We start from the raw sequence: 53,162 nt of genomic DNA, 5'->3' as shown, positions 1-53,162 counted from the left end.
CCCCGGAACCGTACGGTTCCGGGGCCCTTCCGCGTACACCGAGGGGCTACGGCAGCTGCGCCGCCCGCGCCTCGCGCCGGTTGTCGCGGAAGTTGTTCACCCGGCGGGCCGTGGCGAACAGCGGGATCACCGCGCCCATCACCAGCTGGAGCGCACACCCGGTCTGGAGCAGCAGCTGGCCGCTGGGGGCGTCGAAGGCCCAGGCGGCCAGCAGGCCCATGGACAGCACGATCCAGGAGAGCATCGCCACCGCGAGACGGCCGCGCGGCTTGGGGTACTCCACGCGGCTCACCATCAGCCACGCCGTCCCGAGGATCGCCAGCAGCGTCGCCACGAAGGGCAGCTCCAGCAGGACGACGGAGACCACGGTGAGCGCTCCGAACGGCGAGGGCATGCCCTGGAACACGCCGTCCTTCATCGTCACGCAGGAGAACCGCGCCAGCCTGAGGACGACCGCCAGCAGCACCACGATCGCGCCGAGTGCCGCCATCCGCTGGTGGGCGTCGTCGGCGACCATGCCGTAGACCAGCACGAAGTAGGCCGGGGCCAGGCCGAAGCTGATCAGGTCGGAGAGGTTGTCCAGCTCCGCTCCCATGGGGGAGGAGCGCAGCTTGCGGGCGACCAGGCCGTCGAACAGGTCGAAGACCGCCGCGCACAGCATCAGGATGACCGCCGTGGCGGCGCTGTGCCGGGCCATGCCCGACTCCTGGCTGCCGGTGAGGTGCGGGATCAGGATGCCGGTGGTGGTGAAGTACACCGCCATGAACCCGCACGTCGCGTTGCCCAGGGTGAGGGTGTCCGCTATCGACAGCCGGAGCGAGAGGGGCATCTCCTCCTCGTCGTCCAGGTCGTCGGCCTCGGGCACCCAGCCGGCCTGGGTCTCGGGATCAATCACGGTCAATGCGAGTCACCCCAGCCACGGTCTTCTGGCCGACCTCGACCGCGACCTCCACGCCCTCCGGCAGGTACAGGTCGACGCGCGAGCCGAAGCGGATCAGACCGATCCGGTCGCCCTGCTCGACCTTGGTGCCCGACGGGACGTAGGGGACGATGCGGCGGGCCACCGCGCCGGCGATCTGGATCATCTCGATGTCGCCGAGTTCGGTGTCGAAGTGCCAGACGACCCGCTCGTTGTTCTCGCTCTCCTTGTTGAACGCCGGAACGAACCCGCCGGGAACATGCTCGACCGACGTGACCGTGCCGGAGAGCGGGGCACGGTTGACGTGGACGTTCAGCGGGCTCATGAAGATCGCGACGCGGGTGCGGCCGTCCTTCCACGGCATGATGCTCTGCACCACACCGTCGGCGGGCGAGATGACCCGGCCCTGGGCGATCTCGCGCTCGGGGTCGCGGAAGAACCACAGCATCCCCGCCGCGAGCGCGGTGGCGGGGACGGCTACTGCCTTGGCCACGCCCGAGCGGCGGGCGCGGACCAGGCTGACGGCTGCGGTGGCGACGGTCGGCAGAAGCCACGGCGATGCTCCGCGCGCGAGGCGTACGCCGGCGAGGCTGTCGCGAGGTGCAGAGGTTTGGCTGTGGGGCATGGATGACCTTCGTAGCGGATGATGCCGCGCTCTCGACGGGGGACGGCGGCTTTCCGCGATCGTAGCGGTTAAGGGCCACAACTGGGTAAGCCGGGAAGCCGAGTCGGCGGCCGAAGACCGCTGACGGGGTGTGATCTTCTTCTCGGAGGAAACACCCCGTATGCGGACATTCAGCCTTGGAACCGATACTCTTCGAGCAGTCGGCGGCCGATGATCATTTTCTGGATCTCGGCGGTACCTTCACCGATGAGCAGCATCGGGGCCTCCCGGTAGAGGCGCTCGATCTCGTACTCCTTGGAGAAGCCGTAGCCGCCGTGGATGCGGAAGGCGTCCTCGACGACCTCCTTGCAGTACTCGGAGGCCAGGTACTTCGCCATGCCCGCCTCAAGGTCGTTGCGCTGCCCGGAATCCTTCTTCCGGGCCGCGTTCACCATCATCGCATGCGCGGCCTCGACCTTGGTGGCCATCTCCGCCAGTTTGAACTGGATGGCCTGGTGCTGGGCGATCGGCTTGCCGAAGGTGTGCCGCTGCTGGGCGTAGGTCACCCCCAGCTCGAAGGCGCGCTGGGCGACGCCGCAGCCGCGGGCCGCCACGTTCACCCGGCCGACCTCGACGCCGTCCATCATCTGGTAGAAACCCCGGCCGGTGACCCCGCCGAGCACCCGGTCGGCGGGCACCCGCAGACCGTCCATGATCAGCTCGGTCGTGTCGACGCCCTTGTAGCCCATCTTGTCGATCTTGCCGGGGATGGTCAGGCCGGGCCGCACCTCGCCGAAGCCGGGCTCCTTCTCCACCAGGAAGGTCGTCATCGACCGGTGCGGGGCCGTTCCCTCCGGGTGACCCTCGTCACTGCGGACGAGGACCGCGACCAGCGAGGACGTGCCGCCGTTGGTCAGCCACATCTTCTGGCCGTTCAGGATGTACTCCTCGCCCTCCTTCACCGCCTTCGACGTGATCGCCGACACGTCCGAGCCCAGCGCCGGCTCCGACATCGAGAACGCGCCCCGCACCTCCCCGAGGGCCATCCTCGGCAGGAAGTGGTCCTTCTGCTCCTGCGTCCCGTGCTGCTTGAGCATGTACGCGACGATGAAGTGGGTGTTGATGATGCCGGACACCGACATCCAGCCGCGCGCGATCTCCTCCACGCACAGCGCGTACGTCAGCAGCGACTCGCCCAGGCCCCCGTACTCCTCGGGGATCATCAGACCGAACAGGCCCAGCTCCTTGAGGCCGTCCACGATCGCCTGCGGGTACTCGTCGCGGTGCTCCAGCTCGGTCGCGACCGGGATGATCTCCTTGTCGACGAAGTCCCGCACGGTGGAGACGATCTCCTGCTGGACGTCGGTGAGACCGTGGGTCTGGGCGAGACGGCTCATCTACTTCTTCCCCTGTTCCTTCAGCTGGGGGCGGCCCGGCTGCTCGCCGCCGCGCTCCTTGACGTACGTCTCGGTCGGCACCATCACCTTGCGCCGGAAGACGCAGACCAGCGTTCCGTCCTGCTTGTAGCCCCTGGTCTCCACGTGCACGATGCCGCGGTCGTCCTTCGACTTCGAGGGCCACTTGTCCAGCACCGTCGTCTCGCCGTAGAGCGTGTCGCCGTGGAAGGTCGGCGCCACATGCCTGAGCGACTCGATCTCCAGGTTGGCGATGGCCTTGCCGGAGACGTCCGGGACGGACATGCCGAGCAGGAGGGAGTAGACGTAGTTCCCGACGACCACGTTCCTGCCGAAGTCGGTCGTTCCCTCGGCGTAGTGCGCGTCCAGGTGGAGCGGGTGGTGGTTCATGGTGAGGAGGCAGAAGAGGTGGTCGTCGTACTCCGTGACCGTCTTGCCCGGCCAGTGCTTGTAGACCGCGCCGACCTCGAACTCCTCGTAGGTCCGTCCGAACTGCATCGTGCTCAGCCCTCCGGGATCTCGAACTTCGACGTGCGCCGCATGCCGGCCGCCCGCCCCTTGCCCGCGACGACCAGCGCCATCTTCCGGCTCGCCTCGTCGATCATCTCGTCGCCGAGCATCGCCGAGCCCTTCTTGCCGCCCGCCTCGGACGTGCAGTACTCGTACGCGTCAAGGATCAGCTCGGCGTGGTCGTAGTCCTCCTGGGAGGGCGAGAAGACCTCGTTGGCGGCCTCGACCTGGCCCGGGTGCAGCACCCACTTGCCGTCGAAGCCGAGCGCGGCGGCGCGGCCCGCGACCTCCCGGAAGCCGTCCACGTCGCGGATCTGGAGGTAGGGGCCGTCGATCGCCTGGAGGTCGTGGGCGCGGGCGGCCATCAGGATCTTCATCAGGATGTAGTGGTAGGCGTCGGCCGGGTAGCCGGGCGGCTGCTCGCCCACGACCAGCGTCTTCATGTTGATGGACGCCATGAAGTCGGCCGGGCCGAAGATGATCGTCTCGGTGCGCGGCGAGGCCGCGGCGATCTCGTTGACGTTGTTCAGGCCCTGCGCGTTCTCGATCTGCGCCTCGATGCCGATACGGCCGACCTCGAAGCCCATGGTCTTCTCGATCTGCGTCAGCAGCAGGTCGAGCGCCACGACCTGCTGGGCGCTCTGCACCTTGGGCAGCATGATGCAGTCGAGGTTCTGGCCGGCGCCCTCGACCACGGTGACCACGTCGCGGTACGTCCACTCGGTCGTCCAGTCGTTGACCCGGACCACCCTGGTCTTGCCGCTCCAGTCGCCCTCGTTGAGGAACTTGACGATGGTGTGCCGCGCCTCGGGCTTGGCCAGCGGCGCGCACGCGTCCTCCAGGTCCAGGAAGACCTGGTCGGCGGAAAGGCCCTGCGCCTTCTCCAGGAATCGCGGGTTGCTGCCGGGGACGGCCAGGCAGGAGCGCCGCGGGCGCAGTCGGTTGACCTGAGGAGCAGGGCTGGTCATGCGGGGACCTCCAGGGGGTCGAGCTTGTTCGCTTTGCGGATCTCGTCCACGATGCGGCTGATGATGCCGGTGATGTCGAAGTCCTTCGGGGTGAAGACCGCGGCCACACCGGCGGCCTTCAGCTGTTCGGCGTCACCGCCTGGGATGATGCCACCGGCGATCACCGGGATGTCTGCGGCACCGGCCACACGCAGTCGCTCCAGCACGTCCGGCACCAGCTGGGCGTGCGAGCCGGAGAGGACGGACAGGCCGACCGCGTGCACGTCCTCGGCCAGGGCCGCGTCCACGATCTGCTCCGGGGTGAGCCGGATGCCCTGGTAGACCACCTCGAACCCGGCGTCGCGGGCCCGCACCGCGATCTGCTCGGCGCCGTTGGAGTGCCCGTCCAGGCCCGGCTTGCCCACCAGGAAGCGCAGCTTGCCCACGCCCAGGTCCCGCGCGGTCAGCTCCGCCTTGCGGCGCACCTCCGACAGGGCCGAACCCTCCTGGGCGGTCACCGCCACCGGCGCCGACGACACTCCGGTCGGTGCCCGGAACTCGCCGAACACCTCGCGCAGCGCCCCGGCCCACTCGCCGGTCGTGACCCCCGCGCGGGCGCACTCCAAGGTGGCCTCCATCAGGTTGCCGGTGCCCTTGGCGGCCTCCTTCAGCCGCTCCAGGGCCTTGCACGGGCGCGGGTGGTTGAACGGCGGCTGGTAGCGGGTGTCGCGCCAGTGCCGCAGCGACTCCACCACCCGCGCCTCGACCGCCGGGTCCACCGTCTGGATCGCGGTGTCCAGGTCGGCGGTGAGCGGGTTCGGCTCGGTGCCCTCGAAGATGTTGACGCCGACGATCTTCTCCTGGCCGGACTCGATCCGGCCCCGGCGCTCGGCGTGCGAGGCGACCAGCTGCGACTTCAGGTAGCCGGACTCCACGGCGGCCAGCGCGCCGCCCAGCTCCTGGATGTGCTCGATCTCCGCGAGTACGTCGGCGACCAGCCCCTCCACCTTCGCCTCGATCACCTTCGAGCCCTCGAAGATGTCGTCGTACTCCAGCAGGTCGGACTCGTAGGCCAGCACCTGCTGGATGCGCAGGGACCACTGCTGGTCCCACGGGCGGGGCAGCCCCAGGGCCTCGTTCCAGGCCGGCAGCTGCACCGCACGCGCGCGGGCGTCCTTGGAGAGCGTGACGGCCAGCATCTCCAGCACGATCCGCTGGACGTTGTTCTCCGGCTGCGCCTCGGTCAGGCCGAGGGAGTTGACCTGGACGCCGTAGCGGAAGCGGCGGTGCTTGGGGTCCTCGATGCCGTACCGCTCACGCGTGATCCGGTCCCAGACGCGCCCGAACGCCCGCATCTTGCACATCTCCTCGACGAAGCGGACGCCCGCGTTCACGAAGAAGGAGATCCGGCCCACGACGTCGCCCATCCGCTCCGCCGGTACCTGGCCGCTGTCGCGCACGGCGTCCAGGACGGCGATCGCGGTGGACATCGCGTACGCGATCTCCTGCACCGGCGTGGCCCCGGCCTCCTGCAGGTGGTAGCTGCAGATGTTGATCGGGTTCCACTTCGGGAGGTGGGAGACCGTATACGCGATCATGTCCGTCGTCAGGCGGAGCGACGGGCCGGGCGGGAACACGTGCGTCCCGCGCGACAGGTACTCCTTGACGATGTCGTTCTGGGTCGTGCCCTGGAGCCGGCTGATGTCCGCACCCTGCTCCTCGGCGACGACCTGGTAGAGCGCCAGCATCCACATGGCCGTGGCGTTGATCGTCATCGAGGTGTTCATCCGCTCCAGGGGGATGTCCTGGAACAGCCTGCGCATGTCACCCAGGTGCGCGACCGGGACGCCGACCCGGCCCACCTCACCGCGCGCGAGGACGTGGTCACAGTCGTAGCCGGTCTGCGTCGGCAGGTCGAACGCGACCGACAGACCGGTCTGGCCCTTGGCGAGGTTGCGCCGGTACAGCTCGTTGGACGCCTCCGCTGTGGAGTGGCCGGCGTAGGTGCGCATGAGCCACGGCCGGTCCCTTTCCTTTCGCGCCTGCGCCGCAGGCGCGGTCTGACGCTCGCTCATGTACGCCTCTCAGATGTTCCGGAAGCGGTTGATGGCGTCGGCGTGCTTGGTGCGCAGCTCCTCGTCGCGCACGCCCAGCCCCTCCTCGGGGGCCATGCACAGCACGCCGACCTTGCCCTGGTGGACGTTGCGGTGCACGTCGTGGGCGGCCTGGCCGGTGTCCTGAAGGGAGTAGACCCTGGAGAGCGTCGGGTGGATCTTCCCCTTGGCGATGAGGCGGTTGGCCTCCCAGGCCTCGCGGTAGTTGGCGAAGTGGGAGCCGATGATGCGCTTCAGGGACATCCACAGGTAGCGGTTGTCGTACTCGTGCATGTAGCCCGAGGTCGAGGCGCAGGTGGTGATGGTGCCGCCCTTGCGGGTGACGTAGACGCTCGCACCGAAGGTCTCGCGCCCGGGGTGCTCGAAGACGATGTCGATGTCCTCGCCGCCGGTGAGTTCGCGGATGCGCTTGCCGAAGCGCTTCCACTCCTTCGGGTCCTGGGTGGCCTCGTCCTTCCAGAACCTGTAGCCCTCGGCGTTGCGGTCGATGATCGCCTCGGCGCCCATCGAGCGGCAGATGTCCGCCTTCTGCGGCGAGGAGACGACGCAGACCGGGTTGGCGCCGCCGGCCAGCGCGAACTGCGTGGCGTAACTGCCGAGGCCGCCGCTCGCGCCCCAGATGAGCACGTTGTCGCCCTGCTTCATGCCGGCGCCGTTGCGGGAGACCAGCTGGCGGTAGGCGGTGGAGTTGACCAGGCCGGGGGCGGCGGCCTCCTCCCAGCTGAGGTGGCCGGGCTTGGGCATCAGCTGGTTGGACTTGACGAGGGCGATCTCGGCGAGACCGCCGAAATTGGTCTCGAAGCCCCAGATGCGCTGCTCGGGGTCGAGCATCGTGTCGTTGTGCCCGTCGGACGACTCCAGCTCGACCGACAGGCAGTGGGCGACGACCTCGTCGCCGGGCTTCCAGGCGTTGACGCCGGGGCCGGTGCGCAGGACGACGCCCGCGAGGTCGGAGCCGATGACGTGGTAGGGCAGGTCGTGCCGGCGGGTCAGTTCGCTGACCTTGCCGTAGCGCTCCAGGAAGCCGAACGTGGAGAGCGGCTCGAAGATCGAGGTCCACACCGAGTTGTAGTTGACCGAGGAGGCCATGACGGCCACCAGGGCCTCGCCCGGGCCGAGTTCGGGCAGCGGCACCTCGTCCAGGTGCAGCGACTTGCGGGGGTCCTTGTCGCGGGTCTCCAGCCCGGCGAACATCTCCGTCTCGTCCTTGTGCACGGTGATCGCGCGGTACGACTCGGGGAGCGGCAGTGCGGCGAAGTCGGCGGACGTGGCGTCCTGCGACTGGATCGCGTCCAGGATGTCCTTCACGGTCACGGTGTTGCCTCCGGCGATGAGCGCCCCTGAGGGAGGGGGCGCTGGGGGTTACGTCGGTGCTGCTGAGGGGTTTCGGGTGGGTGCCGTCGGTTCGGCGGGTGCCGTCGGTGCGGCGGTGGTGCGTGGCAGCGCTTTGTGGCGCGGAAGGTGCCTGTGACGCAGGCGTCCGGGCGTGCGGGCCGGGGCCCGCCGGGACAGTCGGCACGCGGTGCGGTCGCTGCGTGCCGGTCGCCCGGACAACTTCAACGTATGACACCGCGTGTCAGCTGGCAAGGCACTGAGTGCCACAAGTTTCGCTCAGACGAAATCTTTACGCGACATATGAGCGATGATCGATCGCAGCGGCCTCGACGGCGGGTGAAAAACCCCTCCGACAAGCCGGAACGGCCACCCCGAGGGGTGGCCGTCAGTGGGCGCCGTGCGGCGCCGGGTGGTCCGGAAGGTGCTCAGCGGCCCTTCAGTGCCTCCTCGATGGTCCGCATGACCTCGTCCAGGGGGGCGTCGGTGCGGGCCACGGTGACCAGGACCTCGCCCTGCCGGGACACCGCCGCGGGCGAGGCGGTGGCCGGGCGGGCGGGCGTACCGGCCGTGGTGCGGCCGGCCCCGATCCCGGTGCCGAACGTCTTGCGCACGATCGCGAAGGCGTGGTCCAGTTGCGCCTCCACATCGCCCTGGCCGTCCGCCCGCAGCCAGCGCCGCAGCACGTGGTTGTGCGCCGTGACCACCGCCGAGGCGGCGACCTCGGCCAGCAGCGGGTCGTCGTTGGCGTCGTCGGCGTGCGCGCGCTCGTCGAAGTGGCCCAGGAGATAGCGGGTGAACAGGCGCTCGTAGCGGGCCACCGAGGCGATCTCCGCCTCGCGCAGCGTGGGCACCTCGCGGGTCAGCTTGTAGCGGGCCACCGAGATCTCCGGCCGGGCCGCGTACATCTTCATGACTTCCTTGATGCCGCGGCAGACCGTGTCGAGCGGGTGCTCGTGCGCGGGGGCTGCGTTCAGGACCGCCTCGGCGCGGACGAGGGTGTCGTCGTGGTCCGGGAAGATCGCCTCCTCCTTGGAGCGGAAGTGGCGGAAGAAGGTGCGGCGGGCGACCCCGGCCGCCGCGGCGATCTCGTCGACCGTGGTCGCCTCGTACCCCTTGGTCGCGAACAGCTCCATCGCGGCGGCGGCCAGTTCCCGGCGCATCTTGAGCCGCTGGGCGGCCGCGCGGGAGCCCGCGGCGCTCTCCGGCGCGTCGGGCGTGGCGGGTGTACGTGAGGACTTGGCGGGCTGGGGCATGACCCGAACGTACTGCATGCGCGCAGCCCGGTGCGCGGGTGCCCGGTCTTCGTCGCCCCCGGTGAGCGGGGGCGGGGCGGCCGGATCGAGCAGACCGCCCCACTCCGCGCCGCCCCGGGACCGGCCACCGGGCGGGCTCCCCGTCCGGCCACCCGCCCGGTCCTCCGTCCGGCCGCTCGCACCGTCGCCCCTCCGGTCGCCCGTCCGGTCGCTCTCCCGGCCGCCCGCCCGGTCAGCGCCGGGCATGTTCGCGGAAGCCGCGGCCCGTCTTGCGGCCGAGGCAGCCCGCGGCCACCAGGTGCTCCAGGAGGGGCGCCGGGGCCAGGCCCGGGTCGCGGAACTCGCGGTGCAGGACCTTCTCGATGGCGAGTGAGACGTCCAGGCCGACGACGTCCAGCAGTTCGAAGGGTCCCATCGGGTAGCCGCCGCCCAGCTTCATCGCCGCGTCGATGGCGTCCAGGGAGGCGTAGTGCTCCTGCACCATCTTGATCGCGTTGTTGAGGTACGGGAACAGCAAGGCGTTGACGATGAACCCCGCCCGGTCGCCACAGTCCACCGGGTGCTTCCGGATCCTGGCGCACACCTCGCGGACGGTGGCGTGGACGTCGTCCGCCGTCAGCACCGTCCGCACCACCTCGACCAGCTTCATGGCCGGCGCCGGGTTGAAGAAGTGCATGCCGATCACGTCCTCGGGACGCGAGGTGGCACGGGCGCAGGCGACCACGGGCAGCGAGGAGGTGGTGGTCGCCAGCACCGCGCCCGGTTTGCAGACCTTGTCCAGCGTGCCGAACAACTGCTGCTTGACGGCCAGGTCCTCGGCGACGGCCTCCACGGCCAGGTCCACGTCGGCGAAGTCGTCGTACGTGTCGGTCGCGGTGATCCGGTCGAGGGTCTGCGCGGCGGCCTCGGCCGACAGCCGGCCCTTGTCGACAGAACGTGAAAGCGACTTGCCGATACGGGCCTTGGCGGCCTTCGCCTTCTCGGCGCTGCGTGCGGCGAGCACGACCTGGTAGCCGGCCTTGGCGAACACCTCCGCGATGCCGGAGGCCATGGTGCCCGAACCCGCCACCCCCACGGAGCCGACGGTCCGGCCGGGGACGAGGGCGTCGCCGTCCTGGGGGGTGAGCGCGTCCCGCACCACCGTGTCGCTGCCCGCCGAGGCGTAGGTGTAGAAGCCGCGGCCCGCCTTGCGGCCGGTCAGACCCGCCTCGCTGAGCTGCTTGAGGACGGGCGCCGGGGCGTGCAGCCGGTCGCGGGACTCGGCGTACATGGCCTCCAGCACCGTGCGCGCCGTGTCCACGCCGATCAGGTCGAGCAGCGCGAGCGGGCCCATCGGCAGCCCGCAGCCGAGCCGCATCGCGGCGTCGATGTCCTCCCGGGAGGCGTACTTGGCCTCGTACATCGCGGCGGCCTGGTTGAGGTAGCCGAACAGCAGCCCGTCGGCCACGAACCCGGGGCGGTCGCCGACCGCGACCGGCTCCTTGCCCAGTTCGACGGCGAGGTCGGTGACGGCGGCGACGGCCTGCGGCGAGGTCAGCACCGAGGAGACGACCTCGACCAGCTTCATGGCCGGGGCCGGGTTGAAGAAGTGCAGGCCGAGCACGCGCTCGGGACGGGCGGAGTCGGCGGCCAGGCGGGTCACCGACAGGGCGTTGGTGCCGGTCGCCAGGATCGTCTGCGGGCGCACGATGCCGTCGAGTTCGCGGAAGACGCGGTGCTTGATGTCGTACGACTCCGGTGCCACCTCGATGACCAGGTCGGCGTCGGCCGCGGCGGTCAGGTCGGTGTGGGTGCGCACGCGGTCGAGGACGTCCGCTCGCTCCTGCTCGGTCAGCCGCCCGCGCGCCACGGCGCGGGCGGTCGAGGCTTCCAGGGCGGCGACGGACCGGGCGGTCGCGGCCTCGCTGACGTCGATGCCGACGACCTCGCGGCCGGCCCGGGCCAGGACTTCGATGATGCCGGCGCCCATGGTGCCGAGGCCGACGACGGCCACGGTCTTCAGCGGGGACGCGGGGGTGTCGCGGAGGGGAGTGGCCATCGCGGGGCTCCAGATGAGGGGTGACGACTGGGAGCGCGGCCCGGCGCGCAGAGGGCGCACCGGGTGCGGAGGACGGGATTGCGGGTGTTGCCGGGCTGCGAGCGCACACGCCCGGGACCTTCGCCCGGGCGCGCACACGCCGAGCGGGCGGAAGGCCGGCCGGCTCTGTCCCGGAGCCGGGTCGTACAGCGGTACCGGTGGTACCAGCGCGGCACCTCGGGCGCCGAACCGACAACACTCGCGGTGGCTGCGTCACCAGGCCACTGCGAGTCAGTGCGAGCGGGTAGCTCGCTCGTCCGAGCTTAACCCGTTGGTAACGAGCGCGCCAGAGGCCCGCGTCCACAATGCGCGCGCTCCCTCCCGCGCGGCCGACCACGCCTCTAAGGTGGCCTTCGTGGACGAAGAGTTGCGATCACTCACGGAGCGTTTACGGCAGGAGTCGGGCGGGACGGCGGAGTTCCGGCAACTCGTGGCGACGGAGGACCTGGACGAACTGGCCGATGTCCTCACCGCCGCGGGCCGCCCGCTGTGGGCCCGGGAACTGGCCGCCTTCCGGCTGGGGACCGCGGGCGACCGCCGCGCCTTCGAGTCCCTCGTCCTGCTCCTCAACCACCGCGACCCGCCGCGCTGCGCCGCCGCCGCGCACGCCCTGGCCCGCCTCGGCGACCCCCGCACGGCCCGCGCGGCGGCGGCCCTCGCCACCAACGAACTCCGCGTCGCCTACGCCCTGCACCCCGTGCGCCTCCTCGTCACGCTGCGCGCCTCCGAGTCCGTCCCCGCCCTGATCACCACCCTGCGCCGCAGACTGAGCCCGCACGACCCCTACCGCCGAGTGGCCCTCGCCTGCGTGGAAGGCCTGGGCGCACTCGGCGACGCCCGAGCCCGCCCGGTCCTCGACGAGGCCCTCGCCCACCCGGCTCTCGCCGAGGCGGCCGTCCACGCCCTGGCCCGGCTGCCGAAGCAGAGGTGAGCCCGCTCAGTCAGGCAGTCGCCTGACGTACCGCACCTCCGGTACGGCGACGCCGTCCACCTCGGCGGACTGCTCGGCCCCGTCGGCGCGAAACCCGGCGCGCTCGCCCGCCCTCACCCGGCCACCACCGCGAACGCCTCGATCTCCATCAGGAACTCGGGGCGTATCAGGGCGGCGACCTGGACGGCCGAGATCGCGGGGAGGCGGTCGTCGGGGAGGTGGCCGGCGCGGGCCGCGCGGATGGCCGGCATGTGGGACATGTCCGTGACGAAACAGGTGAGTTTGACGACCTCGTCGAAGGTCGCGCCCGCCGCGGCCAGGCAGCGGCGGATGTTCTCGAAGACCTGCCGGGCCTGGGCCGCCGGGTCGTCCTTCCCGACGAGGGCGCCGTCCTCGTCCAGCGCGAGCTGGCCCGAGACGGCGACGAACCGGCCGGTGCCCATGACGACATGGGAGTACTGGGCGGCGGGGGCGACGCCCTCGGGGGCGGGGATCCTGGTCAGTTCGCTCATGCCCCCATGGTGGACCAGGGGTATGACAATAGGGGGCCCGCCCCCGCTCCCGAGGGGCCGTCAGGTGGTCAGCCGCGGAAGCGGACCAGGTCGTGCAGGGCCGCGCCGCGCGCCGCGCCGGTACCGCGCGGGGCCGTGGCGGCCGAGGCCTTGGCGTTCAGCGGCTTCGGGTCGGGCACCTTCCGGCAGACGGCGTCGGCCCCGTCGGCCGGGCCGCGCGGCACGGTGCCGTCCCTCAGGTACGCCGACAGGTGCTCGTCCAGACAGGCGTTCCCGCTCAGGGAGATGCCGTGGTTGCCGCCGCCCTCCTCGACGACGAGGCTGGAGCCCTTCAGCAGGTGGTGGACGCGTACGCCGCCCTCGTACGGGGTGGCCGCGTCGTCGGTCGCCTGGAACAGCAGGACCGGCGGCAGGTCCCGGTTGGCGATGTCCACCGGACGCTCGGCCGAGGTCGGCCAGAAGGCGCACGGCGCGTTGTACCAGGCGTTGTTCCAGGCCATGAACGGCGCCTTGTCGTACACCGCCCAGGTGTCCGCGCGCCACTGCCGCCAGTCGCGCGGCCAGGCGGCGTCACGGCACTGCACCGCGGAGTAGACGCTGTAGCCGTTGTCCCCGGCGGCGTCCACGGCGCCGAAGTTCTCGTAGGCCTCGACGAGCGGCCCGGTCTTCCCGTCCTTGACGTACGCGGCGAACGCCTGGGCGAGGTAGGGCCAGTAGCCGTTGTAGTAGCCGCCGGGCATGAAGGTGTCCTCCAGCTCCGAGGCGCCGACCTTCCCGGCCGCGGGCTTCAGGGCGAGCGCCGCCCGCATCCCGTACCACTCGGCCTCGACCCGGGCCGGGTCGGTGCCCAGGCGGTAGGCCGCGTCGTTCCGTGCGACCCAGGCCATGAACGCGCGGTGGCGGGCGTCGAAGGCCCGGTCCTGCTGGAGGTTGTCCTCGTACCAGATCCCGTCCGGGTCGACGATCGAGTCCAGCACCAGGCGGCGCACCCGCTCGGGGAACAGCTTGGCGTACACCGCGCCGAGGTAGGTGCCGTAGGAGTAGCCGAAGTAGTTGATCTGCCGCGCGCCCAGGGCCCCGCGGATGGTGTCCATGTCCTTGACGGCGTCGACCGTGTCGATGTGCGGCAGCACGTCCGCGTACTTCTTCGCACAGGCGGCGGCGTAGGAGCGCACGCGGGCGAGGTTGACCTGTTCGAGCGCGGCGGTGGCGGGCACCGAGTCCGGGCGTACGGTCTTGAAGTGTCCCGGCGCGCAGTTGAGCGCCGGGCTGCTTTCGCCCACCCCGCGCGGGTCGAAGCCGACGACGTCGTACTGGGCGGCGACCGCCTGGGGCAGCGCGGAGGCGACGAAGGAGGCCAGTGAGAGCCCGCTGCCGCCGGGCCCACCGGGGTTGACCAGCAGCGGCCCCTGGTACGTCTTCGCGGTGTGCGGGACGCGGGACAACGCCAGGGTGATCTGCCGCCCGGACGGCCGCAGATGGTCCAGCGGCACCTTCACGGTGCCGCACTGGAGCGTCGGATGTTCGGTGGTGCCGCACTTCTTCCAGCTGATCTTGGCGGCTCGAAAGACGGCTGCGGGGTGCGATGTGCGCGCGTCGGCGGGGGCGGCGGTGACGGAACCCGCGACGACGAGTGCGGCACCGCACAGCACGGCAGCGCGTTTTCTCATGCGTCCTCCCAGGACGGAGAGGCTGCGGACCGCGCGTCCCGCGGTCCTCGCCGCATCGTCCCGGAAAGCACCTCCGCAAGAACGCGATGGGAGGATTGTTGACCCGATCGGGCTGATCGATGCGCTCGAACGATCTCAGATGAACGAGAGCTGGACCGGTTCGGGCGGTGTCGGCGCGGGCGAGAGGGCCGAGGCCGGGTCGTGGGGGCGCCGGTCCCGATCCCGGGAGGGCCCCTGCGGGCGGATGCGCCGTGCCGCGCCCGCGCGCGCGGGGCCGATGCCGTACTCCTGGGCGAGCTCGTGCACCTGACGGGTGATCCGGCGCTGGTACCACTTGGGCGCGTAGGCACCCTCGGCGTACAGCCGCTCGTAGCGGCGCACCAGGTGCGGGTGGTGCTGCCCGAGCCACGCCATGAACCACTCGCGGGCGCCGGGCCGCAGATGGAGGGTGAGCGGGGTGACGGAGGTGGCCCCCGCCGCCGCGATCGCCCGCACCGTCGCCCGCAGCTGCGCGGGGTCGTCGCCGAGGAAGGGGATCACCGGCGCCATCAGCACCGCGCACCCGATGCCGTGCTCCCCGAGGGTGCGCACGACGTCCAGGCGGCGCTCCGGCGCGGGCGTGCCCGGCTCCACCGTGCGCCACAGCTCGTGGTCGGTGAAGCCCACGGAGACGGAGATGCCCACGTCGGTGACGTCGGCGGCCTGCACCAGCAGGTCCAGGTCGCGCAGGATCAGGGTGCCCTTGGTCAGGATCGAGAACGGGTTCGCGTGGTCGCGCAGCGCGGAGATGATGCCCGGCATCAGGCGGTAGCGGCCCTCGGCGCGCTGGTAGCAGTCGACGTTCGTGCCCATCGCGATGTGCTCGCCCTGCCAGCGGCGGGCGGCGAGCTGGTGGCGCAGCAGTTCGGGCGCGTTCACCTTGACCACGATCTGGGTGTCGAAACCGAGGCCGGTGTCCAGGTCCAGGTAGCTGTGTGTCTTGCGGGCGAAGCAGTACACGCATCTATACTTCTCTCTGTGACACTGTTTCAGAAGGGCGCCACCTACGAGCGGATCTCGAAGGCCGATGCAGGTGACGAAGACGGAGTCATCCGTCAGGGGGAGGACACGGCCGAACTGGCCGCGAGACGCGGTATCCCGATCGAAGGCCGCCGCTTCCGGGACAACGACAAGTCGGCCACTCACGGCAGACACCGCCCCGACTACGAACGGCTCATGGCGGCCGTGAAACGCGGCGAAGTCGACGTCATCATCGTCTACTTGCTGGGCCGCCTGTGGCGAAACCGCCGCGAACGGGCGGAAGGCATCGAGCTGCTACGCAAGCACGAAGTGAGTGTGCTATGCGTCAAGGGACCCGAGCTTGACCTGACGACCGCCGCCGGCCGGCTCCTGGCCGGCCTCCTGGGTGAGGTCGACACCTTTGAGGTCGAGCAGATGTCCGAGCGCGAGCAGCGGGAGATGCGCCAGCGTGTCGAGCGCGGCCAGGTCCCCACCGGCCCGCGCGCCTTCGGATACACCGTGGACGGCACGGAGATCATCGACGAAGAGGCGGCCGAGGTACGAAAGATGTTCGAGGCGGTGGCCGCGGGCGCCTCGTTGTCGGGTCTCGCCACCGACTTGAACAAACGGCAGATACTCAACCGCAACGGGAAGCCCTGGACACACAATGCGGTGCGCTACCTGCTTCTGAACGAGCGGTACGCGGGCCTCCGTGAATACAACGACGTCGTGTACCCCGGGAAGTGGCCCACCATCGTCACCGAGGACCAGTGGCGTCAGGCCGTCGCGATCCTCACCAACAGCTCCCGCAAAACGTCCCCGGGGCCGGCTCGCCGGTGGTTGGGCTCCGGCCTCTACCAGTGCGGAGTATGCGACAACGGCAACACCGTGACAAGCGCGCAGCGGCCCAAGGTCAAATCGCGCCTGACCGACCCGGCGTTGCAGGGGTATCAACCAGTCCGCACATACAAGTGCCGAGGGCCGGTGAAGCACCTGCAACGCGTCGCCGAGCCGATCGATCAGCTGATAGCGGGCACCGAGCCGGGCCGGCCTCTCGGGCTGGTGCCTCAGCTGCTCCTGCGCGACGACGCTGCTCAGCTGCTGCTCGACGAAGAGCGCCCGGACATGGATGAACTGAGCGCGAAGGCTGCCACTCTGCGGGCACGGCTCAAGAACATGACGGACGCGTTCGCCGAGGACGACGAAGCGGACGCCCTGGAGTTCAAACGGGCTGTGCGGCGGGTCAGGGACCGGCTGACGGAGGTTGAGCAGCAGATGACCAGCCCGGCTCGTGCGGCCGTCCTGGGGGATCTGGTGGCCTCCGACGATGTCATTGCAGCCTGGACCGCAATGACACTGGACCGGAAACGGGCCGTGATCGACATGCTGATGACCGTCACACTGCTACCGGGTAAGTCAGGCCGGGCACCATTCGATCCTGAGACGGTACGGATTGTTCCGAAGTCCCGGTGAAGGGGCCCTCCTGCGGGCAGGTACTCCCGCCCGCAGGAGGGGCCGCCTATCTCCCGGATATGCAGGTGTCCGCCTGGATCGTCCGCCTGGCGCCCACTTCGATGCACGTGCTCCCGTCGGCGGGCGCCTGCGCCGGAGACGAGCCCGAGGGAGCAGGCGGAGCCGGTGACTCGGACATGCCCTGGCCAGGCTCCGAGCCCGACTGGCCGGAGGGTGCGTTTCCGGTGTCGCCGAGGTCTCCGGCGGTGCTTCCGGGCGGGCTCTCGCTGGGCGAATGAGTGCTGGTTGATCTGTCGTCGGTCGGCATCCACGAGGTGGCAGGCCTGGGGCTCAGGGATGGCCGAGACACGCTGGAGGGCGGTACCGGATTTCCAGAGACGTCCGGGCTGCTCCCCGACGGTGACGAGACGTCCGCGGACGGTGTGTCGTTAGGCGCCGGCGGCTGGCCGTGATCCGCCTGTCCCGGCGAAGGCGGATCGCTCAGCGTCGGCACGGTGGACGGTGGATGGTGGCCCACGCTGTCGGTCCAGGGCTGAACCGTGACAGCCGTGACAGTTGCCGCTGTGACGGCTGCCGCGGCAGCGCCGGCAACGACGCCGCGGTGGGCGCGTACGGCGATGCGGGCAGCGGTGCTGAGGGTGCCGAGGCCGGCTACGGCACCGCCGAGGTAGAGCCCCAGATGCCGTTTACGACGGACGGGCCTGGGGCCGTCGTGCGCGTTGGGGTGGCGGATACCGGGCGGTGCAGGGTCGCTTCCGTTGACGGCGGCGGCCTGATGAGGCTGACCCCCATCGCCATCGGTGTCGCCGTCGCCGGCGAGTAGCTGTCTAAGAATTGTCACGTGGGCTCGCTGGGCGCGCATCTGCCTGTCGATCCCTGTGATCTGTCGCCTTGCCTCGGCGAGCTGACTGCGAAGGTCAGCCAACTCACCGAGGAGGCGCCGCAAGAACAGACCCCCAGTGATGATGATGACGCCGAACGCACCCGCGACGATGACCAAGGTCATGCCACGTCCCCTGTTGCATGTGCGATTCGGGTTCGTACAAGTTCATATTTGTACGACGAATCGATCGTGCGTCCGAATGTGGAGCCTGTGGCGCATGTTCACTTGGAACGTGACCATTCCGTTATAAAGCGTTGGCCAGCGCGTTTATCCGGCGTGACGTCCGCGTTGTGGCGGGCTGGTCTTTCGGGTGGGGCGCTTGGTGACAGCTTCGTAGTCGACCGCCAGCTCCCGCAGTAGCTCTGCGCGATCCCGGGGGTCGACATCCTCCAGTGCCACCTCGATCATGCGGCGAACGTGCGGAGGTGCCGAGGTGAGTGCGTCCGGCAGGGGAGACGTCTGCGACTTCTGCCGCTCCATCTCCCGCAGGACTTCGGCGGCCTCCGGGTGATGCTCCTCCAGTCGGTCGGACGTGATGCCGACCGTGCTGGCCATCGCTGCCACGGTGGACGCCTTGCCTGTGACCGGCTTGCGATTGGCGCCGCGGCCCCGGTAGCCGGCCTCGATCTGCCGCCAGCTGGAGCCCGAGAACTGATACGGCATGCGCGCCGCAGCTGTCTCTGGGCTGATGCCCTGAGCTTCGCGAGCCAGGCGGATGAGCGCCCCATAGCTCGGCGGGCTGTGCTCTTGATCCTCTTCCTTCATCGGTGCCCCCTCGTAGCTACTTGTACTTTCTCGAACTTTATTGAAGCGCGGCAGGTCACGCGAGAGCGTGCACGAGTCCTTCACAGTGAGTAGCAGTGTTCAGGACAACTCACTTGTGAAAAGTCGTGGTGAGTCGTACAGTCGAGTGCATGAACGAAGACCCCAGAGAGTTTCGCCGTCGGCGGATCGATGCCGGTCTCAGTCAGACGGATCTCGCCCACGCGGCAGGGGTCAGCAAGACCCAGTTGTCGGACGTCGAGAACGGCCGCGCGGGCTTCTCCCCGAGGAAGCTCAAGGCCATCGCCGAAGTCCTCCGCTGCGAAATCAGGGACCTGCTGATGGCCCGTAGCGACGACTCGGCCGCCGCCTGATGCGCGCCCCCGACGCGGCCAGCTGCTCTTGGCAGTGCACGAACTGCGGCCACCGGAACGGGATCCTCCGCTCCCAGTGCCGCGTGTGCCGAGCAGACCGTGAGTTCAAGGCAGGTGCCTGATGACCAGCGAGGAGTACATCCGCCGCCTGGTCGACAACTGGCCGCCGCTCACCTCCGAACAGCGCGCACGACTGCGGACACTCATGCGGCCCGGACCGCGTCATGAGTCCCAGCCCGCCAGGTCTGCCGCCTGAACGTACTGAGGGCCCGCCGGACGCCCCCGACGAGCCCTCGGCCCACCAGCCCATCACCTTGAAGCGAACGAGGTGGACCCGATGCCAACCAGCATCGCACACACCACCGGTGTGAGAGGCGGGAAGACCGCCGTCGAAGTGGAGCGTGACGACCTCCGCGATCTTCTGGCCGTCATCCATGACGCCCTCGACCTGCCGCCCGGCATCCGCCGCCCCGTCCTCCTCGACGGCCGCGTGCTCCTCGTCCTCGGCACGCTCCGCGATGTCCTCACCGGCAAGGTGACGCCGCCGCTGATCTCCTTCGAGATCGAGCTGCTGCGGCGCAATATCGCCGAGGCCCAGTCCGAGGGCGGAGATCGTCATGCCTGAGCCGATAGACGCCGCCTACGTGCGTGTGACGCAGCAGATCATCGCCGACGTCCCGAACGGCCCCTGGGAGCCGATCTCCAACGACTACGGAGTCCCGGACGCGGTCGGCCCCATCTCCTACCTGGAGACCGCCTCGGATGAGTACCAGGTGCCCGTCATCCGGTTCGTGTCCCACGCCCGGGAGGCCCTGCCCCGGTACGTCGGCGAAGTCGCCCGGCAGCGCGACGTGATCCGTGCCCTGGAGCGCCGCGTCAACGAACTGGAGCGCGCGAACGGCGGTGCGCGCCATGGCCGCTGAACTCAGTCCGCGCCTCCTCGCACAGCTCCGGCAGAGCGTCGAGCGCCGTCCGGGAGCACCGGCCGCGCGCACCGTACGGATGCTGTTGGAAGAGATCGACCGGCTGAAGACGCGCCCCGAGCTGGAAGCGGTGGAAACGGAGGCGGACTGCCCGCTGACGCAGCGGCAGCTCCAGATCCTCGCCGGCACCGCGAACGGCCTGGAGTGCCCGGCGATCGCCCGCGAGCTGAGCCTGAGTGCGCAGACCGTGGTCAAGCACCGGCAGGCCGCCATGCGCCGCCTTCAAGTCCGCACGCCCGCTCAGGCCGTGGCCGTGTGCATCATCCGCGGCTGGCTCCCAGGCGGGATCGTCCAGCTGCCCGACGTCCTGCCCAAGATTTCTGCCGTCGGTGCCCGCAACGCCTACCGGGAGCGCGCCGCGCAGCTGCGCCAGTGTCCGAGCCAGTGGGGGACGGTCGCTGTCTATGACCGCGGCTCCACGGCCCGGCAGAGCGCCCACCGGCTGCGCACCGGCGCCTTTACCGCGTTCCGTCCGGCGGGCGCGTGGGAGGCGCAGGCCTTCACCGAAGACGGCGTCCATGGCGTCCGAGCCCGCTACATCGGCACCCCCACCACCGCAGAGAGGACCGCATCATGAGCGCGCGCACGCTCGACCAGCGGGGCTACGACGTCGGCACCCGCCCGCATGACACCGACCGTCGTGAACACCTCCGCCTCCTGGCCGAACAGTTCCCGCAGGGTTTTCGCGTTGCCCACGTCGGCGGCCGCGAGGGCACAGTCGTACCCGACCAGCCCGGCCACGTGCCCGGCGCCTACTACGACAGCACCACCGTGTGCCTCGGCGGCGAGTTCCACAACGTGCCGATGGTGTTCGTCAGCTGGGACAACGAAGCCGACCTGGTGTGGCGGGCCTGGGTGCCCGCCGCCCAGGTGCGCCGCCGGGGCGCTCTGGCCGTCAACCGGCCCGGTAACCGGGCGACCGCGGCACCCCGGAAGGCGGTCCGGCGATGAGGTACGCGGTCATCGCCCCCGACGGCGAACTCGCCCACCACGACGACAGCCTTGACTGGGACCAGGTCATCGGGGTCGAAGGCAAGGCTCGCGTGCGGCTGAACCGCAGCCTGGCCGTCACCGGCTGGGTGAACGACGTCGGGCTCCGTTTCCCGAAACGGTACCCGCGCAACGTCGTCGGCTCATGTGTGCTTGCCGCGTTCGGCGCCGACCTTCAGCCGTATGCCGGTCCGGTTGTCCTCACCGGCTGGAACCCGGACAACACCCCGCTCGGGCTGACGGAGATCTGCTCGCTGCCGAAGCCCGTCGACGTCCTGGACACGGTGCACGGCGAAGTCCTCAAGGCGCTTGCCGGACAGACCCCGCGTGAACTGTCTCCGTCCTGGGCCGAATCGATGCGCGAGGTCGCCGACCATGTGCGCACCGCGCCCACCCCTGGCCTCACGATCCGGGCGGTGACGCTGCCGTGAAGACCACCCGCCAGACGTCAAAGCCGTCCACCGCCGCCGATGCGCGTCCGGCCGCCGTGGAAGCCAAGGCAGGAGAGGAGCCCATCCGTTCCGCTCCGCAGACCCCGCCTGCGTCTGGCGGGTTCCAGACCGCTCGTGCGGCGTCAACGTCACCCTCCGGGTCGCGCGCGTCCGCCGAGGGAGCGAAGGCGGAGGAGGGGCTGACAACCGAGGTCCCGAAGACGCCGCCTGCGCCGCACGAGCCCTCGACCGCCCGCCGCGCGTCAACGCCACCTGCCGCCGGAATCTGCACGGCGTCAGGAGCGAAGGCCGGCGAGGAGCCGCAGTCTGCTTCGGCTCCCGTGACCCGGCCTGCGCGCGGCGGGTACCTGGCCACCCCCACCGCCCGGCTGCTGCTGCCCGCCGGCGCACCCGCCGAGGACTGGCACGCTGCCCGCGCGACGGGCGTGGGCGGCAGCGACGTCGCCGCGATCCTCGGCATGGACACCCACGGCGGCGCCCTGCGGGTGTGGCTGGAGAAGACCGGTCAGGCCCGTCCCGACCGCGATGCCCGGCTGGCACGGTCGGCGCGGCGTGGTCACCGGCTGGAGGGCCTGGTCGCCGAGTTCTTCGCCGAGGAGACCGGCCTGACCGTGCTCGACTCGCCGGGCACCCTCCAGCACATCGATCACCCGCATTGGATCGCCAACCCGGACCGGCTCGTCGCTGTCCCCGGCCGGGATGAGCTGGGCGTACTGGAGTGCAAGTCCCGCACCTGGCGGTCCGCCCGCGTCGAGAACTGGAGCGGCGAGCAGGCGCCCGACGCGCCCGCGATCCAAGCGCACTGGTACCTGACCGTCAGCGGCTACCGGTTCGCCTACCTGGCCGGACTCATCGATGACGACCTGATGTGGTTCCGGCTGGAACGCGACGACGAACTGTGCGCGCTGCTCGCGGATGCCGTGGACCGGTTCTGGCACAACCACGTCCTGCCCGGCATCCCGCCCAATCCGGACGGCAACGCTGCCACCACCGAGCTGCTCGCCCGCCTGTGGGACGCCCGCGAAGAGGCGACGGCCGAGGTCGATCCGGTCGCCACGATGTTGCTCAAGCAGCGCCGCCGCGAGCTCCGCGAGGAGATCGCCGAGCGGGACCACGAGCTGACCGAGGTCGAGAACCAGCTGCGGGCGAACGCTGGTGCTGCCGAGGTCGCCACGATCGGCGGACGCGTCGCCTACACCTGGCGGCAGAACGGCCAGTTCGCCGCCGCCCGCTTCCGCGAGGCACAGCCGCAGCTCGCCGCCGAATACACCCGCCTGGTGCCCGCCGTCGACACCGAACGGCTCGCCCAGGAGCACCCCGAGACCTACCGCAAGTACCGGGCCCGCGTCCTGCGCGTGCCCTCGGAAGGATGACCATGTCCGATCTGAAGGACCGAGTGAAGCAGGCCGCCAGCGGCCAGGACGACCAGCCCGAACAGCAGCCGGTCACCGACCTGGCCGTGGGCGATACCACCCGTAACTGGCTGCAGCGCCGCCAGACCTACTTCACCGACGCGCTGCCCCGGCACGTCGACCAGGCCCACTTCATGGCCGTCGCCCAGGCGGTGATGCCGAACCTCACGAAGTGCACCACAGCCAGCATCCATCAGTCGCTGCTCGCCTGCGCCCGCTTCGGCCTGGAGCCGGACGGCCGGCAGGCCGCGATCATCCCGTACGGCGACACGGCGACCTTCCAGCCGATGTACGAGGGCTACATCGAGCTGATGTACCGGCATCCGCGCGTCGACTCGGTGCACTTCGGGTGGGTTCGGGAGAAGGACCAGTGGGATTACACGCCGACTGAGCCGAGCCCCCGGGACTTCTTCCACAAGCCGCGCATCGAGCTGGCCGACGACGAGCGAGGGCCGGTCATCCTTGCCTACGCCTTCGCGTGGATCGACGGCCGCCGCTCCCAGGTGATCATCCTCAACCGCAGCCAGTCCGAGAAGATCCGCGACAAGTACAGCAACGCGTACAAGAAGGCCGAGCGGAACGGCAAGAAGGACTCCGCCTGGCACACCGACTTCGACGCCATGTGGGCCAAGAGCGCCGTGCGCCGCCTGGTCAAGGTCGTGCCCACGTCGACAGAGCTGGCCGAGCTGCTCCAGGCCGACGACGATGCCGACGACACCCAGCCCGCCCCGGCCGTGATCCGCGGCACCGTGATCGCCCGCGACGACCAGGGGCCGGACGGCGAGCAGCAGGCGCAGACCGCCACGTGGCCGACGACGGCGCAGCCCGGATCCGGCAGCGAGGCCGGTGAGCAGGAGTGAAGCCGAACCAGGCCGATGAGGAAGCCGTGGTGCGTGAACTCACGGCGCGAGGGTTCCGGGCGGTGACCCGAGACGAGTGGACCCGGCAGGGCGCTCTGGACGCCCTGCGCGAGCAGCGCCGCCGGTACGCCGGTGACCCGCGGCTGGAGGCCATCAACAAGCTCTCCGAGTGCCTCGCCGACCGTCTCACCCAGTACACGGACGTCCCGCAGAAGGACATCGCCACCGTGCTGCTCGCGGCCGGCGCCTCGGTCGGAGCGCTCGCGATCGTGCACGAGCTGCCCGGGCCGATGCTTGCGGAGATCCTTCAGGTCACCGCCGATCTGCTGGACCAGCGCGCGAGCGGCGGTGAGCAGCCGTGACCAAGCCCGCCTTCCTGCTCACCGTGCACGGCACGCCTGGCCCGCAGGGCTCGAAGACCCGGAACGCCGCCGGGGCCCTGTACGAGTCGTCGGCCAAGGTGAAGCCCTGGCGTGAGGCCGTGAAGTCCGCGGCCCTCGATGTCCTTGCCTACGACACGGCCTGGCTGCCGCTCAATGAGGCGGTCCGCCTGGACCTCACCTTCACGCTGCTGCGGCCGAAGAGCCACTTCGGCACCGGCCGCAACGCCGGCCAGCTGAAGCCGTCCGCGCCCAAGTTCCCGACCGGCAAGCCCGACACGGACAAGCTGATCCGCTCGACGCAGGACGCGCTCAAGGACGCGGGCGTGCTCCGGGACGACAGCGTCGTCACCGCGGTGTCCGCCGCCAAGGTCTTCCCGCTCACGGGCTCCGATTCCCTGTCCCACCCCGGCGCCGTCATCCGCGTGTGGCGCCTGAACGCCTCCAGCAAGGAGACCGAGCAGTGACGCAGCTCAAGTTCGACGCCAAGGTCAGCGCGTCGGCGCAGGAAGCGCTGGAGCCGCACGTCCGGCCGATGTACGACCAGCCAGGCGCCCGCCGCATGGCGATCATCGAGTTCGCGGCGATCGAGCGCACCGAGCCCGCTCCGGGCACCGAGAAGGAACCCTCGGTGAAGGTCCGCATCACCGGCCTGGAGCTGCCGAACCGCGAGCAGGAAGGCACCGTCCGCGAGGCGCAGCGCTTCCTTCACCTCCAGCGCACCGCGCGCGGCACGTTCGACGACGACGGACAGCTCGAACTCGCCGACAGCACGCTGCGGCTGACCGGCGGAATGCTCGCCTACATCGAGACCGCCCGGCTGCGGGCCGGCCTGGAGCACTGGCGGGAGTACGCGCGACGGCTGGTCCACGGGCCTGAGCTGACTGTGACCGAGGTCCGGCACGAGATGCAGGCCTTGGCGGACGGGCTGAGTGCCGTGCTCGACACCGCCCGCGACCACGGCGACGACGCCTGAACTCCCGTGAGGCGTCCATGAGGCGCCCCTGACCCCACCCACCGAACCGTGAAGGGAGGTGACCCCGATGCCTCAGCGAGTCCGTGTGCCGCTGCGCCTGGTCGTCGGCTACTACGCCGACGCGGCCATGCCCGTGTACGTGAAGATCGCCGCCCTATCGCGGCGCGAGACCGGCTGTGAGGCCGGGGTCGCCTACCTCGCCTCGCTGCTGAGCCTGTCCCGCTCCACGGTCGAGCGGGCCCTGACCGAGCTGATGCGGCCCGCACCCGACGACGACATAGCCGAGGTCACCAGCTACCGGCGCACCCACCGTGGTGGCCGCGGGCACACCGCTGTTCGCCGGATCCGCGTCGTCGGCCGTGCCGAGCACGGCGCCTGGGTGCCCACCCGCGCGGCGGAAGCGCTCAGTCCCCGGCAACTGCGGGCGTACGCAGCCCTGAGCTACGGCACGGCGACCGGACACCACCTGAGCCTCGCCGACCTCGGCCGGGTGCTGCGGCACCGGTCCGGGAAGAAGGCCGGCCAGCCCCTCGACCCGCGGTCGGTACGCCGCATCCTCCGGGACCTGGAACGGCTCGGCTGGATCAGCGTGGACCGGCGGGCCGGATACCGGGGCCGCCACCTCTACACCGTGCACGACGAGCCCTTCCAGGAACCGCTGACTGCGGACCCTGATGAGGGATCGGGTGGGGATCTTGGTGGGGGATCCCTCGCGACAGAGGAAGACCACCTGACTGACTCACCGGATGATCCGCCCCATGCCGCCTTGGACATCCGCCGTAGGCGAGAGCAGGTAGTAGCGCGAGGCCCTGTGGAAAACCCTCCGCTTCCGCCGACGTTCCGCCGCGGGTACACCGGGCCGCAGCTGACTCTCGCTCCGCGGATCTGGCGAGTCCTCGAACCAGTGAAGACGCTGCTGCCGGGCCTGTCGCCGTACGTCGCCCGCGAGCTGGGCCGGGAGATCGGACGCCAGCTCGACCAGGGGCAGGAGCCCGAACGGCTGCGGGCGCGGCTGCAGTTCCGGTTCGCGTCCACGCAGGAGATCCGGGACCCGGGTCGGTGGCTGCTCGGCGCCGCGATCGTCCGCCACGGCTGCGGACTGACCGGCTGCGAGTCCGGCCGGATCTGGCACACCGGACAGTCCTGCGACGTGTGCGCCGATCTGCGCGCCGCCGACGGGCAGAGACCGCCCGGCGGACCGGCCGGCACCAGACGGCCCGCCTACCCGCGCCCGCCCGGCCGCTGGCACGAATGCCAAGCCTGTGGACGCCCGTCCCGCCAGCCCCTGGCCGAAGGCCTGTGCCGTCCCTGCCAGCCATCCGCCGACCTGCTGAGGAGGTGGCGATGAACGCCCTCCCGCAGCCCGCCACACCGCAGCTGCTCGCCCTCGCGCAAGCCGCCCGTCCGGACTGGTCCCCGGGCCAGCTCCGGGACGTCCTCGCGCAGATCCGCTGCCGCGACGACATGTCCTTCGGCCGTCTCGTCGTCGCTGTTGCCCAGCTGATCGCCGACCCCCAGGCCGAACCCCCAGACCTGCTCGCCGAAATCCCGGAGCCGTGGCGCCAGCGCCGGCGCCCGCCCGGGCCCGAGACCGCACACCGCGGGGCCGCCGCCGTACGCGCAGCCCTGCACCCCACCCACCACACCGAGTGACGAAGGAAGTGATGGCGATGACCGCGACGATGCACATCGGCCGTCGCACCACCCCGCACCAGCCCCTCACCGGCCTCCGCACCTGGTGGGCCGGCTTCCAGCTGCGGCACTCCCGCCGCGCGCTGGACTCCTACATGGAGCGCGCCCGGCTCGCCCGGCCCGTCACGGACCCGCACCGTCACGCCTGGGACAACCCCGCCCTCGAGGAAGCCTTCGCCCGGCTCGCCGCCGACCATCCCGAAGCGGTCACCCCCGCCGACGGCGGCCTGGTGGCCCTCGACGCGGACCGCGAGCAGTTGCTACTCGCCGTCTGCGACCGCTGGTTCCACGAGGCGCACCCCGGCCCCGAGCACCGCTGGCACCCGATGACGATCGCCACCCACGCCAAGCTGATGGACGGCGTCCGCGCCTGCTTCCACTCCGGCGGTGCCGCATGACCGCCCAGAGCGACGGGTGCTTCGAGGCGGGCAAGCGGACCCGCGACCGCCTGGCCCGGAAGCTGCGCAGCATCACCGGCCGGGACGCGACCGAGGTCCGCGTCACCCGGGTCCGCTGGAGCGAATCCCTGCGCTGGGTCGCGCTCGTCCTCGTCGCGGACGCCGACGCCCAGAACGGGCGGCGCGAGATCCCCTTGGCGGACGGCAGCCAGCATCGGCAGATCGCCGTCCTGATCCACGAAGCCTTCCCGCAGGCCAACTGGAGCATCGCCCAGGACTACGACGTCGCCGACGGCACGCTGCGCGAGCACCTGGTGCACGTTCCCGCCTACCTGGGAGGTGAGCAGCGGTGAGCCCCGACGACTACGACCGGCTGATCGCCGAGTCCCAGGACCGGCCAGCCTTCTCCAACGGCACTGAGGGCTACGGGTGGATGGCTGCGAACTGCGACCGCTGCATCCACGACAAGCCGGCCCGCCAGGGCAACGACGCCCAGGGCTGCCCGCTCGTGCTGATCACCCTGGTTGGCCGTACCCCGGCACAGTTCCTCGACGGGCCCCGCGACGACAGCGGCCGGTACGGGATCGCCGACCAGTACGTGTGCACCGAGTTCCGCGGCGAAGACGACCCCGACCCGGAGCCGCGGCCGACCCCGACACCGCCCGGTCAGGGCGAACTGCTGCCCCGCGGCCCCTTCGAAGGACACCGGATGCTCACGCCGTTCGTCCCCGGCACCGAGCCCGCCGCGACGGGTCACCGGGGAGGCGAGCAGCTGTGAGCCGCCTGAAGATCAGCCCGAGGGTCGACCACCAGCACGCCGCCCAGCAGGCGCGCGAGATGCCCGGGCAGTGGGTGCTCGCCGGCAGCTACGGCAGCCGCGCGAGCGCCATGTCCGCTGCCCTCCAGGTCCGCACCGGGGAACGCGTCGCCGCCTACCGTCCGGCTGGCACCTTCCAGGCCCGCGCCGAAGTCACCCAGGGCGGCGCCGACCTGTGGGTCTGCTACCACGCTGACCAGCCCGACGAGACCACGGGCCGCGACTTCCACGCCTCCATCACCTCGGGCCTGACCGAGAGCTTCGCCGCCTTCTCCCGCCGCCTCGACGCGGCCGACACCACCCGGAGGGCCCTGTGAGGACTCCCAGCATCATCCGCCGTCTGCGGGCCCGCATCAGCGACGCCCAGACCAACCGGCTGCGCATCCAGCTCACTACGGAGAAGGACCGCAATCGCAGCCTGGAACAGCGCGTCGCCGACCTGCAGGTCGCGAACGAAGGCGCCTACCACGAGCTGTCGATCGCGCGCGGCGTGGAGTGCCTCAAGTCGAACTGCCCGCGCTGCAAGGCCGTCACGAACGGCGGTGCGGCGTGATCGAGTACCTGTTCCTGTCCGCCGGGATCGCCGGCACGGGCGCGCTCGTCTACTTCACGGCCCCGGCCGGCCGCGGCCTGCACCGGTACGTCGCGCCCCGGCCCCGGCTGCGCGCGGACCTCGCCCGCCTGGAGCGCGAGGCCGACCAGCTGTCGTGCGTGGTGATCCGGCTGACGGCGGAGAACACCGTCCTCGGCAAGGAACGTGACGCCGCGAACGAGGCACGCGCCGAAGCCGAGCAGCAGATCACCGGGCTCGAAGAGCAGCTGGCCGCGTTCGACCAGTTGTGCGCCGAGAACACGCGGCTGCGCGCCGACCTCGACAACGCGCGCGCCATCCGGCCGCTGCCCACCAGCGACGACGCGCCGACGCTGCCCCACGGCATCCGGCCCGTCCCGCTCGGCCAGGCCCCGTTCGCGCTCGGCCCGGCTCCCGAGCCGAGCTGACCCAGACCCGTCCGCCGCCCGGATGTCATCAGGCCGGGCGGCGGGCGATCACCCAGCAAGGAGATCCACCGATGAAGAGCGGATGCCCGATCTGCGGCGACCCGTTCCCCTGCCTGAAGCACGGCAGCGGCCACGCCTCCGCGCCCGCCCACTGACCAGCACGGAGCACCCATGCCCCGCATCCCCCGGAACGCTGTCGGCCGCGCCGGAGCCGTCCTCGCCGTCGGCTTCCTGACCGCGCTGACGCTCGTCTGCCTGCTCTGGGCGTTCGGCGACCTCACCCCGCACACGGGCCACGGCCAGGACGACGCCCACCGCGCGCAGACGCTGGACGACGAGTTCACGCAGTTGCAGGCCGACCAGGAGATCGTCGTCATCTCCCGGCGGGCAGCCAACGCCGCTCACGCCACCGCCCGGGACCGCGCCCGCTACACCAGCGTGCAGCACTCCTGCCGCCAGCACGCCGCCCGCTACAACGCCGACGCCTCCCGCGGCTGGGTGCCGGCCAACCTGCCCGACCACATCGCCACCGCCGACTTCTGCGGAAACTGAACCCTGGAGCCCCCTGTGAAGAACAAGCCGACCCCGGTCACAGAGCGCCTGACCACGACCAAGCTGATCAACGTAGTGGCCGACGACCTCGGTATCCTGCCCGAGCAGGCCCGCGCCGCCGTGATGGCCACCTTCGACGCCATCACCCGCGCCACCGCTGGCGGCCACGACGTGGCGATCACCAACTTCGGCACCTGGATCTCCCACCGGGTACGGGCACGCAAGGCCCGCAACCCGCGGACCGGCGAGCCGGTGAAGGTCCGCGCGCACCAGACCGTCCGCTTCCGCGTGTCCCCGGCCCTCGCCGACGCCGTACGCCGCCGCGACCGCAAGGCCAGCATCCGCAAGGCCCCCAAGGGCAGCCGGACGGCGGAGTGAGCCATGGCCTACACCGGATCGACCCCCGACACCGCGGGCCGCCGCCTCGACTGGATGGCGTCCATGGCCTGCCGCGGACAGGACCCCGACCTGTTCTCGGAGAAGGCGCGCGAGCACGAGGCACGCCTGATCTGCGCCGTGCGCTGCCCCGTCCGGCAGCAATGCCTCGCCAACGTGCAGCGCCTGGAGCACGGCCACGCCGAAGACCGGCGGGACGGCGTCGTCGCCGGGCTCACCGCGCACGAGCGGTGGCGCCTTGACGCCGACGCACCCGGCCACGGCTCCGGCAACATTCCGGCGCTCGTCTTCACCGGGAAGCCGCCCGCCTGCGGTACCTACAACGCCCTGCTGCGGCATCTGTGGCTCGGCGAACGCATCGACTCCGACTGCTGGAGCGCCGAGGTGCGCCGGGTACGCCTGAGCCGCGTCAGCAACCGGCAGCCGGCCGCCTGACGGCTCCGCCGCACTCGCCCTGTCCACGGCCTACATCGCACCGCCCCACCACCATCCGAAAGACAACGCTGATGTCCCTGCTCAGCCTCATGGCGATCGCGGTCGCCGGCCTCACCCTGGCCGGGCTCGCCTTCGATCTGCCCGACCGCTGGTTCTGCGCCCTGCTCGCCCTCGCCGCGCTGCTCGGCTCCGCCGACGCCGCCGTACGCGGCCTGCGTCTGTGGACGGTCCTCCTCCTCATCGGCGGAGCCCTGTTCGCCGGGGCCTCCGTACACGCCGTGTACGCCGTCGACCGCGAGCGGAGGCAGCCGTGACACCGCACCAGGTCCTCGCCGTGGCCGCGCTCGGAGGCTTCGCCGCCATCGTCAGCCTGCTCGTCTTCGCCTTCCTGGCCGTCGCCGTATACGCGGCGGTCGCGCGCCTCTTCGAGATCCGCGAGGCCCGCCGGGAGCAGCACCGCGACCTCAAGACCTGCAGGGCCATCCACGCGCTCGGCACCTTCGACCGACAGGGACCAAAGTGACCAAACTGCCGATACCAGCACGCCTGTTCGTGCTCCAGCGGGACCGCGACGTGACCGGAGTGAGCGGCCAGGGGCCCGTCGCAGACGGCGTGCAGTGGCCGGACGGCACAGTCGCCCTCCGCTGGCGCGAACGCCCTTCCACCGCCGTGTGGGACAGCCTCGACCTGATGCTGTCCGTCCACGGCCACGACGGCGCCACCCGCGTCGTGTGGTCTGACGACGAGGCCGCCCGGGCGCGCGCTGCCGCGGGACGGGCGTACCAGCTCGCCGACCGCTGGGAGGCCGCGCACGGTTCCGCTTACTGCCTCGTACGGGCCGCCGGAGCTGAGCTGCGTGACGAGCTGGACGGTGAGCAGGACACCTGCGGTCGGCCGGACCATCGGGTTGTCCGCGCCGCCGTCGACTCCAACGAGCAGCCCATCAGCACCTGCGACGAGCACGATGGCCCGTGCTTCCCCGAGGCTGGCGCTCGCTGCTCCGCCCACGCCGCCGAACGGTGCGCCCTCTGCCACCGCAATCCCAACTCCTGCACGAGCTACCTCGGCGGCTGCGGTACGTGGTCCGACACCGGCATGCACTGGGACACGTGCCCGAATCGCGTCAGTGGACTGCTCGTCACCAAGAAGGAGGCCTGACTGTGCACCCGGCCGTGACGTCCGCCTTCGCCCGCGGCTTCCGCCTGCACCACACCGGTCGGATCCTCGACGGCGCCGAATTCCCCTCCGGTCGCGTGTTCGTCCTCGACGACTCCGAGTACGGGTTCGCCACGGTCGCCGTTTCCCTGGAGGAGCTGCTGAAGGGCTACCACGGCGCCCGGGTCGAGTGGCCCGACGAAGCAGCCGAGGCACAGCCGACGCGGGAGGCATGGCGTGTCGACTACCGCAACGGTGACAACTGGCTCCAGATGACCCGGCCCGCCAGCGACCGGGACCGCGCGGTCGAGACCCTGGCCCGTAGCCGGGAACGCCACCTCGACCGCGAGTTCCGCATCGTCCGTGTGACCACCACGTACACCGTCGACGAGCCATGACCACCTCCGCCCCGAATGAGACGGACTGGCAGGAGCACGCGGCCTGTGTGCGCGAGGACCCGGAGAAGTGGTTCGCCAAGAATCCGGCAGCTGCGCTGAAAATCTGCGGCCGGTGCCCAGTGCGTCCCGAGTGCCTGTACGACGCTGTCCGACGCGAACGCGAATCGGCGTACAGGCCGTACGGCGTCCGCGGCGGGCTCACCGGCCCCGAACGCCGCCAGCTGCCCGAACTGCCCAGCTCCATGGACGACGCCGTCGCGGCCCTCCGCGAGCTGCTCCCAGCCTTCAGGGCCGGCGACCCGATACCAGACGAAAGGACAGACCAGCCCATGAGCGACACCAAGGCCGACACCACAGCCGCGGCGGCATCCGACCCCGGGCTCGTGACCACCAGCAAGCTCCTGCGGTGGGCCGAAGAGCACCCGGACCCCGACGTGCAATCCCAGGGCGCCCGCGTCGAAGCCGGTCTCGCCGGCCTCCAGCAGCGGTACGCCGCCGACCGCGAGCTGGACGCCATCACGAGCGAGGCCGAGAAGCTGGAGCAGCGACTCGCCGCGCTGCGCGCCCGAAAGGCGGAACTGGCCCCGGTGAAGAGGAAGCAGGGGCGCCGCGCGCACAGCTACAAGGCCGCAGCGGTGCGCGCCTGGGCCGAGGCGAACGGCATCGACTGCCCGTCCATGGGCCGCGTCCCGACGAAGGTCGTGGACGCGTGGCGGGCAGCGCAGGGCAAGGAGACGGCCGATGCGTGACCTGCCACCCTTCGATGACGCTCGTGTGACGCTGGCTTTCAAGCAGTTCGCTGCGCAGACCGCTGTGGCCGAAGACATCGCCATGGACGTGGGCGTGCACGTGCAGCGGGAGGTCTTCGGGCAGCTGCTGTACCAGCTCCGTGCGAAGGTGCTCGCCGACGACCTGCCGCCCGAGCAGCTCACCGCCCGCCAGCGCGTCACATACGAGGTGCCGGCCAGTACCTGGCAGATGTGGAAGAAACGTCACTCCGACCGCTGGTACGCCCGCCACCTGGTGGCCCGTTGGCCGATCCGCTACGAGCCCGACCCGGACGGCCGCGGCACCGACGCCGTGTGCACCTTCGACCTGGAGCGGTACCGCCTGTACCCGCGCGCCCGGGTGCAGCTGCCGCCCGACCGGTTCGGCGTGGAAGTGCGCGCCCACTCCATCCGGGGCCCCTGGTGGCAGTTCGAAGGAGACGCCAGTGCAGACGCTTGACGGTCTGGTCGCCGACCTCCTGGACCGCTACCGCGGCGACGAGCAGCACCCCGGTGACGGCGGCCCCGGCCTCATCGACCGCCTGGACCACCTGCCACTGCGCACCCGGCCCGCGGTGGCCGGCGGCCACGCCCCGCCCGGCTCCCGGCCGCCGACATCCCTGGAGGCCGTGTCCTGGTCGCAGCGCATCAAAGCGGAGGCCGTACAGCTCGACGCGGAATTGCGTGGGTCGGAGCACACGCAGCCGTGGGACAGGGCGCTGAAGGCGATCCCGCCCGGTGCTGAGAACGCTGGCCGCGAGGCGGAGGTGCGGCGGATCGTGGCCCGCTGGCACGGCACCCTGCTGACCGTGCTCGGGCTGCGCGGGCCGTCTGTGCACTTCCGGCATGCCCTGTGCCTGGCGTGCGGGCAGCGGACCGTGTACGGGCGGGCAGACGACGACCGGCCGCGCGCCTGGTGCATCAACGACTACTGCGAGGACGCCGACACCGGCGCACCGGCCCGCTACGACGGCCCGCGGCTGTATCTGCTCACGGAGAACCGGGCCTCGTAGGCGCGCGGATCAACGGGGGCGTCTGCGACGGGAGTTGTCAAAGAAAGTACGACCCGAGTCTTGTGGTGAGTCGTACTTTCTCGTACTCTGGATTACAGAGGTTGGGGCTCCCGCCCAGACCGACACCCCGTGGGGAGGACCGTCATGGACACGCTCTTCCGCTCCATCGAACTGATCGAGCCCGGTGACCTGGTCCTCTACCACGGGTCCATCGAGGACTCCCACGGCTTGTGGCTCGCCATCCCGTGCCCCTGCGAGATCTGCCGCGCCGTGGACGCGCTCGGCATCCCGGACGTCCGGTTCGCGCTGGTCGACCCGTGGGGCGAGCGGTCCGGCCCCTACCACGTCCGCCGCGAGTCCATCACCCGCTCCGCCGCCTGCGCCTGACCACACACCACGAACCCCGGAGGGGGGAACCGTGAGCACCGACGTCAACGAACGCTTCGCCGCCAACCGCCGCGCCCGCATCCAGTCCACCCGCGCCCGCCGCCGCTCCGACGGCACCTACGCCGCGACAGTCGGCTACGACCGGGGCGAGGTCATCGGCCGCGACGGGCTCGACACCTTGCGTGGCACCGCCGCCCTCTACACGTCCACCCCGGCCTGGCACGGTCTCGGCACCGTCATCCCCGGCGGCATCTCCGACATCGACACCGTTCTCCGCCTCGGACAGATCGACTTCCAGGTGGACAAGCAGCCTGTCCTCTACCCATACGGCACCGAACGCCGCACCATGGACGGCCACTTCGTCACCGTCCGCGAGGACACCGGCGCCGCCCTCGGCGTCGTCGGACAGCGGTACACCGTCTTCCAGCAGCGGCAGATCTTCACTTTCCTCGAAGACCTCGCCGACACCCACGGCGTCCTCTGGGAAAGCGCGGGCGCGCTGCGCGGCGGCCGACGCGTCTTCGTCACCATGCAGATCCCCGACAGCCTGATCATCGACCGGGGCGGGCTCGACGACGAGATCCGGCTGTTCATCGTCGCGATCAACTCCCACGACGGCACCTCACAGGCCGAAGTCGTCGTCACCCCCTGGCGGGTCGTCTGCGCCAACACCGAACGCTTCGCCCTCGCCGACGCCAACTCCCGCTGGGCGATCCGGCACACCTCCAGCGGCCTGGAGAACCTCGCCGAAGCCCGCCGCACACTTGGACTCACCCTCAAGTACGCCGAGACGTTCGAGGCCGAGGAAACCGCGCTCGCACGCACCGACCTCGCGATCGACGAGTTCCACCGGACGATCGCGGACCTGTGGCCGGTCGACGACGACGCCACCGACCGCACCCGCAAGAGCCACGAGCGGCGAGTCGAACGGCTGGACGCCATGTTCCGCACCGAAACCGAACGCGCCGGGGCCACCGCCTACGCGGCCGAACGAGCGGTCACCGACTACCTCGACCACATCGCGCCCCGGCGGCCCGGCCGGACCATGACGGAGGAGATCGCCCGCGCGACCGCCCTCCTGGAAGGCACCGACGACGAGATGAAGAGCAAGGCCCACCGGCGCCTGCTCACGCTCACCCGGGCCTGACACAGACCGGCGGCCGGGCTCACCCCCCCGGCCCGGCCGCCACCCGGGGCCGCGCCCCGCGCACCCCCCCCGGCGGGGCGCGGCCCACTCAACTCAACATCGAAGCGCCGTAGCTCAGTTGGCAGAGCAGCGATCTTATAAGTCGCAGTGCGCGGGTTCGAGTCCCGTCGGCGCCACTCCAAGCTCACTCCCTACTCACGGAGTCGCGATGACCGACACCACGGTCAACCCGTATCCCACCACTCCCGCCAAAGTCGCGGCGGCCATCCTGGACGCCATCGACTACGAGCCCGCCGCCTTCAACATGGGCACATGGGCGACGCTGCCGACCGGCAAGCTGAAGCCTGGCGAAGAGATCCAGTGCGGCACCACGATGTGCGTCGCCGGATGGGCCGCCCACCTCACCGGCCACACGCTCCAGAGCGACGAGGACAACGGCGTCATCGCGGTGACGGCGGACGGTCGGGAACGCGACGTCGAAGAGGTGGCCGCCGAAGCCCTCGGCCTCGACGACACCGGCATGTTCTGGGACACCGCCTCAGATGCCCGTGCCCAGCTCCGCACGATCGCTGGCCGCTGACCCACAAAGACCGCCTGGCGGCCGGACACGCGACCCGCGCCACGGCGCACCGACTCGCTTCCCGCCGCCGGGCCTCACCACCCAAGGAGACACCGATGCCCGACACCACCGGCATCCCCGCCGGGCCCGTCACCACCGAGCCCGCCGGCTTCCGCATCAGCGACGAGCAGGCCGCCGTCCTCCGCGACACCCTGACCACCGCCGGCATCGATCTCGGTGAGTACGAGCTGAAGATCGTCGACTGGCTGTCGATGTGGGAGTGGGCGACCGTCGCCACCATCTGCTCCTGGATCCAGCGCGCTGCCGCTGGCCGCCAGCCGGCCCCGGCCGCCGCCGTGACGCCCGCCGAGACCCTGAAGGACACCCGATGAGCCTCGTCATCAACCCGGGCTCCGGGCCGGTCTCCGAGGCCACCGAGGAGCACGCTGCCGTCAACATCACCGTCTTCGCCGACGACCTCCGGCGTGCCGGGCTCGGCGTCGACAGCTGCAGCCGGACCCCAGGCGCCGACTACGGCGACGGCCGCTACGCCTTCGCGCTCGCGATGACGGACGGTCGCACCATCGAGATCCAGATGCCCGGCCTCCCCGTCGACAAGGTGCGCTTCAGGGACCCCGAGAAGCAGAACATCTGGGACTTCCCGCGCCTGTACGTTGACGACTCGTCCCTGGTCTGGAAGTTCGCGCTCGGAGCCTGCGAGCCCGACGAGGACGGTGAGTGATGGCGACCGGACCTGAGCACTACCGCGAGGCCGAACGTCTCGCCCGGCAGGCGCTGCCGATCCAGGACCCGGCCTGCGCCCTCGTACTGGCCCAACTCGCCACGGCGCACGCGATCCTCGCCGACGTCGCCGTGACCGCCGCCTCGGCCCCCGTCGACGGCTCCGAGCCGGGCATGGCCCCACGCGAGTGGCAGGCCTGGAACAGGGCCATTGGCGGGAAGAGCCCGGAGGACGGTGAAGACCGGTGAGCGCCCGCGACGAGCTGCGGAAGTACGTCAACCTCCTGGCCGACGCCTGCACGCCACGCGAAACGACTGACAACCGGGTGGAATGGCTGTACGGGCTGGTTAACGCCGAAACGCGCCGTGAGTGCGCGGCGAAGATCCGCGAGGTCGGCACCGCGAAGGGCTGGTCGACGTGGGCCGCCGCCTTCATCGACCCCGACACCGAGTTCGTCGACACCGGGATGCCGGCCACCGAGGCCATCGTCGCCGAACTCCGCCGACGGGACCGCCTCGCCGTCCTGCACGAGGTCGACGAGCACCTGGCGGCGATGACGCTGCCGGAGCACCTGAAGGGCACGCTGAACGCCGGCTCGTACGCGGACGCCTGGCGCGAGTGCCGGGCCCGCGTGCAGGCCCTCGCCGCCGGCGCAGGCCCGGAGAAGGGCACCGGCGCAGGCTCGGAGAAGGGCACCGGCGACGGCGGCCAGCCGACCGCCGGCGAGCCCACTCCCGACTTCTTCCAGCCCGGGCGCACGTACCGGCACAACCGGTGGACGTTCCGCGTCGACGCCATCACCGCTCACCCCGGCAACGGCGAACGGGCCGCCTTCGGCTGGTGGCGGTTCGCCCGGGGCGAGTGGGCCCCGTTCTCCGCCGCCGAGCAGCACTGGGCGAACGGCTGGCGCGACCTCACCGAGACGACGTGCGACAGCAGCGCGCCGTCGCACGCCATCGAAGACACCCCGGAGGAGGGGACGTGAGCCAGCCGCCTGCCATGACGGCCGACGTGCGCCGGACGCTCGTGCGCCAGCTCATCGAGCAGGACCCGACACTCAGCGCCAGGAAAATCGCAGGTCAGATCGGGGTCGGCAAGGACACCGTGCTGCGGGACCTGGACGCCATCCGCCAGGTCGAAGCCAAGGCCGCGCCGGAACCGGACGCCAAGGAGCCGGAGCCTGCGCCGGAGGGAGACCGTCTGGTCCTCGTGCTGGACGAGCCGCTGCGCCAGGCCCTCGCCGTCCTGCGCGCCACCAAGGGCTTGCCGGACACCCCGGGGGCGAACGAGGCCGCCGCCCGCGCCGCGATCCGCGCCATGGCCGACACCATGCTCGACGCCCAGCGGGTCACCGCGAAAGGAAGCACGCCGTGATCGCACCGACGATCGTGCAGGAGATCCAGACCGAGATGGCCACCCACCTGCTCTCGCGGACCGAGTGGGACGAACTGCCCGCCGTCTTCACGATCCACGCCCTGAACAGGCAGGGCGTGCGCATAGTGCAGGTGCCGGTTCCTGCGGACGTGTGGACGGTCCTCGGACACCCGCCCACGGCGGTCGCCGTGCTGGCCGCCACGGCGCTGGGCCTGCCTCGGCAGCCTGACGGCTCGCACCTGCTCGTCATGCCGGGCGTCGGCCCCCTGATCGGCGCCGCTTTCCGGTACGAGGCATACGCGATCAGCGTGGCCTCGGACCACCCGGTAGCGCAGGAAGCCGCCCGGCGACGTGCGGCTGGCGGCTCCACCCCGGGATTCAAGGACATCCCTGGCCGAGTCGAACAGCGATGCATGACCGCGGTGGACCTCGACGGCGGTCGTTACATGGCCAGCAGCGCCCGCATCGACCAGTCCAGGCCTGACGCCGCCGAACCGTCCGTCCACTACCTCGCGTTCGCCGACCCGAAGAGAGACAGCCTCACAGGAAACGTCGTCGACGCTGTCACCCGCCTGCTCAACGTGATCAAGCCCGTGCCGATGAAGCCGGGCGGAACCTTCGGAAGGGCCACCCGGTGACCGACGACCAGACGGACGTCTGCAGCATCCGCTCCACCACCAACCCCGACGACGGCACCGCCGCCTGCCACATGAGGTGGGGCACCGTCCAAGCCCTGCTCAGTCCTCAGGCGGTCCTGGCAACCGCGCGCGACCTCACGGCGGCAGCCGCCTTCGCCGAGACGGACATCGCCTTGCTCAGCGTGCTGCGCGGCGAACTCCACCTCGACGACGCCACGGCCGGCCACCTGCTCCTCGACGTCCGCGCCCGGCGCCCGATGCCTCCGACGCCGGGCGCGCTCCGCGTCCACGCGGTCGCCGGAGCGAACACCCGCCTTCCCTACGTCCACATCAGCCGCGGCTCCATGAAGGGACAGCTCAGTCCCGACGAGGCCCGCGAGATGGCACTGCACTGGACCGAAGCCGCCGTCGCCGCACAGATCGACGTCCGACTGCGGTACGCCCTCGGCGAGTGGGACCACGTGGCCCCGGACGACATCAACCGACTGTTCACCCTGCTCCAAAAAGTCCAGCGATGAACTACCGTCCGTATCCTGACGCCGCCCGCGCCCGGCACCAGCTGGAGCGCGGCCGGACGCCCGAACTGCCCCCGCGGCCGTTCGCCAACATCACCGAGTTCCAGGCCTACGTCGACTCGGGCGAGTTCTCCCGGCGCATGCGCGCGCTGGGAGAGACCTTCGCCGCGTTCTTCACGGCCAACCAGGCGCGCCGGGCCGGTCGCAGCGCCATCACCGCGGCGATCCTCGACCAGAAGGTGAAGGCCGGCAAGCACGTCGACGTCGCCTCCGGGGACGGCATACGGTGCGTCGGCGGCGACGAGGACTGCACCGCACCTGGTACGGAGCCGGGGAAGTGCGGTTTCCTACACGACAAATGGTGGGACGGCATCTACCGCGAGCGGCGGCGCTGTATCGCCCCAGCTGGCCACACAGGGGGCCAGTTCGCGTACGACCACGGACCATGGGAGAGCGTGCCCGACTCGGAGGTCACCCCGTGATCAAGGCACTCCTGCGCGAGACCACCGGCGCCCCTGTGGTCGTCCTCGGTCTGTCCGACGAGAACATGACCCGCCTCATGGCCGACGAACCGATCGTCGTGCAGCTCGCCAACCTCGGCCTGAAGCCCATGAAGGTACTGATCGTCGGCGGGCGCACCGAAGCCGACATCGCCGCGCAGCTCGCCGAGACGTTCGGGGAGCCGCGGACGGTGATCCGCAAGGAACCGGACCGGTGACCGCGCCGATACCCCGGCCGCCGGGCGTGTGGCGCGCCTGGGCGCGGGACGACCACCTGAACCCCGAGGAGGTCGCCGCCCGGGACGCCGTCATGGCGGCCTATGCGCGACCCAAGCCGTCGCAACCCCCAGAGCCGCCCGTGGACGCCCGGCCGGACCTGCGCCTGGGCCACTACCAGTCGCTCATCAACCGGGCCGGCTGGAAGGTGCGCTCCATGGCCGGCGAGAACCGCGCCCGCATCGAGGGCTTCCACCGCGACGGCGCCGCCGTCATGGTCACCGCCGTACGGGGCCGCAAGGTCAACGCCTACGTGCTGCCCGCCGCACGGAAGAGGACACCGCGCTGGCGTGCCATCCACGCAGCGGACCTTGATGCCTTCCTGCTGCGCCGCCAGGTGAACGCCCCGTACATCCCGACGAGCAAGTGTGCCTGCGGGAAGCGCCCGTACCCGACCGAGGCCTACGCGAAGGCCGCGATCGTCGACGTCACGATCCGCCGCGTCGTCAAACTGCGCGGCCTCCAGCACGAGCGGCGCGCCTACCGGTGCCCCGACGACGACCGCGTATGGCACCTCACCAGCATCCCCAAGTGGTACGGGCAGAAGAAGCCCAAGCACCAGAAGGAGCCCAACCGGTGAACGCCCCCCTCCAGGTCCGGCCAGCCAGCTTCCCGCCGGTCGGCTTCAGCGCCGCGCCGCCCGTGCGCGCCTGGGCGGTGTGGTGTGGCCCGTGCGGACGGGAAGGCCACAGCCTGCTCGTTGGCCGGTCGTCCCGGCTCGACAGTCCCGGCTGGCGTGCCTGCATGACGGCCGCCCACACTCACGTTACCCAGCACAGGAGCGGTGGCCGACTGTGAACCTACCCGGGCAGTCCGAACAGCCCGCGTTGCGGCGCCGAGACAGCTTCAGCAGCCTGCAACGAATGATCAACGATTCGCGTCTCGCCGTTCCTTGTGCTCTATCCACGGGTGACCATCGCGGCATGAGGAGACTATGCACGGTGGGGGCCGGGGCTGCTGTTGTGGCCGTGGTGATGATGCTGGGGGGCTGTGGGGGCGGCGCGGGCACGGCAGGGGAGAAGGTGTCCGAGGCGCCGTCGGTTTCAGCTTCGGTAGAGGAAACCGACGCGACAGTATCGGAGGTGCCCGAGGAGCCAGAGCCTGCGTATCCGCCTGGTCCGGAGGGAGAGATCGACGAGAAGGCCGATACCGAGGGCTGGGTCTACGACACCACCACCTATCAATCGGCGTCGGACTACGTGCAAGACATCTGCGACTCTCTGCCGGACCAGACTGAGAGCGCGTCGCCGGCGCAGTGGCTTGCCGAGGCTGGCTACATGGACGAGGACGGCGCGAAGATCCTGAGCTTCGGGGTGCCGAAGCTGTGCCCGAAGTGGTCGAAGACCGTCAGACAGGCCGTGTCAGGGGACTATGAGCGGTGGATCTCGGCGGGTGAGTACGAGGTGACAGCACACCCGAAGCCGTTCGACGCCGATTCTGGTTCAGATGTTCAGGAGATCGGGCCGGGCACGTATCAGGCGACCGGCCACTTCTCAGACTGTTACTGGGAGCGGACGGCCGCGAACGGGGACATCATCGCGAACCGGTTCGTAACGCAGGCGACCCGGTTGACAGTGACCCTCCGCGTTGGGGAGTTGTTCAAGAACGAGTGCGGGACGTTCAAGCCGGTCGGCTGAATGAGCGGTTCTCTGGCCTGGGGCCTGCTGGGAGCCGCTGACCAACGACGGGCCTGTCCTGCTGACTACACGACTACCGAGAGGAAGGAAGCCCATGGCCACGGAGCGCGTCACCGTCCGCGTCCTGTTGCTCTTCGGCGACCAGGCGGAGGTCGTCGCCGACGTCCCGCCGGAAGAGCGCGCTGAGCCGGAGCGCTACCCGGCGGCGGACATCGCCGCGGCGACCGGCGTGTCCGTCAGCGACTTGCCTGGCGTCCGGCTGTCTGCCGAGGTCGGCGACGATGGCCGGCTGTCTGGATGGCACCTCGCCTGACCTGACACAACGGCCCCAGCTTCCGTGGAAGTTGGGGCCACTTCTTCGCCTAGGAGTGTTGCAAAACAGTGCATCAACGGTCCATAATAGAGACAGAAGGGACGAGGGGCCGGAAACCCCGAAACCTTCACCAACCACCACAACTCAAGAGAGGACGGACGCTATGTCTGACGAGTCCGAGCGGGAGATCCAGAACCTGGGGATCGCCATTCTCGGGATCTACACCCTGATCTCCAGAGTGTGCGGGTTCCTCCCGATCCCGATCACTCTCCCCGACTTCGAGGCCGACACCCTCCGCAGCGGCGAGATGATCGCCGCAGTGGTCCGGATCACGGAACTCATCGAGGACGAACCGATCAGCGAAGACCTTCAGGCGGGGATCTGGGGAGGATGCCTTCACTGGCTCTCCGCAGCCCACCTCTTCAGCCGGTACATGGAGACCGCTGAACACGTGGTGAGCCTGGAGATCAGGGTCAACCTCGTGACCGCCGGTGAAACGCTCCACAGCGTGGCGCACGAGCTGATCGACACCCAGGAGGACTGACACACCGAGCCCCCCGGCAGCCAGCCGGGGGGCTTACCCACAAGATCAGAGACGACCGGCAGGGGCCGGGCTGAAGCCCACAGGCACGAGAGGCGCCCGTCGGAAAACCCCCACCGGTCACCAACCATCCACAAGGGACGGACACCACCATGGTAGACACCCCGCCCGGCGAGACCTACGCCGAGATCGCCGCCCGCCACGGCCGCGCCGAGACCACCGTCCGCAACCAGTGGGCACGCCACCCCGCATGGCCCGAACCCATCGGGAAACGCGGCCGGTACCTGCTTTTCGACCCGGCCACGGTCGACCAGGTCGTGGCCGAGCACATCGAGCGCCCGGCCGCCGACCTGGAGCCCAGCCGCCTCTACACCGCCCGGGAGATCGAACAGGCCACCGACCTCACGGCGGCCACGATCCGCGCCGACCGCTCGAAGGGCCGCTGGCCGGAGCCCGACGACTGCTCCGGCCGCGCGCACCGCTGGTACGGCTCCACCGTGGCGCAGGCGCTTGCCGGGCGACGCGGCTACCGGAAGGCCGGCGGCGGCTGACCGCCAGCGCCAGGCCACCCCGTGGCGCCGGCCTGGCCGGGGTAGAAGAGAAGAACAGCATGAACACCGGTGAGATCAGCTTCATTCTGATCGTCGGCATCTTCGTCATGGTGTTGCTGATGGTCCTCGGCATCCTGCCCGCCTGACCGCGCGCGTCGGCGGCCGGCTCAGGCAGTGGATGACCACCCTCAGGGACGAACACTCGAAGGGCCTCTGGCCGAAGCCGGACGACCACTTCCGGCCGTGTGCAGTGTTTCGGCCATATCGCGAATCGGCAGGCCAGAGATGCTTCTACTTTTCTCGCGGAAAGTAGAAGTTGCTCAGCAGTGCTTGCCAGTTCTCGCATGTCAGCTGCTGAATTGGGGCGTCTGGCTGGGATCGGCCACCGTCAGATGTGGGCTTCACGCTCATGCCATAACGTGCTCTGCCGTGGCCGGATGCAGCACCTCGCCAAGGATGCTGTGACCAGCCTCACAGCTCGTTTTGGCGGGCCGGGTTTCTCCGGTTTGCTCCGATGTTTAGTGGGACTGAGTGGGACTGAGTGGGACTGAGTGGGACTCAGTCGACCAGCAGCGGAAGCGGGCCCTTCGCACAACACCTTTCGGGTGCTTCGTAGTCGGCCGCCCTCACTACACTCATCAAAAGCACAGAAGGAGCCCCAACCCCGACGCGGTTTCCTAGGCCAACCGTCGGGAGGGCTCCCGGTGCGACACCAGACCACGAGACTCACGTAAGAAGGTGACGCTTGAAGACTAGCAAGAACGCCACCCCAGGGAATCCTTGGATGAGCTGGGCCCGGAAGTGGGCCGCACGGTACGGCCGGTCTGCCCAGGAGCAGCTGATCCGCGGGGCCGCCTACGGAGTGGGGTCGGGCGCGGTCAGCCTTGTGGTCCTCTGGATTCAGGCCCGTACCTGACTGCCAAACAGATCGACAACCCGGCCCGCAGCCATCCTGGCTGCGGGCCCGTTCCATGGAGGGGCTGTTACGTCAAGGTCACCGAAGTGGGCGACCTTGTATCTCATGGACTCCAGCTACAAGCCGTGAACGGTTGGGGGCAGCGCCAGCGACGGCGCCCGTGACGACAGTAACGGACGGAGAACGGCAGTGACATCGCGACGCCGTAAGCAGTTCATGCGCGAAGCCAGCCAGCGGCAGGCCGATCGCCAGCGCGCCCAGCGCGAGGCAGAAGAGCGGCCGCGACAGCCTGGCGAAGATTACCTGGCAGCCACTCGGCGACTGGATGAGCTGAAGTACAAGCGCGCGGATCCGCTGCCGCCGGCGTCCATGTCCAAGAACGCCGACCGACTGCCGCTCTTCTGGCTGGCGTACTTCCTGATCCCGATCGTCGGCACCTGGCTGCTCATCCACTTCCTCAACTGGTGGGAACGCTTCTGACCGCACCATGGTCGGACGTACGCTGGTGGCGAGCCCCCGCAAGGGGCAGGCGTACCGGGCGGCCGTACACCGTCCGCGTCGGGGCGGGCCGCGCGAACCCGTGCGCCCGGGAGGGGTAGAACCCCGGCCCGCCCACAACGCTCCTCAATCAAAGGGCCGTTGTCAGACCCTCGTGTCATCCTGGCCAAGAACACCGTAGTGACACCAGGAGATGCCGTGCCCCAAACCCTTAATCCGCTTACCGTCCAGCGGCTCGCCTACATCAGGTTCATCTACCAGGAAGGCATCGAACAGAGCCGCCAACCCTCCGTCCTCTCGGCTCGCGCATTGACCTCGTTCCACGATGCGACTGAGAACCTCCTGGGTCTGGTCGTCGAACACCTTGAGATCGACGTGAAGAAAGCCCCCGAATTCCTGGGGTACTGGGAGACGGTCAGGCCGAAGTACCAGCTGCCCAACAGAGCTGGCATGAAGCGACTGAACGACTGGCGGGTAGCGCTGAAACACAACGGGACCTTCCCGTCAGAACATCAGATCGAGCAGGCGAGAGCCGCGGTGGCGGGCTTCTTCCACACCGTGGCGGCCGACGTCTTCGGAGTGGACTTCGACTCGATCGACATGGTGGACCTGCTGACCCAGCCAGAGACGGTGCGGTTGTTGCGCGAGGCCCAGACGCATGCCGATATCGGCGACTACCCGATGGCCATGGCGGGCTTGGTGCTGGCCTTCGACGCGCTCTTGGCCCACTACGCCACGCGGGATCGGCCCGCCAGCGCTTCGCCCTTCAAGTTCGGTTCGACGATCTATCGGATGGACGAACCGAAGGAGCGGGAGATGCCGAAGGATGCGGGGAGCAGACACCTCCTGCCGAAACTCAAGAAAATCCACAGCTTCGCCGCGGCCGGGCAGGACGCCTTGCGTGTGATGAGCCTGGGGATCGACTACCCGAGTCTGGCCCGCTTCAGGGTCATGTCACCTTCGGTCCACGGGTACTACGACGGTAGCCAGCGATTCGTCGACCTCCCGTCGCTGCGCACGCTCACAGAAGACGATTACAACTGGGCCAGGCACTTCATAATCGAGTCGGGGCTTCGCGCCTCACGGGCCGACGAGATCCGTGGGATGCAGGAGCGGGCCTACGAGCTGGACTGGAACCCTTCGGAGCCGTACGGAGAGCGGTCGTGGAAGGGGCCAGCCGGTGACCCGCCGGAGGACGACGGGGTAAGCGCGTTCGAGGCCGAGGCGTGACACTGGCGGCGTGAGCGCCGCCGTCGCTGCGCGGTCACGTGCCCACGCAGCACGGCGTACGCTGGCGCCACATCACTGGGGAGGGACGCCATGGCGTTGAAGAAGATCGAACACACCGCGCCGAAGAAGCAGTTCATGACGCTCGACGACCTCGCCGCCTTCGTGCAGGACGCGATGCGCTCCGGCGCCACCGGCCAAGAGGTCGTCGCCGCCGTCGTCTCCTTCGGCGGCAAGCTGCAGAAGGTCAGTGCCGAGGTCGAGCTGCGCCCGATGGACACCGAGCAGCGCCCCGTCGACTTCGGGAAGCCGCCGGCCTGGCCCGGCCGGTAATCCCCGCGACGCCCAGCCGAGCCCCGTCACAGGACTGTGGCGGGGTCCTGAACGATCTCCCCGCGGACGTGGGACGTGGACGGATCGCCGTGTTTCAAGCACTCGGCGGGCATCCTCGGAGCCGGCGCGAGTCTCCGGTTCACGACGAAGACGGATGAGATCCGATGGGGCATCGACGGCTGACGGTCGGTGCCGGGTAAACACCCGTGCCATGGCTAGCCGTTGCTGCGTATGGTTGCGTCTATGGCGAGCACAATCTGCGGCTGGTGCGGCGATCGCACCCACATGACTATGGTGTTGGACCCGTACCTGTTGCCAGAGGCTGTCTGGCCCACCACAAGCTACGGTCTGCCAGACCATGATCGCCCGGTGTACATGGCAGCCTTCCGATGCTCCAACGAAAATTGTTCGCGCCTTTCCGTCGGCTGGGCCGAGCTGTACAAGGCCGTCTACGCCACGGCGAAGATCAAGCTCCCTCAAGTTGAGCTCCAATGGGAACCGATCGCCATCCGGCGTCCGCAGTTTGCGGACGTGCCGCCGGAGATTGGTGCCACGGCCAGCGAGGCTCACGCATGCCTCAGCATAGGAGCCGCTCGCGGAGCCGTCGCCCTTGCTCGTGCCGTGGTAGAAGCGACAGCGAAGGCCAAGGGCATCACGGTGGGGGGCATTCAAAAGAAGATCAACGCCCTTCGCGACAGCGGCGTCATCAGCCCACTCACGGCAGATACGAGCGATCAGATCCGGCAGGATGGCAACAGCATTGCTCATGGGGACATCGGTGATGAGCCGATCTCGACGGAGGACGCCGAAGCCATTCTCGAGTTCATGGACGCTCTGCTCGATGAGGTCTTCCAGCGCCCGTCGAAGCTCCAGAGGCTGCAGAGCAGGCACCAGGAGCGCAAGGAGAGCAACGGCGGTGCCGACAGCAGTGCCGTCGCCCCGGTCACTGCCGCCGGCGCAGACTTCTCAGGTGCTCCCATCGGGCGGCCCTGAACAGCGCGGCCCGATGGGCCCAACAAGCTGGGCACACTGGACGAGTGACCAGTACCAGCACCGGATGTGACGGCCGACCCCTCGTCACCACCGCCCAAGCCGCCTACTCCCTCGGCATGACGCCCAAGCAGTTCCGCGACTGGGCGCGCCGCCGCGCCGTGACCCCGGCCGGCTCCCGACCCAACCCCAACCGCGGCCAGGCCCTGGCCTTGTGGGACTTGGCCGACATAGCCGCCGCCGTACGCCGTCAGGAAGCTCGGACGCCCGTGTGTCAAGGGGCCTGACCAGCGGCTACTTGACAGAGATCAGTACGCCGCTCATTCTGTGAGACGGTGGCACCGCTGTCGCAAAGGTCTCCCGCCGCACCACTGCCACCAGCCCAGCCCAGCTTTCCCGAGCCCGGCCACAGTGCCGGGCTCGGGTGTGTCCGGGGGTGGTGGCCATGCCTCGCACCAGCACCACTCCCAGTGCAGCAGGCGCCGCCTGCCTGCCCTACCAGCAGCACAGCCACCAGGGCAGCGCCCTGCCAGCCCCTCCTGCCCATGCCTGAGCTGACGGAGCAGGAGATTGAGCGCCGCACAAGGCAGGCACGATCCGGTCGACCCTGGCGACGAGTCCAGGCGCAGGTCTTCGCCGAAGAGACACTCTGCTGGTGGTGCGGCAGGCACGTCGACCAGTCCCTGCCCGGCACCACCCACCCCATGGCGCGCACCGTCGACCACGTCCAACCCCTCTGGCTCGGAGGGGATCCCCTCGACCGGGCGAACTGCAGGCTGGCCCACCGTCGCTGCAACACCATCCGGAACAACCAGCTCCGCGCCGCGCGCCAGCCGCGCCCGAGCTTCACTGTGGACGCTGCAAGCCTCTGACCTTTACAGATGTAAATAATGTCCGATATTCCGGGTTTTTTGATCAAGGAGCGGATGACCCCGCCCCCACCTGACCCTCCCTCTCCCCCCGCGATTTTTGGGCAGCGCAAATGATCACGGGAGGAGAGGGAGACGGTGCCGGAGGAGCCTGCCGGTCTCGGTGAGCGGGGCCGCCGGATGTGGCGGGAATCCCTGGCGATCTGGTCTCTGACTCCGGCGCATCTGGTGCTGCTGGAGGAGGCTTGTCGGATCGCTGACCGGCTTGAACTGCTGGATTCCATGGTGCGCGTGTCCTCGGGCGATGTCAATGCCGATGTCGCTCAATTCGCTGATATTTCGGGGTTGTTGGCGGAGTCTCGGCAGCAGTCGGCGGCTTTGAAGGCGCTTTTGGCGGAGATCCGGCAGGGCCAGTACGGCGCTGCTCCGGCCTCGGTTGATCCGGCAGGGGGTGCGGGTGTCTCCGACCTCACTGCCCGGATCGCACGCAAGGCCCAGGGTTGAACTCGCGCCGCCGGCCGCGTACTCGCTCGGCCCGGAGGCGTGCGAGCTGGCGCGGCGTGCCGGCCTCGTCGCGGACCCGTGGCAGGCGGACAGCCTCGACCTGATGATGTCGGTGCGCGCCGACGGGAAGTGGGCGTGCTTCGAGTTCGCCGAGTGGGTGCCGCGCCAGAACGGCAAGGGCGCCATCCTGGAGATCCGGGCGCTCGCCGGGTTCCTGCTGCTGGGCGAACAGCTGATCATGTGGTCGGCGCACGAGTACAAGACGGCGATCCGGGCGTTCCGGCGGATGAAGCAGCTGCTGAAGCGGCTCGGCAAGCAGGTCGGCGCGAACGAGAACCTGCTCGAGGTCGACGGCATCCGCATCAAGATCAGCAACACGAACGGGGAAGAGGGCTTCGAGCGGCTCGACACCAACGCCGAGCTGAAGTTCATCGCCCGCAGCAAGGGATCTGGTCGCGGGTTCACCGGCAACACGAACATCATCGACGAGGCCTTCGCCTACACCTGGGAACAGAACGAAGCCCTCATGCCGACGATGCGGGCCGTCCAGAACCCGCAGATCATCTACACCAGCACGCCGCCGCTGTCGGGCGACACCGGCGACGTGATGTACCACCTGCGCGAGCGAGCCGAAGCAGGAGGGGACGCCTCGCTCGGCTACCGCGACTGGGGCCTCGACGGCGACCTGGAGCACCTCGCCGACGTCGACCTCGACGAGCCGGAGCTGTGGCAGGCGACCAACCCGGCATGGGGGACCCGCGTCACCGAAGAAGCCACGGCGCGCGACCGGCGCGGCATGAGCGACCAGGGTTTCGCCCGCGAGATCCTCGGCATCTGGCCGAAGCGCGCCGAGGGCAGCACCGTCATCGACCCGGCCAAGTGGGCGGCCATGCTCGACGAGGCCACGGAGCGCGACCGGGACGCCGGCCTCGCCCTGGGCGTGGACATCAGTCCGCTGAGGGACTCGTCGGCGATCTGCGTGTACGGGCTGCGGGCGGACGGGCTGGGACACGCCCAGCTGGCCGACTACCGGCCCGGCACGAAGTGGCTCATCCCGCGGCTGATCGAGCTGCGCGAGGCCCTGGAGCCGATCGCGATCGCCATGGGCAAGGGGACCTTCGCGTTCCTGAAGACGGCCCTGGACAAGGAGGGCTTCCAGCTGCCAGAGGACCCGGAGGAACCGGATCCCGGCGACTTGGCCGTGACCGGGGCGATCGACATGGCGGCCGCGACCGGGCAGGTCCTCGACGGCGTCCGGGAGCAGGCCTTCAGGGTCCGGCCGAACCGGCACCTCGACGTGGCCGTGGCCGGAGCTAAGACGAAGGCCTCCGGCGACACGATCGCGTGGACGCCGACCAAGTCGGACGTCGACATCACCCCGCTCGTCGCCATGAGTCTCGCCCGCTGGTCCTACCTCGACCGCTCGCACCTGCTGGCTGACGCCGAATACGACGTCCTCGAATCGATCTTCTAGGGAGTGCGCGTGAAGCTGTGGCCCCGGCGCAAGCCCGCCCGTACATCGCAGGACGCAGGCCCGGTCCTTGTCGGCGACGTGTGGATGGACGCGCGCGGCCGTACGGCGAGCAGCTGGCGTGCGACGGCCCGCGCCACGTGGGGCCGGCGGCTCGGCTTGGCGGTCCGCGGCTTCCGCCAGGCCGGCGGGTGGCTGGTCGGTGTGGAATCCCGCAGCGCGGTCGAGCGGCGCTCCATCACGTCCGTGCCCTGGAATCACGGCGGCCCGCTCCAGGCCGGTGGCGCGGTCAGTGTCGACCGGGCGCTGCGCCTGGCCCCCGTGTACGCGGCCGGGCGGCTGCTGGCGTCGAACCTGGCTGCTGCGCCGCTGCGCCAGTACCGGGAAGTCGGCGACGCGGTGCAGAGCCTGCCGCTCAGCTCGCTGTTCGCGAGCCCCTCGACGCAAGGCAATCTGCACGACTGGATCAAGCGGGCCGTCTTGTCGATGGTCTACCGGGGCAACGCGGTCGGCTACGTCACCGCCCGCGACTACCTGGGCTACCCGACGATGGTCGAGTGGCTGCCGATGGACTGGGTCCAGGTCATCGACTCGATGCCGTACGGCGAGGGCTCGTTCGTCAACCCGATCTGGTACGTCCTCGGCAACCGTGTCGACCCGGCTGACATCGTGCACATCCCCTGGTTCACCGTGCCGGGCAAGGTGCTCGGGCTGTCACCGATCGGCGCGTTCGCGTCGATGGCGAACACGAGCCTGGCCGCGCAGGAGTACATGGAGGCCTGGCACGCGACCGGCGGCGTGCCCCCGGGCACGTTCAAGAACACGGCGAAGAAGGTCGACCAGAAGGAAGCCGCGGTCATCAAAGCCCGTCTGGTCGAGGCGATCCGATCGCGGCAGCCGATCGTGCACGGCGCGGACTGGGACTACGAGGCGATCACCGTCCCGGCGTACGAGGCCCAGTTCATCGCCACGCTGAAGCTGGGCGCAACGCAGATCGCCGCGATCTACGGAGTGCCGCCCGAGCTGATCGGCGGTGAGACCGGCGGATCGATGTCCTACAGCAGCCCGGCACAGCGCGAGGTTGAGCTGATCCAGCTCACGCTGCTGCCGTGGATGAGCACGCTGGAGTCGCATCTGTCGATGCTCACCCCGAGGGGGCAGTGCGTGAAGTTCAACGCGGACGCCCTAATCCGCCTGGACCCGCTGACCCGCTGGTCAATGTGGGAGAAGGCCCGGCTGATCGGCGGCATGAACGTCGACGAGATCCGCAACCGGGAGAACATGCCGCCCCTGCCGGACGGCCAGGGCCAGGACTACACGCCGCTGCCGATCCAGGCCGGCGTCTCGATCACCCCGCCGACCATCCGCAGCGACGGCGAAGACCCGCGGCTGCGGCTGGTCCGGGGGAGCGAAGAACAGCATGGCTGAGCAGGACACAACCACCCCGCTGGAGGGCACTGTGGAGATCGAACGCCGGTACACCTCCGGCGACACCGGCAAGGCCGAACTGCGCGCCGACAACGGCATGAAGCGCATCGGCGGGTACGCGGCCGTCTTCAACCGGCAGAGCAAGAATTTGGGGGGCTTCATCGAGGTCGTCGACCCGGTCGCCTTCAACCAGTCCCGCGGCGACGGCTGGCCGGACGTCATCGCCCGCTACAACCACGACGACAACCAGCTGCTCGGCACCACCGCGGCCGGCACCCTGCGGATGGGCATCGACGCGTACGGCCTGGCGTACGACGTGCTCCCGCCGGCCGCCATGGGCCACGTGGTCGAGCTGGTTGAACGCGGCGACGTCCGCAAGTCGTCCTTCGCGTTCCGCACCCTGGACGACGACTGGACGATGACCGACCAGGGGTATCCGCTGCGGCGGCTGCTCGGCGCCCAGGTCGTCGACGTCGCCCCGGTGAACACGCCCGCCTACGCGGACACCTCAGCGGGCCTGCGCTCGCTCGCGAAGAAGTTCGACGCTGACCTCGAGGAAGTCCGCTCGCTCGCCCAGGCGGATGAGCTGCGCAAGTTCTTCGTCCGCAGCGACGGGCCGTCCCCGGCCCGGCCCAAGAAGAAGGGCATGGCAGGCCACGCCGCCGCGGCGGCGCTGCTGGCCCGGCGCGAAGACCCGTACGTCTGAGCCCCCACAGGGCCGCGTACGCACTGCAGTACCAAGACCCCCACATTCAGGGGGCGGCACGACCGTCCTGGACCGCGTAACCGCACTGCCACGGCACCGACTTGGGCAACCCCCGGTCGGTGGCCGCTCTGGGTGCGGCGAAGCACACAACGGGCCGCGTGTGACACGGAGAGGGATCAGCGGACCGCCGGTTGCGAAGAGGCGCCGGCCACCGGCACCCCCTGGGGTGCGGGACCGCGAGGGCTCCCGGTCGAGATCGAATTCGATCGGAGTCCATCCATGTCGGACATGGTCAAGAAGCTGCGGGAGCGCCGCGCCCAGGTCTGGGAGCAGATGAAGGGCATCGCCGACCGCAGCACCGAGGAGAACCGCAATCTCACGGCCGAGGAGCAGGGCCAGTGGGACGTGATGAGCGAGGAGCTGGACAAGCTCGACGAGCGCATCAAGGCGGCCCTGGACACCGAGCAGCGGGCGAAGGACGCGGACGCCGCGTTCGACCGGCTGCACGGCGGCAAGGGCAGCGGGCCGGGCGACGGCGGCCAGGGCGGCGGGCAGCGTGCTGGTGCCCCGGCCGAGGGCGGTGACGCAGAGCTGCGGTCGTGGATGCGCGGCGAGAGCCGCTCCCGCTTCTTCGACGTCCGCCCCAAGGGCCGCATCGACTGGCGGTCCCTGCAGCAGCGTGCGCTCACCGTCGGCGCGGCCACCGGCGGCGGCGACACCGTGCCCACCACGTTCTACGACCGGCTGGTGCAGCACCTCATCCAGAACTCGGCGATCATGCAGTCGGGTGCGACGATCCTCAACACGGACGGCGGCGAGACCATCCAGGTCCCGAAGACCACCGCCCACAGCTCGGCGTCGATCGTCACCGAGGGCCAGCCCATCGGCGAGTCCGACCCGGCCTTCGGGCAGGTCGAACTCAACGCGTTCAAGTACGGCGCGCTGATCCAGGTCAGCCGCGAACTGCTCGACGACTCCGGCGTGGACCTGGAGGGCTACCTCGCCATGCAGGCCGGCCGGGCGCTCGGCAACGCCTTCGGGGCGCACGCCATCACCGGAACCGGCTCCAGCCAGCCCCGCGGCGTCGTCACCGACGCCACCGTGGGCGTCACGGGCGGAACCGGCGTCGGGGGCGCCTTCACCTCGGACAACATCATCGACCTGTTCTTCTCGGTGATCGCGCCGTACCGCAAGTCCCCTGCCGCGATCTGGATGATGGCGGACAGCTCGATCGCTGCCGTCCGCAAGCTGAAGGACACCACCGGTCAGTACATCTGGCAGCCGGGCCTGCAGGCCGGCGTCCCGGACACCATCCTCGGCAAGCCGGTCCTGACCGAGCCCAACGTGGCCGCGGTCGCCACCGGCGCGAAGTCCGTGGTCTTCGGCGACATGTCGCAGTACTTCGTCCGCCTCGCGGGCGGCGTCCGCTTCGAGCGGTCCGACGACTTCGCCTTCAACACCGACCTGGTCACCTTCCGCGCGCTGATGCGCGCCGACGGGGCCCTCGTCGACCTCACCGGAGCCGTGAAGACGTACCAGGGCGCCGGCAGCTGAACTGGAGACGCGGCGCGGGCACCCGCCGGGGCC

The 53,162-nt window shown here is 70.1% G+C and carries 72 protein-coding genes, 1 tRNA gene and 1 pseudogene; 61 read left to right on the top strand and 13 right to left on the bottom strand.

Features of this window, described 5'->3' with window-relative positions; translation table 11 throughout:
- Positions 1–46 precede the first annotated feature (46 nt).
- From pssA to ACFC02_RS20120, 9 genes are all read right to left on the bottom strand, one after another.
- Positions 47–865 carry a CDP-diacylglycerol--serine O-phosphatidyltransferase gene (gene pssA / locus ACFC02_RS20160; protein WP_360965206.1) on the bottom strand — a complete coding sequence of 273 codons (819 nt, stop codon included), beginning with the start codon at positions 863–865 and terminating at the stop codon, positions 47–49.
- A 22-nt stretch (positions 866–887) separates the two neighbouring features.
- Positions 888–1,544 carry a phosphatidylserine decarboxylase gene (locus ACFC02_RS20155; protein ID WP_376358752.1) on the bottom strand — a complete coding sequence of 219 codons (657 nt, stop codon included), beginning with the start codon at positions 1,542–1,544 and terminating at the stop codon, positions 888–890.
- A gap of 170 nt (positions 1,545–1,714) precedes the next feature.
- Positions 1,715–2,920, bottom strand: coding sequence for an acyl-CoA dehydrogenase family protein (locus ACFC02_RS20150; protein ID WP_376358749.1), 1,206 nt, complete (start codon positions 2,918–2,920; stop codon positions 1,715–1,717).
- Positions 2,921–3,436: a MaoC family dehydratase gene (locus ACFC02_RS20145; RefSeq protein ID WP_376358746.1), complete on the bottom strand. Its 516-nt coding sequence runs from the start codon at positions 3,434–3,436 to the stop codon at positions 2,921–2,923. It abuts the gene before it with no gap.
- Between the two features lie 5 nt (positions 3,437–3,441).
- On the bottom strand, positions 3,442–4,416 hold the full coding sequence (locus ACFC02_RS20140) for an HpcH/HpaI aldolase/citrate lyase family protein (protein ID WP_376358743.1): 975 nt from the start codon (positions 4,414–4,416) through the stop codon (positions 3,442–3,444).
- Positions 4,413–6,470 carry a protein meaA gene (locus tag ACFC02_RS20135; RefSeq protein WP_376358740.1) on the bottom strand — a complete coding sequence of 686 codons (2,058 nt, stop codon included), beginning with the start codon at positions 6,468–6,470 and terminating at the stop codon, positions 4,413–4,415. Before ACFC02_RS20135 ends, ACFC02_RS20140 begins: the two co-directional genes overlap by 4 nt.
- A gap of 9 nt (positions 6,471–6,479) precedes the next feature.
- Entirely contained in the window at positions 6,480–7,817 is a 1,338-nt protein-coding gene (gene ccrA / locus ACFC02_RS20130) for a crotonyl-CoA carboxylase/reductase (RefSeq protein ID WP_376358755.1), read from the bottom strand.
- Positions 7,818–8,269: 452 nt separating this feature from the next.
- Positions 8,270–9,097, bottom strand: coding sequence for a TetR family transcriptional regulator (locus ACFC02_RS20125; protein WP_376358737.1), 828 nt, complete (start codon positions 9,095–9,097; stop codon positions 8,270–8,272).
- Positions 9,098–9,329: 232 nt separating this feature from the next.
- Complete coding sequence (locus ACFC02_RS20120; protein ID WP_376358734.1) at positions 9,330–11,135, bottom strand: 3-hydroxyacyl-CoA dehydrogenase family protein; 1,806 nt, start codon at positions 11,133–11,135, stop codon at positions 9,330–9,332.
- A gap of 394 nt (positions 11,136–11,529) precedes the next feature.
- Between ACFC02_RS20120 and ACFC02_RS20115 the strand changes: the two genes are divergently transcribed.
- Positions 11,530–12,105 carry an adenylosuccinate lyase gene (locus tag ACFC02_RS20115; protein WP_376358731.1) on the top strand — a complete coding sequence of 192 codons (576 nt, stop codon included), beginning with the start codon at positions 11,530–11,532 and terminating at the stop codon, positions 12,103–12,105.
- A 113-nt stretch (positions 12,106–12,218) separates the two neighbouring features.
- Here the strand turns inward: ACFC02_RS20115 and ACFC02_RS20110 are convergent, their stop codons facing one another.
- The 3 genes and pseudogenes from ACFC02_RS20110 to ACFC02_RS20100 form a co-directional block, all read right to left on the bottom strand.
- Positions 12,219–12,617 carry a RidA family protein gene (locus ACFC02_RS20110; protein WP_376358728.1) on the bottom strand — a complete coding sequence of 133 codons (399 nt, stop codon included), beginning with the start codon at positions 12,615–12,617 and terminating at the stop codon, positions 12,219–12,221.
- Between the two features lie 68 nt (positions 12,618–12,685).
- Positions 12,686–14,287 carry an alpha/beta hydrolase gene (locus tag ACFC02_RS20105; RefSeq protein WP_376358724.1) on the bottom strand — a complete coding sequence of 534 codons (1,602 nt, stop codon included), beginning with the start codon at positions 14,285–14,287 and terminating at the stop codon, positions 12,686–12,688.
- A 135-nt stretch (positions 14,288–14,422) separates the two neighbouring features.
- Positions 14,423–15,295, bottom strand: a pseudogene (locus ACFC02_RS20100) (radical SAM protein); the annotation flags it as partial.
- 9 nt (positions 15,296–15,304) lie between these two features.
- Between ACFC02_RS20100 and ACFC02_RS20095 the strand changes: the two are divergent.
- A complete protein-coding gene (locus tag ACFC02_RS20095; protein WP_376358720.1) occupies positions 15,305–16,759 on the top strand; it encodes a recombinase family protein in 1,455 nt (484 codons plus the stop codon).
- Positions 16,760–17,909: 1,150 nt separating this feature from the next.
- On the opposite strand, the gene ACFC02_RS20090 is transcribed toward ACFC02_RS20095, so the two are convergent.
- Positions 17,910–18,407, bottom strand: coding sequence for a hypothetical protein (locus tag ACFC02_RS20090; protein ID WP_376358717.1), 498 nt, complete (start codon positions 18,405–18,407; stop codon positions 17,910–17,912).
- 149 nt (positions 18,408–18,556) lie between these two features.
- On the opposite strand from ACFC02_RS20090, the gene ACFC02_RS20085 reads away from it, so the two are divergent.
- The 59 genes from ACFC02_RS20085 to ACFC02_RS19795 all read left to right on the top strand — a co-directional run bounded on the left by ACFC02_RS20085 (position 18,557) and on the right by ACFC02_RS19795 (position 53,129).
- The gene (locus ACFC02_RS20085) at positions 18,557–18,778 is read left to right on the top strand and encodes a helix-turn-helix domain-containing protein (protein WP_376358714.1); all 222 of its coding nucleotides are present in this window, start codon (positions 18,557–18,559) and stop codon (positions 18,776–18,778) included.
- Between the two features lie 121 nt (positions 18,779–18,899).
- Positions 18,900–19,034, top strand: a complete 135-nt coding sequence (locus ACFC02_RS20080) for a hypothetical protein (RefSeq protein WP_376358711.1) — start codon at positions 18,900–18,902, stop codon at positions 19,032–19,034.
- Positions 19,035–19,115: 81 nt separating this feature from the next.
- Positions 19,116–19,403, top strand: a complete 288-nt coding sequence (locus tag ACFC02_RS20075; protein WP_376358708.1) for a hypothetical protein — start codon at positions 19,116–19,118, stop codon at positions 19,401–19,403.
- On the top strand, positions 19,396–19,701 hold the full coding sequence (locus ACFC02_RS20070) for a hypothetical protein (protein WP_376358705.1): 306 nt from the start codon (positions 19,396–19,398) through the stop codon (positions 19,699–19,701). The genes ACFC02_RS20075 and ACFC02_RS20070 overlap by 8 nt, the downstream gene beginning before the upstream one ends.
- On the top strand, positions 19,691–20,338 hold the full coding sequence (locus ACFC02_RS20065) for a response regulator transcription factor (RefSeq protein ID WP_376358702.1): 648 nt from the start codon (positions 19,691–19,693) through the stop codon (positions 20,336–20,338). Before ACFC02_RS20070 ends, ACFC02_RS20065 begins: the two co-directional genes overlap by 11 nt.
- Complete coding sequence (locus ACFC02_RS20060; RefSeq protein ID WP_376358699.1) at positions 20,335–20,712, top strand: hypothetical protein; 378 nt, start codon at positions 20,335–20,337, stop codon at positions 20,710–20,712. Before ACFC02_RS20065 ends, ACFC02_RS20060 begins: the two co-directional genes overlap by 4 nt.
- The gene (locus tag ACFC02_RS20055) at positions 20,709–21,182 is read left to right on the top strand and encodes a hypothetical protein (RefSeq protein WP_376358697.1); all 474 of its coding nucleotides are present in this window, start codon (positions 20,709–20,711) and stop codon (positions 21,180–21,182) included. Before ACFC02_RS20060 ends, ACFC02_RS20055 begins: the two co-directional genes overlap by 4 nt.
- A gap of 341 nt (positions 21,183–21,523) precedes the next feature.
- Entirely contained in the window at positions 21,524–22,576 is a 1,053-nt protein-coding gene (locus tag ACFC02_RS20050; protein WP_376358694.1) for a YqaJ viral recombinase family protein, read from the top strand.
- A gap of 2 nt (positions 22,577–22,578) precedes the next feature.
- Positions 22,579–23,475: a RecT family recombinase gene (locus tag ACFC02_RS20045; protein ID WP_376358692.1), complete on the top strand. Its 897-nt coding sequence runs from the start codon at positions 22,579–22,581 to the stop codon at positions 23,473–23,475.
- Positions 23,476–23,537: 62 nt separating this feature from the next.
- Positions 23,538–23,837: a hypothetical protein gene (locus ACFC02_RS20040; RefSeq protein ID WP_376358690.1), complete on the top strand. Its 300-nt coding sequence runs from the start codon at positions 23,538–23,540 to the stop codon at positions 23,835–23,837.
- Complete coding sequence (locus ACFC02_RS20035; RefSeq protein ID WP_376358688.1) at positions 23,834–24,322, top strand: RusA family crossover junction endodeoxyribonuclease; 489 nt, start codon at positions 23,834–23,836, stop codon at positions 24,320–24,322. The genes ACFC02_RS20040 and ACFC02_RS20035 overlap by 4 nt, the downstream gene beginning before the upstream one ends.
- Positions 24,319–24,831: a hypothetical protein gene (locus ACFC02_RS20030; RefSeq protein WP_376358685.1), complete on the top strand. Its 513-nt coding sequence runs from the start codon at positions 24,319–24,321 to the stop codon at positions 24,829–24,831. The genes ACFC02_RS20035 and ACFC02_RS20030 overlap by 4 nt, the downstream gene beginning before the upstream one ends.
- Before the next feature lie 67 nt (positions 24,832–24,898).
- Positions 24,899–26,179 carry a hypothetical protein gene (locus ACFC02_RS20025; RefSeq protein WP_376358682.1) on the top strand — a complete coding sequence of 427 codons (1,281 nt, stop codon included), beginning with the start codon at positions 24,899–24,901 and terminating at the stop codon, positions 26,177–26,179.
- A complete protein-coding gene (locus tag ACFC02_RS20020) occupies positions 26,176–26,484 on the top strand; it encodes a hypothetical protein (RefSeq protein WP_376358679.1) in 309 nt (102 codons plus the stop codon). The genes ACFC02_RS20025 and ACFC02_RS20020 overlap by 4 nt, the downstream gene beginning before the upstream one ends.
- Positions 26,485–26,501: 17 nt before the next feature.
- A complete protein-coding gene (locus tag ACFC02_RS20015; protein ID WP_376358676.1) occupies positions 26,502–26,921 on the top strand; it encodes a hypothetical protein in 420 nt (139 codons plus the stop codon).
- Complete coding sequence (locus ACFC02_RS20010) at positions 26,918–27,274, top strand: hypothetical protein (protein WP_376358673.1); 357 nt, start codon at positions 26,918–26,920, stop codon at positions 27,272–27,274. Before ACFC02_RS20015 ends, ACFC02_RS20010 begins: the two co-directional genes overlap by 4 nt.
- Positions 27,271–27,699 carry a hypothetical protein gene (locus tag ACFC02_RS20005; RefSeq protein ID WP_376358670.1) on the top strand — a complete coding sequence of 143 codons (429 nt, stop codon included), beginning with the start codon at positions 27,271–27,273 and terminating at the stop codon, positions 27,697–27,699. The genes ACFC02_RS20010 and ACFC02_RS20005 overlap by 4 nt, the downstream gene beginning before the upstream one ends.
- On the top strand, positions 27,696–28,055 hold the full coding sequence (locus tag ACFC02_RS20000; RefSeq protein ID WP_376358667.1) for a hypothetical protein: 360 nt from the start codon (positions 27,696–27,698) through the stop codon (positions 28,053–28,055). Before ACFC02_RS20005 ends, ACFC02_RS20000 begins: the two co-directional genes overlap by 4 nt.
- Positions 28,052–28,291, top strand: a complete 240-nt coding sequence (locus ACFC02_RS19995; protein WP_376358664.1) for a hypothetical protein — start codon at positions 28,052–28,054, stop codon at positions 28,289–28,291. The genes ACFC02_RS20000 and ACFC02_RS19995 overlap by 4 nt, the downstream gene beginning before the upstream one ends.
- Positions 28,288–28,737, top strand: coding sequence for a hypothetical protein (locus tag ACFC02_RS19990; protein ID WP_376358661.1), 450 nt, complete (start codon positions 28,288–28,290; stop codon positions 28,735–28,737). The genes ACFC02_RS19995 and ACFC02_RS19990 overlap by 4 nt, the downstream gene beginning before the upstream one ends.
- A 171-nt stretch (positions 28,738–28,908) precedes the next feature.
- A complete protein-coding gene (locus ACFC02_RS19985) occupies positions 28,909–29,289 on the top strand; it encodes a hypothetical protein (protein WP_376358658.1) in 381 nt (126 codons plus the stop codon).
- Positions 29,290–29,304: 15 nt separating this feature from the next.
- The gene (locus ACFC02_RS19980; RefSeq protein ID WP_376358655.1) at positions 29,305–29,667 is read left to right on the top strand and encodes an HU family DNA-binding protein; all 363 of its coding nucleotides are present in this window, start codon (positions 29,305–29,307) and stop codon (positions 29,665–29,667) included.
- Between the two features lie 3 nt (positions 29,668–29,670).
- Positions 29,671–30,120 carry a WhiB family transcriptional regulator gene (locus ACFC02_RS19975; protein WP_376358653.1) on the top strand — a complete coding sequence of 150 codons (450 nt, stop codon included), beginning with the start codon at positions 29,671–29,673 and terminating at the stop codon, positions 30,118–30,120.
- A 71-nt stretch (positions 30,121–30,191) separates the two neighbouring features.
- On the top strand, positions 30,192–30,434 hold the full coding sequence (locus ACFC02_RS19970) for a hypothetical protein (protein ID WP_376358651.1): 243 nt from the start codon (positions 30,192–30,194) through the stop codon (positions 30,432–30,434).
- Complete coding sequence (locus tag ACFC02_RS19965; protein WP_376358648.1) at positions 30,431–30,643, top strand: hypothetical protein; 213 nt, start codon at positions 30,431–30,433, stop codon at positions 30,641–30,643. Before ACFC02_RS19970 ends, ACFC02_RS19965 begins: the two co-directional genes overlap by 4 nt.
- Positions 30,640–31,278, top strand: a complete 639-nt coding sequence (locus tag ACFC02_RS19960) for a hypothetical protein (RefSeq protein WP_376358646.1) — start codon at positions 30,640–30,642, stop codon at positions 31,276–31,278. Before ACFC02_RS19965 ends, ACFC02_RS19960 begins: the two co-directional genes overlap by 4 nt.
- 2 nt (positions 31,279–31,280) lie before the next feature.
- The gene (locus tag ACFC02_RS19955) at positions 31,281–31,673 is read left to right on the top strand and encodes a hypothetical protein (protein WP_376358643.1); all 393 of its coding nucleotides are present in this window, start codon (positions 31,281–31,283) and stop codon (positions 31,671–31,673) included.
- Complete coding sequence (locus ACFC02_RS19950; RefSeq protein ID WP_376358640.1) at positions 31,670–32,422, top strand: WhiB family transcriptional regulator; 753 nt, start codon at positions 31,670–31,672, stop codon at positions 32,420–32,422. Before ACFC02_RS19955 ends, ACFC02_RS19950 begins: the two co-directional genes overlap by 4 nt.
- Positions 32,415–32,900, top strand: a complete 486-nt coding sequence (locus ACFC02_RS19945; RefSeq protein ID WP_376358637.1) for a hypothetical protein — start codon at positions 32,415–32,417, stop codon at positions 32,898–32,900. The genes ACFC02_RS19950 and ACFC02_RS19945 overlap by 8 nt, the downstream gene beginning before the upstream one ends.
- On the top strand, positions 32,887–33,453 hold the full coding sequence (locus tag ACFC02_RS19940) for a hypothetical protein (protein WP_376358634.1): 567 nt from the start codon (positions 32,887–32,889) through the stop codon (positions 33,451–33,453). Before ACFC02_RS19945 ends, ACFC02_RS19940 begins: the two co-directional genes overlap by 14 nt.
- Positions 33,454–33,597: 144 nt before the next feature.
- Positions 33,598–33,840, top strand: a complete 243-nt coding sequence (locus ACFC02_RS19935; RefSeq protein ID WP_376358631.1) for a hypothetical protein — start codon at positions 33,598–33,600, stop codon at positions 33,838–33,840.
- Positions 33,841–33,871: 31 nt separating this feature from the next.
- A complete protein-coding gene (locus ACFC02_RS19930; RefSeq protein WP_376358628.1) occupies positions 33,872–34,987 on the top strand; it encodes a DUF932 domain-containing protein in 1,116 nt (371 codons plus the stop codon).
- A 104-nt stretch (positions 34,988–35,091) separates the two neighbouring features.
- A tRNA-Ile gene (locus tag ACFC02_RS19925) sits at positions 35,092–35,163 on the top strand.
- 32 nt (positions 35,164–35,195) lie between these two features.
- On the top strand, positions 35,196–35,567 hold the full coding sequence (locus ACFC02_RS19920) for a hypothetical protein (RefSeq protein ID WP_376358625.1): 372 nt from the start codon (positions 35,196–35,198) through the stop codon (positions 35,565–35,567).
- A 95-nt stretch (positions 35,568–35,662) separates the two neighbouring features.
- A complete protein-coding gene (locus tag ACFC02_RS19915) occupies positions 35,663–35,938 on the top strand; it encodes a hypothetical protein (protein WP_376358622.1) in 276 nt (91 codons plus the stop codon).
- The gene (locus ACFC02_RS19910; RefSeq protein WP_376358619.1) at positions 35,935–36,288 is read left to right on the top strand and encodes a hypothetical protein; all 354 of its coding nucleotides are present in this window, start codon (positions 35,935–35,937) and stop codon (positions 36,286–36,288) included. Before ACFC02_RS19915 ends, ACFC02_RS19910 begins: the two co-directional genes overlap by 4 nt.
- A complete protein-coding gene (locus tag ACFC02_RS19905) occupies positions 36,288–36,536 on the top strand; it encodes a hypothetical protein (RefSeq protein ID WP_376358616.1) in 249 nt (82 codons plus the stop codon). Before ACFC02_RS19910 ends, ACFC02_RS19905 begins: the two co-directional genes overlap by 1 nt.
- Positions 36,533–37,273, top strand: coding sequence for a hypothetical protein (locus ACFC02_RS19900; RefSeq protein WP_376358613.1), 741 nt, complete (start codon positions 36,533–36,535; stop codon positions 37,271–37,273). The genes ACFC02_RS19905 and ACFC02_RS19900 overlap by 4 nt, the downstream gene beginning before the upstream one ends.
- Positions 37,270–37,662, top strand: a complete 393-nt coding sequence (locus ACFC02_RS19895) for a hypothetical protein (RefSeq protein ID WP_376358610.1) — start codon at positions 37,270–37,272, stop codon at positions 37,660–37,662. The genes ACFC02_RS19900 and ACFC02_RS19895 overlap by 4 nt, the downstream gene beginning before the upstream one ends.
- Positions 37,659–38,300, top strand: coding sequence for a hypothetical protein (locus ACFC02_RS19890; RefSeq protein WP_376358608.1), 642 nt, complete (start codon positions 37,659–37,661; stop codon positions 38,298–38,300). Before ACFC02_RS19895 ends, ACFC02_RS19890 begins: the two co-directional genes overlap by 4 nt.
- A complete protein-coding gene (locus ACFC02_RS19885; RefSeq protein ID WP_376358606.1) occupies positions 38,297–38,818 on the top strand; it encodes a hypothetical protein in 522 nt (173 codons plus the stop codon). The genes ACFC02_RS19890 and ACFC02_RS19885 overlap by 4 nt, the downstream gene beginning before the upstream one ends.
- Positions 38,815–39,297, top strand: a complete 483-nt coding sequence (locus ACFC02_RS19880; RefSeq protein WP_376358603.1) for a hypothetical protein — start codon at positions 38,815–38,817, stop codon at positions 39,295–39,297. Before ACFC02_RS19885 ends, ACFC02_RS19880 begins: the two co-directional genes overlap by 4 nt.
- On the top strand, positions 39,294–39,533 hold the full coding sequence (locus ACFC02_RS19875; RefSeq protein WP_376358601.1) for a hypothetical protein: 240 nt from the start codon (positions 39,294–39,296) through the stop codon (positions 39,531–39,533). Before ACFC02_RS19880 ends, ACFC02_RS19875 begins: the two co-directional genes overlap by 4 nt.
- Positions 39,530–40,171 carry a hypothetical protein gene (locus tag ACFC02_RS19870; protein WP_376358597.1) on the top strand — a complete coding sequence of 214 codons (642 nt, stop codon included), beginning with the start codon at positions 39,530–39,532 and terminating at the stop codon, positions 40,169–40,171. The genes ACFC02_RS19875 and ACFC02_RS19870 overlap by 4 nt, the downstream gene beginning before the upstream one ends.
- A gap of 388 nt (positions 40,172–40,559) precedes the next feature.
- Complete coding sequence (locus ACFC02_RS19865) at positions 40,560–41,228, top strand: hypothetical protein (protein ID WP_376358593.1); 669 nt, start codon at positions 40,560–40,562, stop codon at positions 41,226–41,228.
- A gap of 94 nt (positions 41,229–41,322) precedes the next feature.
- Positions 41,323–41,541, top strand: coding sequence for a hypothetical protein (locus tag ACFC02_RS19860; protein ID WP_376358590.1), 219 nt, complete (start codon positions 41,323–41,325; stop codon positions 41,539–41,541).
- A 163-nt stretch (positions 41,542–41,704) separates the two neighbouring features.
- Positions 41,705–42,085, top strand: coding sequence for a hypothetical protein (locus ACFC02_RS19855; protein ID WP_376358587.1), 381 nt, complete (start codon positions 41,705–41,707; stop codon positions 42,083–42,085).
- 149 nt (positions 42,086–42,234) lie between these two features.
- Positions 42,235–42,633 carry a helix-turn-helix transcriptional regulator gene (locus ACFC02_RS19850; protein WP_376358584.1) on the top strand — a complete coding sequence of 133 codons (399 nt, stop codon included), beginning with the start codon at positions 42,235–42,237 and terminating at the stop codon, positions 42,631–42,633.
- 1,132 nt (positions 42,634–43,765) lie between these two features.
- Positions 43,766–44,029, top strand: a complete 264-nt coding sequence (locus ACFC02_RS19845; protein ID WP_376358581.1) for a hypothetical protein — start codon at positions 43,766–43,768, stop codon at positions 44,027–44,029.
- A gap of 216 nt (positions 44,030–44,245) precedes the next feature.
- Positions 44,246–45,277, top strand: a complete 1,032-nt coding sequence (locus ACFC02_RS19840; RefSeq protein ID WP_376358578.1) for a hypothetical protein — start codon at positions 44,246–44,248, stop codon at positions 45,275–45,277.
- Between the two features lie 90 nt (positions 45,278–45,367).
- Positions 45,368–45,607 (top strand): hypothetical protein, encoded by a 240-nt coding sequence (locus tag ACFC02_RS19835; RefSeq protein ID WP_376358575.1) that lies wholly within the window; start codon positions 45,368–45,370, stop codon positions 45,605–45,607.
- A gap of 243 nt (positions 45,608–45,850) precedes the next feature.
- On the top strand, positions 45,851–46,600 hold the full coding sequence (locus tag ACFC02_RS19830; protein WP_376358572.1) for a DUF4145 domain-containing protein: 750 nt from the start codon (positions 45,851–45,853) through the stop codon (positions 46,598–46,600).
- Between the two features lie 44 nt (positions 46,601–46,644).
- Positions 46,645–46,884 carry a hypothetical protein gene (locus ACFC02_RS19825; RefSeq protein ID WP_376358569.1) on the top strand — a complete coding sequence of 80 codons (240 nt, stop codon included), beginning with the start codon at positions 46,645–46,647 and terminating at the stop codon, positions 46,882–46,884.
- Positions 46,885–47,142: 258 nt separating this feature from the next.
- A complete protein-coding gene (locus ACFC02_RS19820; protein WP_376358566.1) occupies positions 47,143–47,469 on the top strand; it encodes an HNH endonuclease in 327 nt (108 codons plus the stop codon).
- Positions 47,470–47,604: 135 nt separating this feature from the next.
- Positions 47,605–47,970, top strand: coding sequence for a hypothetical protein (locus ACFC02_RS19815; RefSeq protein WP_376358563.1), 366 nt, complete (start codon positions 47,605–47,607; stop codon positions 47,968–47,970).
- Complete coding sequence (locus ACFC02_RS19810; protein ID WP_376358560.1) at positions 47,924–49,444, top strand: hypothetical protein; 1,521 nt, start codon at positions 47,924–47,926, stop codon at positions 49,442–49,444. The genes ACFC02_RS19815 and ACFC02_RS19810 overlap by 47 nt, the downstream gene beginning before the upstream one ends.
- Before the next feature lie 9 nt (positions 49,445–49,453).
- The gene (locus tag ACFC02_RS19805; protein WP_376358557.1) at positions 49,454–50,869 is read left to right on the top strand and encodes a phage portal protein; all 1,416 of its coding nucleotides are present in this window, start codon (positions 49,454–49,456) and stop codon (positions 50,867–50,869) included.
- Positions 50,862–51,575 carry an HK97 family phage prohead protease gene (locus tag ACFC02_RS19800; protein ID WP_376358554.1) on the top strand — a complete coding sequence of 238 codons (714 nt, stop codon included), beginning with the start codon at positions 50,862–50,864 and terminating at the stop codon, positions 51,573–51,575. Before ACFC02_RS19805 ends, ACFC02_RS19800 begins: the two co-directional genes overlap by 8 nt.
- 279 nt (positions 51,576–51,854) lie before the next feature.
- Positions 51,855–53,129 carry a phage major capsid protein gene (locus ACFC02_RS19795; protein WP_376358551.1) on the top strand — a complete coding sequence of 425 codons (1,275 nt, stop codon included), beginning with the start codon at positions 51,855–51,857 and terminating at the stop codon, positions 53,127–53,129.
- Positions 53,130–53,162: the final 33 nt, after the last annotated feature.

The organism is Streptomyces sp. NPDC056160 (assembly GCF_042268205.1).
In the GTDB taxonomy this organism is placed as follows: Bacteria; Actinomycetota; Actinomycetes; order Streptomycetales; family Streptomycetaceae; genus Streptomyces.
Note: the sequence above shows the minus strand (reverse complement) of the source record. Positions and strands in the feature narration are given on the sequence as shown.

Bases quoted from the DNA above. Each gene is read 5' to 3' on its own strand.
- ACFC02_RS19975 (WP_376358653.1), top strand. From the start codon at position 29,671: ATGGCCTACACCGGATCGACCCCCGACACCGCGGGCCGCCGCCTCGAC.
- ACFC02_RS19820 (WP_376358566.1), top strand. From the start codon at position 47,143: ATGCCTGAGCTGACGGAGCAGGAGATTGAGCGCCGCACAAGGCAGGCA.
- ACFC02_RS19855 (WP_376358587.1), top strand. From the start codon at position 41,705: ATGTCTGACGAGTCCGAGCGGGAGATCCAGAACCTGGGGATCGCCATT.
- ACFC02_RS19880 (WP_376358603.1), top strand. From the start codon at position 38,815: ATGAACTACCGTCCGTATCCTGACGCCGCCCGCGCCCGGCACCAGCTG.
- ACFC02_RS19970 (WP_376358651.1), top strand. From the start codon at position 30,192: ATGTCCCTGCTCAGCCTCATGGCGATCGCGGTCGCCGGCCTCACCCTG.
- ACFC02_RS19910 (WP_376358619.1), top strand. From the start codon at position 35,935: ATGAGCCTCGTCATCAACCCGGGCTCCGGGCCGGTCTCCGAGGCCACC.
- ACFC02_RS20060 (WP_376358699.1), top strand. From the start codon at position 20,335: ATGAGCGCGCGCACGCTCGACCAGCGGGGCTACGACGTCGGCACCCGC.
- ACFC02_RS20065 (WP_376358702.1), top strand. From the start codon at position 19,691: ATGGCCGCTGAACTCAGTCCGCGCCTCCTCGCACAGCTCCGGCAGAGC.
- ACFC02_RS19860 (WP_376358590.1), top strand. From the start codon at position 41,323: ATGGCCACGGAGCGCGTCACCGTCCGCGTCCTGTTGCTCTTCGGCGAC.
- ACFC02_RS19795 (WP_376358551.1), top strand. From the start codon at position 51,855: ATGTCGGACATGGTCAAGAAGCTGCGGGAGCGCCGCGCCCAGGTCTGG.
- ACFC02_RS20090 (WP_376358717.1), bottom strand. From the start codon at position 18,407: ATGAAGGAAGAGGATCAAGAGCACAGCCCGCCGAGCTATGGGGCGCTC.
- ACFC02_RS20125 (WP_376358737.1), bottom strand. From the start codon at position 9,097: ATGCCCCAGCCCGCCAAGTCCTCACGTACACCCGCCACGCCCGACGCG.
- ACFC02_RS20045 (WP_376358692.1), top strand. From the start codon at position 22,579: ATGTCCGATCTGAAGGACCGAGTGAAGCAGGCCGCCAGCGGCCAGGAC.
- ACFC02_RS19845 (WP_376358581.1), top strand. From the start codon at position 43,766: ATGCGCGAAGCCAGCCAGCGGCAGGCCGATCGCCAGCGCGCCCAGCGC.
- ACFC02_RS19905 (WP_376358616.1), top strand. From the start codon at position 36,288: ATGGCGACCGGACCTGAGCACTACCGCGAGGCCGAACGTCTCGCCCGG.
- ACFC02_RS19935 (WP_376358631.1), top strand. From the start codon at position 33,598: ATGGACACGCTCTTCCGCTCCATCGAACTGATCGAGCCCGGTGACCTG.
- ACFC02_RS19850 (WP_376358584.1), top strand. From the start codon at position 42,235: ATGGTAGACACCCCGCCCGGCGAGACCTACGCCGAGATCGCCGCCCGC.
- ACFC02_RS19915 (WP_376358622.1), top strand. From the start codon at position 35,663: ATGCCCGACACCACCGGCATCCCCGCCGGGCCCGTCACCACCGAGCCC.
- ACFC02_RS20015 (WP_376358676.1), top strand. From the start codon at position 26,502: ATGACCGCGACGATGCACATCGGCCGTCGCACCACCCCGCACCAGCCC.
- ACFC02_RS19950 (WP_376358640.1), top strand. From the start codon at position 31,670: ATGACCACCTCCGCCCCGAATGAGACGGACTGGCAGGAGCACGCGGCC.
- ACFC02_RS20075 (WP_376358708.1), top strand. From the start codon at position 19,116: ATGCCAACCAGCATCGCACACACCACCGGTGTGAGAGGCGGGAAGACC.
- ACFC02_RS20135 (WP_376358740.1), bottom strand. From the start codon at position 6,470: ATGAGCGAGCGTCAGACCGCGCCTGCGGCGCAGGCGCGAAAGGAAAGG.
- ACFC02_RS20025 (WP_376358682.1), top strand. From the start codon at position 24,899: ATGCCTCAGCGAGTCCGTGTGCCGCTGCGCCTGGTCGTCGGCTACTAC.
- ACFC02_RS20145 (WP_376358746.1), bottom strand. From the start codon at position 3,436: ATGCAGTTCGGACGGACCTACGAGGAGTTCGAGGTCGGCGCGGTCTAC.
- ACFC02_RS19985 (WP_376358658.1), top strand. From the start codon at position 28,909: ATGCCCCGCATCCCCCGGAACGCTGTCGGCCGCGCCGGAGCCGTCCTC.
- ACFC02_RS19830 (WP_376358572.1), top strand. From the start codon at position 45,851: ATGGCGAGCACAATCTGCGGCTGGTGCGGCGATCGCACCCACATGACT.
- ACFC02_RS19920 (WP_376358625.1), top strand. From the start codon at position 35,196: ATGACCGACACCACGGTCAACCCGTATCCCACCACTCCCGCCAAAGTC.
- ACFC02_RS20070 (WP_376358705.1), top strand. From the start codon at position 19,396: ATGCCTGAGCCGATAGACGCCGCCTACGTGCGTGTGACGCAGCAGATC.
- ACFC02_RS19835 (WP_376358575.1), top strand. From the start codon at position 45,368: ATGGCGTTGAAGAAGATCGAACACACCGCGCCGAAGAAGCAGTTCATG.
- ACFC02_RS20010 (WP_376358673.1), top strand. From the start codon at position 26,918: ATGACCGCCCAGAGCGACGGGTGCTTCGAGGCGGGCAAGCGGACCCGC.
- ACFC02_RS20080 (WP_376358711.1), top strand. From the start codon at position 18,900: ATGACCAGCGAGGAGTACATCCGCCGCCTGGTCGACAACTGGCCGCCG.
- ACFC02_RS20155 (WP_376358752.1), bottom strand. From the start codon at position 1,544: ATGCCCCACAGCCAAACCTCTGCACCTCGCGACAGCCTCGCCGGCGTA.
- ACFC02_RS20085 (WP_376358714.1), top strand. From the start codon at position 18,557: ATGAACGAAGACCCCAGAGAGTTTCGCCGTCGGCGGATCGATGCCGGT.
- ACFC02_RS20110 (WP_376358728.1), bottom strand. From the start codon at position 12,617: ATGAGCGAACTGACCAGGATCCCCGCCCCCGAGGGCGTCGCCCCCGCC.
- ACFC02_RS19945 (WP_376358637.1), top strand. From the start codon at position 32,415: ATGCGTGACCTGCCACCCTTCGATGACGCTCGTGTGACGCTGGCTTTC.
- ACFC02_RS20140 (WP_376358743.1), bottom strand. From the start codon at position 4,416: ATGACCAGCCCTGCTCCTCAGGTCAACCGACTGCGCCCGCGGCGCTCC.
- ACFC02_RS20120 (WP_376358734.1), bottom strand. From the start codon at position 11,135: ATGGCCACTCCCCTCCGCGACACCCCCGCGTCCCCGCTGAAGACCGTG.
- ACFC02_RS20020 (WP_376358679.1), top strand. From the start codon at position 26,176: ATGAACGCCCTCCCGCAGCCCGCCACACCGCAGCTGCTCGCCCTCGCG.
- ACFC02_RS20055 (WP_376358697.1), top strand. From the start codon at position 20,709: ATGAGGTACGCGGTCATCGCCCCCGACGGCGAACTCGCCCACCACGAC.
- ACFC02_RS20150 (WP_376358749.1), bottom strand. From the start codon at position 2,920: ATGAGCCGTCTCGCCCAGACCCACGGTCTCACCGACGTCCAGCAGGAG.
- ACFC02_RS19800 (WP_376358554.1), top strand. From the start codon at position 50,862: ATGGCTGAGCAGGACACAACCACCCCGCTGGAGGGCACTGTGGAGATC.
- ACFC02_RS20105 (WP_376358724.1), bottom strand. From the start codon at position 14,287: ATGAGAAAACGCGCTGCCGTGCTGTGCGGTGCCGCACTCGTCGTCGCG.